The 57671-nt window shown below is 63.2% G+C and carries 44 protein-coding genes (1 of these 44 only partly in view); 23 read left to right on the top strand and 21 right to left on the bottom strand.

Features of this window, described 5'->3' with window-relative positions:
• Nucleotides 1–320: 320 nt before the first annotated feature.
• Entirely contained in the window at nt 321–2687 is a 2367-nt protein-coding gene (locus KUV72_RS02785) for a mechanosensitive ion channel family protein (RefSeq protein WP_222237355.1), read from the bottom strand.
• 105 nt (nt 2688–2792) lie between these two features.
• Between KUV72_RS02785 and KUV72_RS02780 the strand changes: the two genes are divergently transcribed.
• Together KUV72_RS02780 and KUV72_RS02775 are read left to right on the top strand one after the other, a co-directional pair.
• The gene (locus KUV72_RS02780; protein WP_206942860.1) at nt 2793–3782 is read left to right on the top strand and encodes an amidoligase family protein; all 990 of its coding nucleotides are present in this window, start codon (nt 2793–2795) and stop codon (nt 3780–3782) included.
• On the top strand, nt 3775–4518 hold the full coding sequence (locus KUV72_RS02775; RefSeq protein ID WP_206942862.1) for a gamma-glutamyl-gamma-aminobutyrate hydrolase family protein: 744 nt from the start codon (nt 3775–3777) through the stop codon (nt 4516–4518). The genes KUV72_RS02780 and KUV72_RS02775 overlap by 8 nt, the downstream gene beginning before the upstream one ends.
• A 163-nt stretch (nt 4519–4681) precedes the next feature.
• On the opposite strand, the gene KUV72_RS02770 is transcribed toward KUV72_RS02775, so the two are convergent.
• Complete coding sequence (locus tag KUV72_RS02770; protein WP_206942863.1) at nt 4682–5110, bottom strand: OsmC family protein; 429 nt, start codon at nt 5108–5110, stop codon at nt 4682–4684.
• A gap of 281 nt (nt 5111–5391) precedes the next feature.
• On the opposite strand from KUV72_RS02770, the gene KUV72_RS02765 reads away from it, so the two are divergent.
• A complete protein-coding gene (locus KUV72_RS02765) occupies nt 5392–6264 on the top strand; it encodes an aldo/keto reductase (protein ID WP_222237354.1) in 873 nt (290 codons plus the stop codon).
• A 158-nt stretch (nt 6265–6422) separates the two neighbouring features.
• On the opposite strand, the gene KUV72_RS02760 is transcribed toward KUV72_RS02765, so the two are convergent.
• Nucleotides 6423–6983 carry a DUF1415 domain-containing protein gene (locus KUV72_RS02760; RefSeq protein ID WP_222237353.1) on the bottom strand — a complete coding sequence of 187 codons (561 nt, stop codon included), beginning with the start codon at nt 6981–6983 and terminating at the stop codon, nt 6423–6425.
• Nucleotides 6984–7017: 34 nt separating this feature from the next.
• On the bottom strand, nt 7018–7698 hold the full coding sequence (gene nfi, locus KUV72_RS02755) for a deoxyribonuclease V (protein WP_222237352.1): 681 nt from the start codon (nt 7696–7698) through the stop codon (nt 7018–7020).
• Between the two features lie 125 nt (nt 7699–7823).
• On the opposite strand from nfi, the gene KUV72_RS02750 reads away from it, so the two are divergent.
• The 4 genes from KUV72_RS02750 (at nt 7824) to KUV72_RS02735 (ending at nt 14440) form a co-directional block, all read left to right on the top strand.
• On the top strand, nt 7824–9104 hold the full coding sequence (locus tag KUV72_RS02750) for an exonuclease SbcCD subunit D C-terminal domain-containing protein (RefSeq protein ID WP_222161969.1): 1281 nt from the start codon (nt 7824–7826) through the stop codon (nt 9102–9104).
• Complete coding sequence (locus tag KUV72_RS02745) at nt 9101–12403, top strand: AAA family ATPase (RefSeq protein ID WP_222237351.1); 3303 nt, start codon at nt 9101–9103, stop codon at nt 12401–12403. The genes KUV72_RS02750 and KUV72_RS02745 overlap by 4 nt, the downstream gene beginning before the upstream one ends.
• Nucleotides 12404–12521: 118 nt before the next feature.
• Nucleotides 12522–13694 (top strand): acetylornithine deacetylase, encoded by a 1173-nt coding sequence (gene argE / locus KUV72_RS02740; protein ID WP_222237350.1) that lies wholly within the window; start codon nt 12522–12524, stop codon nt 13692–13694.
• Entirely contained in the window at nt 13691–14440 is a 750-nt protein-coding gene (locus KUV72_RS02735; protein ID WP_222237349.1) for a glutamine amidotransferase, read from the top strand. Before argE ends, KUV72_RS02735 begins: the two co-directional genes overlap by 4 nt.
• Before the next feature lie 233 nt (nt 14441–14673).
• Here KUV72_RS02735 and KUV72_RS02730 read toward each other — a convergent pair whose 3' ends face one another.
• Nucleotides 14674–16425 carry a DEAD/DEAH box helicase gene (locus KUV72_RS02730; RefSeq protein ID WP_222237348.1) on the bottom strand — a complete coding sequence of 584 codons (1752 nt, stop codon included), beginning with the start codon at nt 16423–16425 and terminating at the stop codon, nt 14674–14676.
• A gap of 444 nt (nt 16426–16869) precedes the next feature.
• Here KUV72_RS02730 and KUV72_RS02725 point away from each other — a divergent pair, with 444 nt between their 5' ends.
• A complete protein-coding gene (locus tag KUV72_RS02725) occupies nt 16870–17325 on the top strand; it encodes a YaiI/YqxD family protein (RefSeq protein WP_222237347.1) in 456 nt (151 codons plus the stop codon).
• 20 nt (nt 17326–17345) lie between these two features.
• Here the strand turns inward: KUV72_RS02725 and KUV72_RS02720 are convergent, their stop codons facing one another.
• Nucleotides 17346–18350: a glutathione S-transferase family protein gene (locus KUV72_RS02720; RefSeq protein ID WP_222237346.1), complete on the bottom strand. Its 1005-nt coding sequence runs from the start codon at nt 18348–18350 to the stop codon at nt 17346–17348.
• Between the two features lie 72 nt (nt 18351–18422).
• The gene (locus KUV72_RS02715) at nt 18423–19358 is read right to left on the bottom strand and encodes a LysR family transcriptional regulator (protein WP_222237345.1); all 936 of its coding nucleotides are present in this window, start codon (nt 19356–19358) and stop codon (nt 18423–18425) included.
• A gap of 484 nt (nt 19359–19842) precedes the next feature.
• On the opposite strand from KUV72_RS02715, the gene KUV72_RS02710 reads away from it, so the two are divergent.
• A complete protein-coding gene (locus KUV72_RS02710; RefSeq protein ID WP_222237344.1) occupies nt 19843–21609 on the top strand; it encodes a peptidoglycan DD-metalloendopeptidase family protein in 1767 nt (588 codons plus the stop codon).
• 163 nt (nt 21610–21772) lie between these two features.
• Here the strand turns inward: KUV72_RS02710 and KUV72_RS02705 are convergent, their stop codons facing one another.
• The gene (locus KUV72_RS02705) at nt 21773–22432 is read right to left on the bottom strand and encodes an MOSC domain-containing protein (RefSeq protein WP_222237343.1); all 660 of its coding nucleotides are present in this window, start codon (nt 22430–22432) and stop codon (nt 21773–21775) included.
• Between the two features lie 97 nt (nt 22433–22529).
• Nucleotides 22530–23282, bottom strand: coding sequence for a GntR family transcriptional regulator (locus KUV72_RS02700; RefSeq protein WP_222237342.1), 753 nt, complete (start codon nt 23280–23282; stop codon nt 22530–22532).
• Nucleotides 23283–23568: 286 nt separating this feature from the next.
• On the opposite strand from KUV72_RS02700, the gene KUV72_RS02695 reads away from it, so the two are divergent.
• The 6 genes from KUV72_RS02695 to KUV72_RS02670 all read left to right on the top strand — a co-directional run bounded on the left by KUV72_RS02695 (nt 23569) and on the right by KUV72_RS02670 (nt 32399).
• Nucleotides 23569–24861, top strand: coding sequence for an NAD(P)/FAD-dependent oxidoreductase (locus tag KUV72_RS02695; protein WP_222237341.1), 1293 nt, complete (start codon nt 23569–23571; stop codon nt 24859–24861).
• A gap of 83 nt (nt 24862–24944) precedes the next feature.
• On the top strand, nt 24945–26321 hold the full coding sequence (locus tag KUV72_RS02690; RefSeq protein ID WP_206942894.1) for a Na+/H+ antiporter NhaC family protein: 1377 nt from the start codon (nt 24945–24947) through the stop codon (nt 26319–26321).
• Nucleotides 26318–27718: an NAD(P)/FAD-dependent oxidoreductase gene (locus KUV72_RS02685; protein ID WP_222237340.1), complete on the top strand. Its 1401-nt coding sequence runs from the start codon at nt 26318–26320 to the stop codon at nt 27716–27718. Before KUV72_RS02690 ends, KUV72_RS02685 begins: the two co-directional genes overlap by 4 nt.
• 18 nt (nt 27719–27736) lie before the next feature.
• Nucleotides 27737–28768: a histone deacetylase family protein gene (locus KUV72_RS02680; protein WP_222237339.1), complete on the top strand. Its 1032-nt coding sequence runs from the start codon at nt 27737–27739 to the stop codon at nt 28766–28768.
• 512 nt (nt 28769–29280) lie between these two features.
• Nucleotides 29281–30645 (top strand): APC family permease, encoded by a 1365-nt coding sequence (locus KUV72_RS02675; RefSeq protein ID WP_222237338.1) that lies wholly within the window; start codon nt 29281–29283, stop codon nt 30643–30645.
• Nucleotides 30646–31217: 572 nt separating this feature from the next.
• Complete coding sequence (locus KUV72_RS02670; protein ID WP_222237337.1) at nt 31218–32399, top strand: lactonase family protein; 1182 nt, start codon at nt 31218–31220, stop codon at nt 32397–32399.
• 50 nt (nt 32400–32449) lie between these two features.
• Here KUV72_RS02670 and KUV72_RS02665 read toward each other — a convergent pair whose 3' ends face one another.
• The 9 genes from KUV72_RS02665 to KUV72_RS02625 all read right to left on the bottom strand — a co-directional run bounded on the left by KUV72_RS02665 (nt 32450) and on the right by KUV72_RS02625 (nt 44007).
• Nucleotides 32450–33067, bottom strand: a complete 618-nt coding sequence (locus KUV72_RS02665; RefSeq protein WP_222237336.1) for a hypothetical protein — start codon at nt 33065–33067, stop codon at nt 32450–32452.
• A 297-nt stretch (nt 33068–33364) separates the two neighbouring features.
• Entirely contained in the window at nt 33365–35704 is a 2340-nt protein-coding gene (locus tag KUV72_RS02660) for a glucose/quinate/shikimate family membrane-bound PQQ-dependent dehydrogenase (protein ID WP_222237335.1), read from the bottom strand.
• A 238-nt stretch (nt 35705–35942) separates the two neighbouring features.
• Nucleotides 35943–36296, bottom strand: coding sequence for a metalloregulator ArsR/SmtB family transcription factor (locus tag KUV72_RS02655; protein ID WP_222237334.1), 354 nt, complete (start codon nt 36294–36296; stop codon nt 35943–35945).
• Nucleotides 36297–36438: 142 nt separating this feature from the next.
• Nucleotides 36439–37683, bottom strand: coding sequence for an organoarsenical effux MFS transporter ArsJ (arsJ, locus tag KUV72_RS02650; protein WP_222237333.1), 1245 nt, complete (start codon nt 37681–37683; stop codon nt 36439–36441).
• Entirely contained in the window at nt 37676–38692 is a 1017-nt protein-coding gene (locus tag KUV72_RS02645) for an ArsJ-associated glyceraldehyde-3-phosphate dehydrogenase (protein ID WP_222237332.1), read from the bottom strand. The genes arsJ and KUV72_RS02645 overlap by 8 nt, the downstream gene beginning before the upstream one ends.
• Nucleotides 38693–39115: 423 nt before the next feature.
• Nucleotides 39116–40603 (bottom strand): ABC transporter ATP-binding protein, encoded by a 1488-nt coding sequence (locus KUV72_RS02640; protein ID WP_222237331.1) that lies wholly within the window; start codon nt 40601–40603, stop codon nt 39116–39118.
• Nucleotides 40600–41436 (bottom strand): ABC transporter permease, encoded by an 837-nt coding sequence (locus KUV72_RS02635; RefSeq protein ID WP_261317294.1) that lies wholly within the window; start codon nt 41434–41436, stop codon nt 40600–40602. Before KUV72_RS02635 ends, KUV72_RS02640 begins: the two co-directional genes overlap by 4 nt.
• A complete protein-coding gene (locus KUV72_RS02630) occupies nt 41433–42380 on the bottom strand; it encodes an ABC transporter permease (RefSeq protein WP_222237330.1) in 948 nt (315 codons plus the stop codon). The genes KUV72_RS02635 and KUV72_RS02630 overlap by 4 nt, the downstream gene beginning before the upstream one ends.
• Before the next feature lie 118 nt (nt 42381–42498).
• Nucleotides 42499–44007: an ABC transporter substrate-binding protein gene (locus tag KUV72_RS02625; RefSeq protein ID WP_261317293.1), complete on the bottom strand. Its 1509-nt coding sequence runs from the start codon at nt 44005–44007 to the stop codon at nt 42499–42501.
• A gap of 297 nt (nt 44008–44304) precedes the next feature.
• Here KUV72_RS02625 and KUV72_RS02620 point away from each other — a divergent pair, with 297 nt between their 5' ends.
• The 5 genes from KUV72_RS02620 to KUV72_RS02600 all read left to right on the top strand — a co-directional run bounded on the left by KUV72_RS02620 (nt 44305) and on the right by KUV72_RS02600 (nt 49795).
• Nucleotides 44305–45105 (top strand): arylamine N-acetyltransferase family protein, encoded by an 801-nt coding sequence (locus KUV72_RS02620; protein ID WP_222161947.1) that lies wholly within the window; start codon nt 44305–44307, stop codon nt 45103–45105.
• A 203-nt stretch (nt 45106–45308) separates the two neighbouring features.
• The gene (locus KUV72_RS02615) at nt 45309–45833 is read left to right on the top strand and encodes an invasion associated locus B family protein (protein WP_206942921.1); all 525 of its coding nucleotides are present in this window, start codon (nt 45309–45311) and stop codon (nt 45831–45833) included.
• A 386-nt stretch (nt 45834–46219) separates the two neighbouring features.
• Nucleotides 46220–46723 (top strand): (2Fe-2S)-binding protein, encoded by a 504-nt coding sequence (locus tag KUV72_RS02610; protein WP_222237329.1) that lies wholly within the window; start codon nt 46220–46222, stop codon nt 46721–46723.
• Nucleotides 46720–49059, top strand: a complete 2340-nt coding sequence (locus KUV72_RS02605; RefSeq protein WP_222237328.1) for a xanthine dehydrogenase family protein molybdopterin-binding subunit — start codon at nt 46720–46722, stop codon at nt 49057–49059. The genes KUV72_RS02610 and KUV72_RS02605 overlap by 4 nt, the downstream gene beginning before the upstream one ends.
• A gap of 124 nt (nt 49060–49183) precedes the next feature.
• A complete protein-coding gene (locus KUV72_RS02600; protein ID WP_222237327.1) occupies nt 49184–49795 on the top strand; it encodes a LysE family translocator in 612 nt (203 codons plus the stop codon).
• Between the two features lie 199 nt (nt 49796–49994).
• Here KUV72_RS02600 and KUV72_RS02595 read toward each other — a convergent pair whose 3' ends face one another.
• From KUV72_RS02595 to KUV72_RS02585, 3 genes are all read right to left on the bottom strand, one after another.
• Nucleotides 49995–51050 (bottom strand): spermidine/putrescine ABC transporter substrate-binding protein, encoded by a 1056-nt coding sequence (locus KUV72_RS02595; RefSeq protein WP_222237326.1) that lies wholly within the window; start codon nt 51048–51050, stop codon nt 49995–49997.
• 252 nt (nt 51051–51302) lie between these two features.
• Nucleotides 51303–52532: an MFS transporter gene (locus KUV72_RS02590; RefSeq protein ID WP_222237325.1), complete on the bottom strand. Its 1230-nt coding sequence runs from the start codon at nt 52530–52532 to the stop codon at nt 51303–51305.
• A gap of 136 nt (nt 52533–52668) precedes the next feature.
• Complete coding sequence (locus KUV72_RS02585; RefSeq protein ID WP_242520866.1) at nt 52669–54390, bottom strand: murein L,D-transpeptidase; 1722 nt, start codon at nt 54388–54390, stop codon at nt 52669–52671.
• Nucleotides 54391–54735: 345 nt separating this feature from the next.
• On the opposite strand from KUV72_RS02585, the gene KUV72_RS02580 reads away from it, so the two are divergent.
• From KUV72_RS02580 to KUV72_RS02570, 3 genes are all read left to right on the top strand, one after another.
• Entirely contained in the window at nt 54736–55491 is a 756-nt protein-coding gene (locus KUV72_RS02580; RefSeq protein WP_374107041.1) for a murein L,D-transpeptidase catalytic domain family protein, read from the top strand.
• Nucleotides 55492–56057: 566 nt separating this feature from the next.
• Nucleotides 56058–57407, top strand: coding sequence for an MFS transporter (locus KUV72_RS02575; protein ID WP_222237324.1), 1350 nt, complete (start codon nt 56058–56060; stop codon nt 57405–57407).
• A gap of 205 nt (nt 57408–57612) precedes the next feature.
• Nucleotides 57613–57671 carry the 5' portion of an SDR family oxidoreductase gene (locus KUV72_RS02570; protein ID WP_206942935.1) on the top strand. It continues 649 nt past the right edge of the window, so the window shows 59 of its 708 coding nt (coding positions 1–59); its start codon is at nt 57613–57615; its stop codon lies off the right edge, out of view.

Raw genomic sequence — 57671 nt, 5'->3', positions numbered from 1 at the left:
ACCTCCCCGTGTGGCGACGTATCGTCAACCGGTCAGGAAGCCATCAGTATCAAGTGGTGCAGGCGACGCCGCGTCCCTGTTGCTGGACCTTGCCGCCGCCCGACTTGTTACCTTAGTGTCACCGACTGACGCATCCTGACAGCCACTTTATGCCCCTGGATGGGGATGCACGCCACGGCACACTGGGAGACCCCGCGAGTCGTCGGCGCAGGCATTCATGCAGTGCTTCCCAAGAAGTGAGCACAGCCATGTCGAGTGCAACACACAAAAAAGGGGCGAGGGCTATTGCCCTTCGCCCCCCTTGTCGTCTAGCCCAGGTCTTACGCGGGGTCCGGCGACGCCCCCGTGGCACTGGTCTGATGCTGCGGATCGGCCACTCCGGCTTGGCCCGGACGTCGACCGCTGGCATCACTCTGGGTGCCTGAGGTAGCGCCTTGATAGTCCGCCTCGCCCTCTCGGGTAGAACCATCCAAACGACCGCCTCCGCGACCTTCCATGCTGACGCTGATGCGTGGCGCACCAAGCTCGATGCCTACCTGCTCCATGCGACGCTTCAGCAGCATGTTGAAAGCACGCGCCACATCCCACTGCATCTCCGGGGAGGTCCGAAAACGCATCCGCAGGATCGCACAGCCATCCTCAAAGCGGTCGATACCCTGCATTTCCAGAGGTGACCAGATGTGGTGACGCATGATCGGATCCTGACGCAGGTCCCGCGCCGTTTCCTGCATCATGGTAGTGGCATCGTCGATCTTCATGTCGAAGGGAATGCGGATCTTCATCAACGCCACGCCAAACTGGCGCGACATGTTATGGATCGACTCGATCTTCGAGAAGGTGAGGATATGAACAATACCGTCTAGATCGCGCAGACGAACAGTGCGAAGGGTCAGCCCCTCCACCGTGCCCATATGACCATTGATCCGAACAAAGTCATCTACCGCCAGGGAGTCCTCCACCAGAATGAAGATGCCGGTAATCAGATCCTGGACCAGGGTCTGGGCACCAAAGCCCAGCGCCAGGCCGATGACCCCGGCACCCGCCAGCAGCGGTGTGACGTTGACCCCCAGGTTGGCCAGTCCAACGATGGAGGCAATCACCACGATCGTCGCGAAGACGACATTGCGAATCATCGGCGTAATGGTCTGAGCCCTGGCCTGGTTGACCCGACGTCCTCGCGACCGTGCCGATGACATCAGCGACCGCTGAATCGCAGTATCGGCGAATATCCACGCCAGCCAGGCCAGCAATACGGTGAAGGCAATCGCCAGGATGGCCTGACCGATGCGCACGCTGGCCACTCCCTCGCGACCGATGCCCACCAGGGAGCCGCCCCAGACCTGCAGCGACAGCTCGGCAAACACCAGCCAGGCCAACACGTGCCCCAGGGTATAGGCAAAACGTTCCAGCCGGCGCCGGTACTCACTGTGGTGACGGTGGCGTCCGCGGGAGTGGTCGTGTCGTTCGTTCTGCCGTCGCAGCAGCGCCGTCACCACCAGCGTCAGTACCAGCAGGGCGGCGTTGATGATCGATCGCGCCAGCGCCGTTCCCACGTCTCCCACGGTCACGAAAATCGCCACCAGTGACGCGCCGACCAGCAGCAAGGCCGGGATATGCCACAGTCGACCGATGACCCGCGTCACCTCGGTGTGGCTGTTGCAGTCCTTGCGAATGCTGTAACTGCGGTTGCGAATAAGGTGCTTGATCGGGCGCTTGAAACGCACGATGAAGCGGAAGGTCAATGCGGTGGCCAGAATGTTGGCCAGCACCGAGGCCAACGATGCCAGATCGAAGCCCAGCAACTCCACCAGGCGTTCAGACTTGAAGGCATCACCAAGGGCGATCAGGGCGCCAATTACAAACAGCGGACGCAGCGCGTGCTGCTGCAGCAGGCGCACCGCAGGATAGCGATGGCCGCTGGTGAACACCGATACCACGATTTCTACCACCACCGATAGAATGCGCCCACACAGGGCCGCATAGGCCACCACCGATACGCCCGTGGCTGCCGCACTTTCCGGGACGAGCTGCAGCACCCCCAGAATCGACAGGAACCCCAGCGCCCAGGGCAGCATGCGTCGCAGAAAGTGCGCTGCCAGCAGCCACGCCTTGGGGTCTCGTGGGAGGTCCATGGGCCACCCGCGACGACGACCGACCAACCGACCCAGCGCTACCAGGATGATGACGATGCCCCCCCAGGTGGCCATCAACACACTGAACTCGACCGCAAAGCGCGCCAGGTCACTGTGCTCGGTGCCGCTGACCAGGCCGTCGATATCCTGCCAGCCCTCGAAGAACTTGGCGCGCCACTGGACCATGGGCGACCTGGCGCTTTCGGCCTCTTCACCCAGCTCATTGAAGGTATCGGCCAGCGCTCCCAACAGCCCCTGCGAGTTGCCCTGCGCCTCTACCTCTGCCTGACCTGCCTGCCGCAAGGAGCGCAGACTGTCGACCAGCTGCTGGCGGCTCTGATCGCTCTCCAGCGTCTGGATCAAGGTATCGAGAGAGCGCTGCAGCTCTTCGGGAGAGGCTTCCTGGGCGGCACCACCATTACCGCTATTGCCGGCCAAGGCAGTCAGTCCGACACCTTGCGCCGACGCCTGAATAGGCACAAAACAGAGTAATAGAAGCGCGAGGAAGCTAACCCCTTGAAACACGTACCACCTCTTTTGCCTGAACCAAACCATTCGTGCTCCTCGCCACGTACGAATCGATGCCTTCGCGGATGAACCTTGACCGCCTGTGGTAGTCTGCGAAGAAATGCACCGTTGATGCCTCAATAGGATGCCGACATGAAAGCCCAAGCGCCACCCGAGCCCACCACCTCGGACGGAGCAACCCGCAAGGTGGGGGTCGAAATCGAATTCGCTGGTCTGGACGCCATGGCCACGACGAAGCTGGTCCAGTCGCTGTTCGAAGGACGCATCGACGTCCAGAGTGCACATCGCATGAAGGTCTGCGACACCCGCTGGGGCGACTTCAAGATCGAGCTTGATTCACACTACGTGCATCCTGACGCCGCCCAGGAGTCCGCCCAGCAGGATGACTGGGAGCGCATGCGCCGTGATATCGATCGCCGGTCGCGGGAGCTGCTGGGCGATATGGTGACCGGTGTGGTGCCGACGGAAATCGTCTGCCCCCCGGTGCCATGGGACGAGCTGGACACCCTCGACGCCCTGTTCGACGCTCTGCGTCAACATGGCGCAAAGGGCACCGAGGCCAGCTTGCTTTACGGCTTCGGACTGCACCTCAACCCTGAACTGCCGAGTCTCGAGGCGGCAGATATCCTGCGCTATCTGCGTGCCTATCTGCTCTCGGCCAACTGGCTCAGGGAACAGATTCGGGTCGACATCACCCGCGAGGTGCTGCCCCACGCCAATCCCTTTCACAAGCGCTACTGCCTCAAACTGTTCGACCCGGACTACGCTCCCGACATCGACACCTTGATCGATGACTACCTGGCCGACAACCCGACCCGCAATCGTGATCTGGACATGCTGCCGCTGTTTGCGCACCTGCGGCCAGAACACCCCCACGAGCTGTTTCGCAAGGAGCTCGTCCAGCCGCGCCCGACCTTTCACTACCGCCTGCCCAACGCACAACTCTCCGAGCCAGACTGGGGAGCCGTCACCGAGTGGAATCGCTGGCTGGAAGTCGAACGTCTCGCCTGCGCACCGGACACCTTGAGTGAGCGTATGGCGGAGTACCGGGCCCGTCACCTCGACCGCTCGTTATGGCAAAAGGTAAAGAACACGCTGACAGGAGATGCCAAGGATGGCTGAGCGTCCACTGATCGGCATATCCACCTCCGACCACAAGAGCCTGCTGGCCTGGTGGTTCGACTGGTTCGCGGTCTGGCGGCATGGCGGCCGGCCACTGCGACTGTCTCCGTCACGGCCCAGGCCAGAGCATCTGGATGGGCTGATCGTGGGCGGTGGTGATGACATCCAGGCACACCTCTACGGAGGAGAGATGCAGCTCGACGTGCGCGTCGATCCCCAGCGAGACGAGCTCGAACTGGAACTGCTGGCCCGGGAAATTCCGCGGAACACGCCAGTACTGGGCATCTGCCGTGGCTCCCAGTTGATCAACGTTCACCTCGGTGGGACCCTGGACAGCGATATCTACACCACCCACGAAGGGTTGAAGCGCCGTCGCACCGTGCTGCCGCGCAAGACCGTGGACATCGTCGAGGGCAGTCGCCTGCACCAATTGCTGAGGGTCAGCTGGTGCCGCATCAACAGCCTTCATCACCAGGCCGTCGAGCAGGCAGGGCGCGGCATCGACATCGTCGCCAGGGACCGGGATGGCCTGGTCCAGGGAATCGAATCGCGGGACCATGACTTCCTGCTTGGGGTGCAATGGCACCCGGAGTTTCTGGTGTTCAACCGCCCCCAGCAGCGGCTGATCAAGGCCTTGGTGAAAGCCTCATGCAAGCCTCATTGCGAACGTCGCCCGCCCGCCAAGGCCAGTCGGAATGCCGGTCAACGCGCGGCAGCGGCTGAACATCCGCTGTAGTCACTCATGGCGTCTGGCCATGGCCTGCGTCATGAACGTCACACTAGAGGCAACGCCAGTGCACAAAAAAGCCTGCCAGCGGCAGGCTTTTACTGATGCGGCAAGCTCTATCCAGCTAGCCGGCAGGGAGCGTCATCGCCCAGGCGATGACGCTCCCTGACGATCACACCAGTTTGGCATCGAGGCTGATCTCGGCGTTCAGCAGCTTCGAGATCGGGCAGCCCGCCTTGGCTTTCTCGGCGGCCTCATTGAACACGCTTTCCTCGGCACCAGGAATGCTGGCACGCACGGTCAGATGCACCTTGGTCACTGCAAAACCGCCGTCCACTTCTTCCAGGGTAACGTCAGCACTGGTGTCAATGCTGTCAGCTTCCAGGCTGGACCCCTCCAGAATCATCGACAGGGCCATGGAGTAGCAGCTGGCGTGGGCGGCACCGATCAACTCCTCTGGATTGGTACCGGCCTGACCTTCAAAACGCTGCTTGAAGTCATAAGGCACGTCGTTGAGCGCATCGCTGTTGGTCGATACTACGCCCTTGCCTTGCTTGAGATTGCCTTTCCACTGCGCTGATGCGGTATTGGTAATGCTCATATCGACTCCTTTCCATTGACAGACTGAGACTTCGATCGAGTTCGACGATCACCTCTGCGCCTTTCCCTTTGGCGCACGCTGAACACCCCTTGGCAACAATGTGAACCAGCGGCGGCGTCAGCGGGCAGTCTTCGTGGCACGCCACCAAGACTGATGTCACCACAGTGCATCTTCCATCAAGCAGTGTCCAGCCTTGTGCCCCCTGTTGCGTTGGCAACGGCGGACTCGGCTACGATAGTCCTGTTGAGTGTCCACGAAAGCCACAAGGAGTCCGCTTTCTCATGAGTCTTGCTACCGTTTCCCTCGGCCCCCATGATGCCGACACCCTCCCCGCGATTGGCCAAGGAACCTGGTTCATGGGTGAAGGGCGCGCACCGCGATCACGTGAAATCGCCGCCCTGCAGCGAGGGCTCGAACGCGGTCTGAGACTGATCGACACCGCCGAGATGTATGCCGACGGCGAGGCGGAAAGCGTCGTGGGAGAGGCCCTGGCAGGCCGCCGCGACCAGGCCTATGTGGTGTCCAAGGTGTATCCCTGGAATGCCAGCAGCAGCGGCGCCATCGCTGCCTGCGAAGCAAGCCTCAAGCGTTTGAACACAGACTACCTGGACCTGTACCTGCTGCACTGGCCCGGCAACGTTCCACTGGAAGAGACCCTGGAGGCCTTCGAGCGCCTGACAAACGCCGGCAAGATCCGCCACTTTGGCGTCTCGAACTTTGATGTGGAGGACATGCAGGCGCTGTCGAGCGTCCCCGGTAGCAGCCATTGCGCGGTCAATCAGGTGCTCTACCACCTGGCTTCCCGCGGCATCGAGGTGGCCTTGCGGCCATGGCAGCGACAGCATCGCATCCCGCTGATGGCCTACTGTCCTCTGGCGCAGGCCGGTGGCGTCGGGCCAGATCCACTGCGGGACCCCGAGCTCCAGGCCCTGGCGGCAGAACATCAACTGAGTCCCGCTCAGTTGCTGCTGGCCTGGGCCATTCGCCCCATCGACGGCAGTCGCGACGTCATCGCCATTCCCAAGGCCGCCACTCCCGACCACGCCGATGACAATGCGAAGGCACTGGAGGTAACGCTGGATGAGGCGACGCTTGCGCGCCTGGACGAGCTGTATCCGGCGCCGAGCACACGCGTACCCCTGGATATCGTCTAGGAAAGCACTGCATAAATGGCTGCGCTCGACATTTCGGCTTGCTGGCGGTACTCACGATCCTCATTTACCCACACGTAAACTCCGGTCTCTCCGTTCCGGCAGTAGCCGACCTGCCATCGCTCGCTACATTTACTCAGCACTTTCCTAATGTATATGGCTCAGCAGAAGCGCTGGCGCAGCTCCTCAAGCTGACGCGCCAGCGCCGCGCTGCCGATCTCCCTGAGCTTTTCGATATTGCGCTCAGGAATCGCCTCGGGGTCGGGATAGTGGGCCAGCGCCCGCTCCAGCCCCTCTTCTCGCAGCAGGTGCCACACCGGCCACGGCGAGCGATTGGTGAAGTTGGCCGGGTCATCGTCCTCGACCCCGTCGAACACGTAGTCCGGGTGAAAGCTCGCCAGCTGGAAGTCCCCTTCGTAGCCCTGATCGACCAGCAGCGCCTCGGCCATGGCCAGGGCGTCCAGGTAGTCATCGAAGTCGGCAAGCCCGTGGCTGAACACCAGCAGGCTGGTCTCCACCTCTGGCGCCACCTCCAGCTGGTGGCAGGCGTCCATCAGGGCCATCAGCGCCGGCTCGAGGGCGCGCCCGTCCACCTCGACATAGCGAATGGTGTCCCGCGCGAGCTCGCGACCGGCGAACGGGCAGACGTTCAGTCGGACCACGAATTCCTCGACCCAGGTCGCGGTAGCGGCAAGGCTTGGTGACAGAGCAGTGTCGGACATGGGCGGTTCTCGCAGGTTCAGTAGCAAGGCCGGTTCAGCGCCTTGACGCTAGCCTGTCGGCTAGCCGGGTCGGCTCAGGAAGCTTGTAGCGGCCAAGGCAGGCCACCGCCCAGGCAGCGGCGGTATCTACCATCAGCCGATGCCCAGGGGATACGAACACCGGCTTGACGCCGGCGCGAGAGCGTAGCACGACACCGATGCGCTCGTCCCCGTCAAGCAGGTCACAGGACTCACCTCGAGCCTCGGGCACATCACCATGACGTCCTGTCAGGCGCTTCTTCGCCACCCCCAGTGTCGGCAGGTCCAGCCACAGACCGAGGTGAGCGGCAACGCCCAAGCGCCTCGGATGGGCGATACCGTGTCCATCCACCATCACCAGGTCGACACGATGCTGTACCTTGTCGAAGGCCGCCAGCGCTGCCGGAATCTCGCGGAAGGACAACAGCCCCGGAATGTAAGGCATGCGCGTCGGCTCCCTGGCGACGACCTGCTCGACCACCTCGAGCGATGGCCAGGCCAGCACGACCACCGCGGCGCGGGTCGTCGTTTGCCCCTCCTCGAAGCCAATGTCGACACCGGCAATATGCTCGACGTCAGCGATCCGGTCCTCACGCTCGAGCCGCTGGGCCAACGAACGTTGCAGCGCGATGGCTTCCCTCGGTGCCAGTGCCCAGTCGTGCAGCGCCGGGCGGGGCGCGCAATGCAGCTTGGTCATAGCGCCTCCTTGTCGATGACCATGGGTGGCTGATGTCGCCATCTGCTCGCGGTAGACTATGCCTCCGCCACGGGCAACGACAAGCCGCGGGACTGCTCGGCCCAACGATCCATCAGGGAGGACGGATGCGCATCATCCACACTGCGGACTGGCATCTAGGCCAGAGCTTCCACGGCCAGGAGCGCCATGAAGAACACAAGGCGTTCCTCGACTGGCTGATTCAGGTCGCCGAGGATCACGCTGCCGATGCCCTACTGGTGGCCGGCGATGTCTTCGATGTCGTCAACCCCTCATTGCGTGCCCAGGAGATGCTGTACGACTTCATCGTCGAACTTCATCAGCGTTGCCCAGCGCTCACCCTGGTGCTGATCGCCGGCAATCATGACAGCGGTAGCCGTATCGAGCTGCCAGCGCCGTTGATGCGCCACCTGCGGACCTACGCGCTGGGACGGGTCGAGTTCATCGACGACGGCCACATTGATAGCGAGCGCTTGCTGGTGCCGTTGACCGATGCCCGTGGCGAGGTGGGCGCCTGGTGCCTCGCCCTGCCCTTCCTCAGGCCGGCGGAAATCACCGGTCGCCGACGCACCAGCGACCACCACAGCGATCGCCACGATGACTACGTCAGCAGCGTCGAGCGGGTTCACCGTGAGCTGATCGAGGCGGCCCGCCGCAAGCGCACCGACGGTCAGGCGCTGATCGCCATGAGTCACGCCCACCTGCGCGGCGCCGCCGTCTCGGAGGCTAGCGAGAGGCCTATCGTGATCGGCGGAGAGGAGTCCTTGTCTGCATCGCTGTTTCCCAATGATATCGACTACGTTGCCCTGGGCCATCTTCACCGCGCCCAGCGTGTGGGCGAGGAGCGCATACGCTACAGCGGCAGCCCGCTGCCACTGGACTTCAGTGAGGTCGACTACCCCCATCAGGTGCTCTTGCTGAGCCTGGACAACGGCACGCTTGCCAAGGTCGAGCCCCTGGCCGTGCCACGCGCCGTGACCATGCGACGCCTTGGACCGGCGTCCCTGGATGAGCTGTTGCAGGCCATCGACGATCTGCCCGAGCGCCAAGGGTCCGGTCCCACCGAGCGCTGGGACTGGCTGGAGATCAATGTGCGTCTCGAGGCGCCGATGCCGGAGCTACGCTCGCGCGTCGAGCAGGCACTGGCGACCAAGGCCGTGCGCCTGCTGCGTCTCAAGCGCGAGCTGCCCAGCAGCGCCGAGCAAGCCCCCCAACGCGGCGAGCGACTGGAGGACATCGGGCCACGGGAGCTGTTCACGCGCACCTGGCGCGAGGCCTGGGGAGAAGAGCCAGAGCAGGACGTCCTGGCGGACTTCGACGGACTATGTCAGCAGGTTCAGGATGACGATGCGTCCGAAAGCGCCAGCCGCCAAGGAGCATCAACGTGAAGATTCTTGCCCTGCGACTCGCCCAGCTGGCCTCACTGCCGGGCCCGCTAGAGCTGGATTTCAGCCAGCCCCCGCTGGCCGAGGCCGGCCTGTTCGCCATCACCGGTCCGACCGGCTCCGGCAAGAGCACCCTGCTGGATGCACTGTGCCTGGCCTTGTTCGGCAATACGCCACGCCTGCGCGGTGCGCCGAGCCGAGACTCCCACCTGGATGACCAGGACGGCTCACGCATTCTGACCTCGGACCCTCGCAGCCTGCTGCGCCGCGGTGCCGCCAGCGGCTACGCCGAAGTCGATTTCATTGGCCGCGACGGTCGCCGCTACCGGGCTCGCTGGGCCGTCCGCCGCGCCCGGGACAAGGCCACCGGCAAGCTCCAGGCCGTCGAGCAGTCGCTGCAGGACCTGGATGACGAGCGTCTGCTGACCGCCCAGAAGCGCGAGTTTGCAGAGTTGCTGCCAGACCGGCTCGGGCTGAACTTTGATCAGTTCACCCGTGCGGTGCTGCTGGCCCAGAGCGAGTTTGCGGCCTTCCTCAAGGCCGATGACAACGCCCGCTCGGACCTGCTGGAAAAGCTGACCGACACCGCTGAATACTCGCTGATCTCGATGGCGGCCTACCAGCGTGCCAAGGAAGCGCGGGACGCCGTGGCGCGGCAGCAAGCGCTGCTGGATGAGGACACTCCCAGCGACAGCGATCAGCGCCAGGCCATGGAGGCCGAGTTGAGCTCGGCCGAAGCCGCGCTCGCCGAGCAGCTGCAGGCACTGCGCCAGCTCGAGCAGGAAGCCAGCTGGTTGACCGAAGACGTCCAGTATCGAGAACGCCACGCTGAAGCCCGCCAGGCTCTGGACCAGGCAGAGCAGTCCTGGGCTGAGCTGGATGCACAGCGCCGCGAGCTTGAGTGGCTCGAACGCCTGGCCCCGCAGCGCAGCCAGTTTCAGCGTCAACACCAGCTGGCTCGGCAGCTGCCCGATGCCCGCCACACCCTCGAACAGCTCGAGCACAGCCTGGCGGCCACCCTCGACGATCAGCAGCAGCACGAACAGCAGCAGACGGCCGCCAAGTCTTCGCTGTCCACTGCCGAACGGGAGCGCGACGCAGCGCGTCCTCGCATCCAGCAGGCGCACCAGATTGCCAGCGAACTTCACGGCCACCAGCGAGAGCATGAGGCCCTCGAGCAGGAGCTGAGGCGTCGTCGTCAACAGCACGCCGAGCTTGGTCAGCAACGTGAGGCAGCCGACAGCGCGCTGCAGCAGCAGCGCCAGCAACGGGACAGCGCCACCGAAACCCTGGCGCACTACCTGGGCCCCGGCCAACGGGTGGCCGACGCCAGAACCGAGGCCCAGCAGAGCCTTGAGGATGCGGGGCAACGCCTGCTGGATCTCGGAGAGCTGCGCCAACGCTGGCAAAGGGCCAAGCAGCTCGATGATCAGCAGCGCCAGGTGACTGCCGAACACGAGCAGGCCAGACGACAGCGTGACCAATTGCTGGACGAGGGCAAGGCCGCACGGCAAGCCCTGGATGCCGCCACCCAGGCTCACGAGTCGCTCAGCCGCAGCATCGAAAGGCTGCGTGCCGTACGCAGCGACAAGGTGGATGCACTGCGCGCCACCCTGGCGCCGGATCATCCCTGCCCGGTCTGTGGCAGTCTTCAACATCCATGGCGTGACTCCCCCCCGGCCAGTGCCGAGGGCGCCCAGCTCGAAGCCACCATAGCCGAGGAGAATCGCCAGCTGGCGGCATCGGAACAGCAGCTGAGCGACTGTCGTCTGCGACGCGATACGCTGCTCGGAAGCTACCGGACCCTCGACGAGCGAGTGTCACAACTGGAGACCCAACTGGCGGAGCTGGCCCCGCATGGCGACCAGGCATCGACCCAGCTTGAGGCCCACCCGCTGTTCGACGCGAGCCTGCACGCACTGCAGCACTCCGCCAAGGACGTGGAGGACTGGCTGACGCAGCAAACCCAGCGCCAGCAGCAGCGTCATCAAGCAGCCAAGACACGTCTTGCGGCTGTTGAACAGGCCGAGCGCACGCTGGCCCCCCTGGCGGAGACCATCGCCAGAACAGAAACCGACCTCAAGACAGTGGCGGCGCGGATGGCCGACGTTGCCGAAGAGATCCAGCGACTCGATGAACGTCGCCCAACACTGAGTCAGGCGGTTGAGCGCCATCAGGCGGAGCTGTCGACCCTATTGGGCGATGACACCAGCGTCGACGCCTGGCAGCAACGCCTCGAGGCACACGTCCAACGAAGCCGCGAACACTACGAGCAGGCTCGCCAGGCGGTGGAGGAGCGGCAACGCAAGGTCATCAGCCTCAATCAGCAGCTCACCCATCAGCGCCACACCCTTCGCCAGCTCGAGGATGACAAGGCGGCACTGGATCAGCACCTCGCCAGCTGGCGTAGCCAGCAGCCGGAGCTGGACGACGAGCGGCTGGCGCAACTCCTCGAGCGCAGCGACGCCGACATCGAAGGGCTGCGCCGCCGGGTCGACAGCGCGCGCGATGCGCTGCAGACCGCCCGCACCAGCCTTGGGGAGCGACGCCGAGCTTGGCGCGGCTGGCGCCAGCGTCATCTGCCTGACCAGGATCCGGACACCCTGCTCGACACCGACACCGAGCACCGCCTGGCACAACGCCGCGAGGATCTGGCGTCCCGTCAACGCGAATGCCAGCCGCGAGTCGCCAACGCTCAGCAGACCCGGGACGCCGCCCTGCACCGCCTGCATGACGATGATCGCCGCCGCCAGCGTCAGCGCGATGGACTGGAAGCGCTCGAGGCCGCCCGCGCCGAACTCCACCGCTGGGGCCGGATCAGCGAGCTGATCGGCGCCGCCGACGGCAAGACCTTTCGCCGCATCGCCCAGGCCTGGAACCTGGAGCGTCTGATCGACGAGGCCAACGCACACCTGGCCGGCCTCAGCCGTCGCTACCGACTGGTGCGAGGAGGCAGCCCGCTGGGGCTGCTGGTCATCGATCGCGACGTGGCGGACGAGCGACGCTCGGTGCACTCCCTGTCCGGTGGGGAAACCTTCCTGGTCTCGCTGGCCATGGCTCTTGGGCTGGCTTCCCTGGCCTCGGGGGAGCTTGCCATCGAGTCACTGTTCATCGATGAAGGCTTCGGCAGCCTCGACCCACAGTCCCTGGCCCTGGCCATGGACGCACTCGATGGGCTGCAGGCTCAGGGCCGTCGAGTGGGTGTCATCTCCCACGTCCAGGAGATGCATGAACGCATTCCCGTGCAGATCCAGGTGATGCCTGGCGGCAATGGGGAGAGTCGCGTTGTGCTCACCGACTAGCGCCCTATGCTGCCGGGAGCCGAGACATCCACCACGACAGGAAGGCGTCCGCGTGCTGGGGCCAGCACACCGCCCATGATACATTGGCGCCTTCACCACACCCGCCCCTGGAGCCCCCATGACCGCTTACGACCTGCTCAAGACCCTGGTCGGCTTTGCCACCGTGTCTCGACAGTCCAACCTCGAACTGATCACCTTCGTCGAGCAATGGCTCGACCAGCACGGGGTGGAGCACTGGCGGGTCTCCAGCGATGACGGCTCCCGCGCCAACCTGCTGGCACGCATCGGTCCAGCCGTCCCAGGTGGGGTCGTGCTGTCGGGCCATACCGACGTGGTGCCGGTCACCGGCCAGCCCTGGTCTACCGACCCCTTCACCCTGACCGCGGGTGAAGGCGCCAACAGCGAGCGCCTGTATGGTCGCGGCACCTGCGACATGAAGGCCTTCATTGCCTGCGCATTGGCCGAAGTACCACGCTGGAGCCAGCTCGAACTTGAGGTGCCGATCTGGCTGGCCCTGTCCTACGACGAAGAAGTCGGCTGCGTTGGCGCCCCGCGCATGATCGAAAGACTGATGGCCGAACACCCCCGCCCCGCGGCGGTCGTGGTGGGTGAGCCGACGCTGATGTCACCGGTGGTGGCACACAAGGGAGCCACCAACTTCCGCACGACCGTGATCGGCCGCGAGGCTCACTCCAGCCAGGTGTATCAAGGCGTCTCGGCCATTCACGTGGCCGCTCGTCTGGTCACGCGCATCGAAGACGTGATGGCAGAGCTGAAGGAAGAAGGACGTGTGGATGAAGCGTTCAGCGTGATCCACTCCAGCCTGCACGTCGGCAAGATTGAGGGTGGTACCGCCATCAACATCATGGCCCGCCGCTGCACCTTCGAGTGGGAAATACGCCACCTGCCCACCGACGACGCGGAGGAACTGCTGGCCCGTGTCGAGGCCACCGCCCGCACCCTGGAGAGCGCCATGCAGGCACGCGCTCCCGAGGCGTCCATCACCACCGAGCGCCTCAATACCACCGTGCCTGCCCTGGCCGACCGCGACAACCGCGAGGCCCTGACCCTATGCCGCGAACTGCTGGGCGACAGCCCTGACGGCGCCGCCGTGGCCTACGCCACCGAGGCCGGTCAATTTCAGCTGGCCGGACTGCCCACCGTCATTTGCGGCCCCGGCAGCATCAGCCAGGCCCATCAGCCGGACGAGTACATTGAACGCCCCCAGCTGGATGCCGGCAGCGACTTCATGAGCGCTCTCGGCCAACGCCTGAGGAAGCGCCAGCCATGAGTCAGACATCGCGCCCAGGGCCGGCTCGTCTTGCCATCTTCAAGACCGGGGACAGCTTTAGTGACGTGGTCCAGCACCACGGTGATTTCGAGGATCTGTTCATCGCTCGCTTGCAAGGCTTTCGCCAGCAGGGCGGCATCATCGAGGTCATCGACGTGCGCCACGCCTCGCTGCCGGCGGTCTCTGACCAGGACGGCGTTATCGTGAGCGGGTCCCACGCCATGGTCTCCGACCAGGCACCTTGGAGCGAGGCGCTCAAACCCTGGCTACGTCGTGCTTGGCAGGCGAACCTGCCGCTGTTCGGGGTCTGCTACGGCCATCAGCTGATGGCAGATGCCTTTGGCGGCGTGGCCGGCTATCACCCGTCTGGTCGTGAATGCGGCACCCGGCTTCTGACGCTGACCGACGAGGGACGCAAGGATCCGCTGTTCGCCAGCCTGCCCGAGCGTTTCAACGCCCAGCTGACCCATGCTCAGAGCGCCCTGACGCGGCCGCCGCAGTCCATGATACTGGCCGCCAACGACCACGACCCCTATCAAGCCCTGCGTCATGGTCCGCGCCAGTACAGCGTGCAATTTCACCCGGAGTTCACCCCCGCCGTGACCGCCGCTTACCTGGCCCACCAACGTGAGGTGCTCGCCGACCAGGGGGAAGATCCTGACGCCTTGCACCAGGGGCTGCGCGATACAGCAGAGGCCAGCAGCCTGCTGGACGCCTTTGCGCTGAAGATGGTGATCAGCGACTAGTCGCCGATGTGCCCCCCCAGCCGTCGCCCCGTGGGCCCTGCCAGGGTCGCGAGCCGAATGCGCTGCGACAACATCGTCTGCGAACGCAAGAAGGCCGGTGGATATCCACCGGCCTTCTTGCGTTGTCGACATGACTTCTGTCTAGATCGCGTCAGATGGCTGTCGCTGCGGCATCAGCCGAGCACTGACGTTGCGACCGCGACCTGGGGCCACCTGGCGGTGGCCGCAGGTGCTCAGGCGCGGGACTGACGGCGTACCGGCGCATCGTCATCGCGACGACGACGCGGGGCGCGGTCACCGCTGCGCTCTCCATTACGGTCTCCATTACGGTCTCCACCACGATCACCACCGCGATCTTCACTGATTTCCAGCGGTCGACCGGCGACGCGAGCACGCGCCATCTTGGCCAGGATGCTGGCCGGCAGGCCGTTGGGCAGCTCAACCGTGGAGAAGCCGTTGCGAATATCGATGCGACCGATGCGGGCGCCTTCGATACCGCCTTCGTTGGCCAGGGCTCCGACCAGCTGACCCGGCTTGACGCCGTCCTTGTGACCGACGGACACGCGGTAGCGGGTCATGCCTTCGCTGGGTCCGCGGCTCTCGCGGCGACGCGGCGGCTTGCCGTCACGTGGGGCGCGATCATTGCGCTCCTTGCGCGGAGCCTGCAGGCGACCGATCGGTGCCTCATCAGCACGGGCCAGAGCCGAGAAGGCGCAAGCCAGATCGATCGGGTCATAGCCTTCCTCGACCAGACGCTCGACCAGCGCACGCTGCTCTTCGGCACCCTTGGTGACGGCGGCGATCACGCGCTGGTGGAAGACGTTGTCACGATGGGCGCGGATAGCGGCCTCGTCGGGCAGCTCCATGGCCAGCATCTTCTGGCCGGTGGCCTGCTCCAGCCAGCCCACCTTGCGGCCTTCACGGAAGCCGGCAAAGGTGATGGCGACACCGTCACGACCCGCACGGCCAGTACGACCGATACGGTGCGTGTAGGCTTCGGCATCCTGGGGCAGATCGTAGTTGATGACGTGGGTGATACGCGGCACGTCGAGACCACGCGCGGCCACATCGGTGGCGATCAGCACGTCGACCTTGGCGCGCTTGAGGCGCGTGATGGTGCGCTCGCGCAGGCTCTGATCCAGATCACCGGACAGGCTGGCCACGTTGACACCACGGGCAGACAGCTGCTCCATCAGAGTGGTACAGGCGGCACGGGTACGCACGAACACAATAGCGGCGTCGACCGGCTCGACCTCGAGGATACGCGACAAGGCTTCCAGCTTGGCGCCGCCATCGACGCGCACCAGGCGCTGCTCGATGCTTTCCGCGGTGGTGGTACGCGCTTCGATGGTGACCTTGACCGGATCCACCAGGTAGCGGTTGACGATGCGCTCGATCTCGCTGGGCAGGGTCGCCGAAAAGAACACGCGCTGGGCATCTTCAGGGGTGTCGGCAACGACACGCTTGACGTCGTCGATGAAGCCCATGCGCAGCATTTCGTCGGCTTCGTCCAGCACCAGGGCGCTGAGACCAGACAGCTTGAGGCTGCCACGGTCCAGGTGGTCAATCACACGGCCAGGCGTGCCGACGACGACCTGAGCACCACGGCGCAATGCGCTGAGCTGCTCGCGATATTCCTGACCGCCACACAGCGTTGCCACTTCCAGTCCCTTCAGGTTCTGGCCGTACTTGCTGAACGACACCGCTACCTGCTGGGCCAGCTCGCGGGTTGGCGCCAGTACCAGTACCTGAGGCTCACGACGATCCGTCTCGAGGCGCGAGAGCAAGGGAAGAGCGAAGGCAGCGGTCTTGCCGGTGCCGGTCTGGGCCTGGCCCAGCATGTCGCGGCCTTCCAGCAGGGCTGGAATGGTCTGCGCCTGAATGGGCGAGGGAGTCTCATAGCCCAGGGTCTCGATGGCGGAGAGAACGGCAGGCAGCAGGGCCAGATCACCGAAAGACGGTGAAGCGACAGTCGTCGAGGTCATGAATCACACCTTGGTAGGCCGGGGTTACCGGCAAAAAAACGTGGTTGGCGTCCCTGACACGCCCGATTTCGGGGCGAACAGAACGACGTCGCTCTACGCAACGCAGAGCAAGGTCAACATGTCAGTTGTCAGCATTCGGAGTCTGGGACGCCGGTCGCACCTGGCATCGGCTCAAGCAACGGACACGTCGTCCGTTCAAGAACCATCGTGGCGACCGTTTGCACCGCGGCCGTCGGAATCGACGTCGAGTGCTCCATCTTCACAATTCGAACGCGCTTGGCGCGTTGCAGCATCTGTGTGCTCGCGATATCCGTGGATATCGGAGGTCGCTGCGTCATGATGGTGGGGTCAACACATGCGAGGAGCGCGCATGCTACCATCGGCGAATGGTTCTTGCCACATCTTTTGTGAGCCATTCACCTAATTCCCGTTTCGGAGACATCGATGCCCCACCTATGGGTCGACGCCGACGCCTGCCCCAGAGTCGCTCGCGACATCATCGTGCGCGCGGCCGAACGCACGGCTACCCAGGCCTGGTTCGTGGCCAACCACCAGATCCCGCTACCGCCCTCCAAGTGGGTCAAGGCCATGGCGGTCAGCCACGGCTTCGATGCGGCCGACAACGAAATTGTCAGCCGCATTGCGCCAGGCGATCTGTTGATCACGGCGGATCTTCCCCTGGCCCTGGAGGCGCTCGTCAAGGGTGCCATGGTCATGACCAACCGTGGTGAGACGCTGGATCGCAATAACATCAAGGCAAGGGTCCAGATGCGGGACTTCATGGAAACCCTGCGCGCCAGTGGCGAGCACACCGGAGGCCCCAAGGGATACTCGGACACCGACCGGCGCGAATTCGCCAACGCGCTGGACCGCTGGCTGGCACGCCACGCCAGGCCTTAGCAGGCGGCGCTTGAGCAGGACTATCCGCGCTGGTAAATGCCTTCGCCCTTTAGCCGTGCCCTGTCATGCTGGCGATCCAGCGTCAGGGCCGGTCCCTTCGGCACGATGCGATTGGGATTGATGGTGACGTGGCTCATATAGTAGTGGCGCTGAATGTGCTCCATGTTGACCGTGTCGGCGATGCCCGGCCACTGGTAGAGCTCACGCAGGTAGTGACTCAGGTTCGGATAGTCCTCAATGCGATAGAGATTGCATTTGAAGTGGCCATGGTAGACCGCGTCAAACCGAACCAGGGTGGTAAACAGGCGAATATCGGCCTCGGTCAACCAGGCTCCCGCCAGGTAGCGATGATTGGCCAAGCGTGATTCCAGCCGGTCCAGGCAGGCAAACAGCGCCGAGACCTGGCGTTCGTAGACCGCTTGATCGGTGGCAAATCCCGCCTTGTAGACGCCATTGTTGACGTTTTCATAAACGTCGGCGTTGATCTCGTCGATGGTGTCGCGCAAGAACTCGGGATAGAGATCGTTGCGGTTGCCGGTCAGCGCATCAAAGGCGCCGTTGAACATTCGCACCAGCTCTGCCGACTCATTGTTGATGATTCTGCCCTGCTGCTTGTCCCACAGTGCGGGCACGGTCACTCGACCGGTGTAGTGCGGGTCGGTCAGGGTGTAAAGCTGATGGTGAAAGCTCACGCCATTGACCCAGTCACCGCTGGATCCCTCCGCCTCGTTGTAGCTCCAGCCATTCTCGAGCATCAGCGGGCTGGTGAAAGACACACCAATGAGTGACCTCAACCCCTTGAGTTGTCGCATGATCAAGGTACGGTGCGCCCAGGGACAGGCCAGCGAAACGTACAGGTGGTATCGATCCGCCTCAGCCGGCACCCCCGGGACGCCCTGTGGACCCTGGCTACCATCGGCGGTCACCCAGTCCCGCAACTTGGCCGACTCCCGCACAAACTCGCCCCCGGTGCTGTCGGTGTCATACCACTGATCCCGCCACACGCCATTGACCAGCAAGCCCATCGCCATCTCTCCTCGATATGGTGTCACATGGCAGCAGCTTACGACGCACTGCGTCGACGACAAGCGCAGCTTTTACGGCGAATCGTCCGATTTTTTCGAATGACTGTGCGTATCGGAGGCCCCATCACAGCGGCGAACCGCCCGCCGTAGATGCTCTGCCATGGCTCTGGTGGCAGGTCCTGCACGATCCGCATCTCGATGAAACAGCTGAATGGGAACATCTCGCACGCCCCCCGCCTGCAGCGGCAGGGCCTTTAGCCTGCCGCTATCCAGCTGCCGGCGAATACGAGTCTCGGGCAACCAGGCGAAGCCCAGGCCGTGTTCGAGCATCTCCAGAGACGTGGCGATGTGACTCACGGTCCACCGCTGCTCGGCCTTGAGCCAGCCCGAATCTCGCGCGGCGCGATGGGAGGAGTCCCGCACGACCACCTGACGGTGATGTTCCAGATCGCGCAGGTCCAGCAACCTGTCCAGCCCATGCAAGGGATGGTCGGGGTGGGCCACCGCGATAAACGGCACGCTGACCAGCGGCTCACCCAGGTAGCCGGGTGCAGGCAGGCCAGAGACCAGCAGATCGGCACGTCCATCCTGCAACATCTCGACGCCACCGTTGAGCACCGACTCATGCAACTGCAGCCTGACCTGAGGAAAGGCGTCGGAAAACGCCTCCATGGCGCGCGCCAGCGCCTCTGAGGGATAGATCTGATCGACGCTCAGGACCACTTCAGCTTCGAGTCCCTCCCGCAGTCGCGCTGCTATGTCAGCCAAGGCATCCGACCCTTCCAGCAGCTGCCGGGCGCGGCGTAGCAGCAGCGCGCCCTCCTCGGTCAGTCTGACTTGCCTCCCCACCGGTTCGAGCACCTTCACACCGAGCTGTTCTTCCAGCTTGTGTACGGCGTGGTTCAGCGTTGATGGGCTCTTGTGAATGGCGTCAGCTGCGCGCGCAAAACCGCCGTGGTCAACAACGGCGGCGAGCATCTGCCATTGAGCAAGCGTCACACGGGACATCCTGGAACCTTATGTTTCGTCGTTGGTACAAAGCATGCCAGCCGCCATGACTTTTTGACATGGATCAACAACGCTCGCATTCGCCGTCGCCAGCGAAACCCTCCGAGAATTCAGTAAAATTTGGATGTCCGACCCTGGTTCCCTGGATGGCAGAGGTGGGTCCGATCAAGCACACAGCTCCGTCGTTTTGACGGTATTAAGTATGAAGAACACCATCACCCTCGGCACGGCATAAAGAACTACGACTTTACGGGGGGTTGCAAAGTTTCTGTAGCGAGGGTCCAATACACGGTAGTTAATAAACAGCGTTCGAGAAAAATGCGGTCGCTGCTTTTCCTCCTATAAGCGCTTCTGGGCACAGTAAGTCCCAGTATAAGCGCCCTTCCTGTATGGCCATACAGTCTAGCGATACCGCCTTCCATGGGGTATGGTGCGATAGCCTATATATATTTACCTTCATCACTTTTTTTATGGCCTTTTACCCATGATGCGAATCCTTCATTCGCTGCCCCGCACGCACAAGCTGCTGCTTTTACCCGTTGCCACCATGGTCACAGTGCTGGGCGCCCATAAGATCGTCACCACCTACGAAGATGTCCAGCGCGACAACCAGTCGCTGGAATCTGTCCTGGTTCCCCTCGACAGCAGCGCCACCCCAGGCCTGCCGTCACTGGACTTCGAGCGAACACCTGTCGCCGAAGCCATCGACCTCGCACTCGATGCCACCAGCCAGCACATCCCGATTTCACAGCTCAAGGCGACAGAAATCGTCGACATCGACTTCGTCGATACTGCCCACGCTGACGTCAAGTTTGAAAACGCCATGCGTTCATCGTCGGGGCTACCGCCGCTGTCCTTACAGTCCACCCGCTCGCTCTCTGGCGCCGCAGCTTCATCAACCGCGGCGCCAGTTGCTTTGGAAGGCCCCGAGCAGGCACCGGCCTTCAAGCTCGACGAAGGCTCACTGCATATCGCGGTGGTGCTGGGCACCGTCGCCAGCGGGATGCTGGAACAGCAGTCACTCGATGTCGCCAGCGACGCCACCTCTTACGAAGACGTGAGCGAAGACGAGCTGGAGCTGTTCGATGAAGGCCCGATCGTGCTGGAAGAGGAAATTGCGGCCAACGAACCCTTCGTGCCGACCTGGCAGACCTACCGCGTGCGCCAGGGCGATACCTTTGCAGAAATGGCTGAAAAGACACTGGGCCTGGGCTACAGCGAGGTCATGGCGCTGCTGGAAGATCTGCCCGACCAGAATGTCCTGACCCGCTGGCGGGTCGGCAATACCTTTGAATACCAGCTCGATGAAGATGGCCGTCTGCAGGCTCTGCGCATCATGAAGAACGTGCGCGACGGCTACCTGATTGAGCGCGAGGCTGAAGGGTTTGACGTTGCCACGATCGAGCGCGCGGGAGAGTCCTCCCAGCGCCTCTACGCGGGCACCGTCAGCGGCAGCTTTGCACGCTCTGCCGAAGCCGCCGGCCTCAGCCGCGCCGAAGTCGCCGAAATGGCACGGGTACTCGAGAAGAAGCTCGACTTTCGCCGCGACACGCGTCGAGGGGACGGCTTCAGGGTGCTGGTGGAATCCGACATCATCGATGGGCAGCGCCTCGACCCCCGCGTCCTGGCGGTTTCCTACTCCGGCGAGCGCATGGATCTGACCCTGGTGCGCAACCCCGAAGACAACAATTTCTATACGCCTGAGGGCCAGAGCCTTGATCCGGCCTTCAATCGCTACCCCTTCTCGGGCAGCTATCGCATCAGCTCCAACTTCAACCTGCGTCGCCACCACCCGGTGACAGGGCGCATCAGCCCGCACAAGGGCACCGACTTCGCGATGCCGATCGGCACCAGCGTCGAAGCTCCCGCCAATGGTCGCGTCGAAAAGGTCGGTAACCACCCCGCCGCTGGTCGCTACATCGTGATTCGTCACGACAATGGCTACAAGACGCGCTACCTGCACCTGTCGCGTCCGCTGGTCAGCACCGGCCAGCGCGTCACCATGGGCGAGCGCATTGCGCTGTCGGGCAACACCGGACGCAGCACCGGCCCTCACCTGCATTATGAAGTCATGGTCAGCAACAACCAGGTTGACGCCATGCGCGTGGCGCTGCCGGAAAACCAGAGCCTGTCCGGGCAGGCCCTGGCCGCCTTCCAGCAGGAAACCGGCCCCACCCTGGCAGCCCTCGAAACCGCCACGCCAGGCTCGGAGGTCGCCCTGGCAGAAGAACTGGGCGACAGCGACAGCTAGATAAAGACAGCGAAGTAACGACCTCGAACACGACAAGGCCCTGCCTCCTAGGCAGGGCCTTGTCGTTGGGGCGTGTCGAACATCACAGCATTGACCCTAGCGACGTACCATGCATCAACAGGCATCGCTCGTCACGATAGCAATGATCCTAGCAGCATTGCCCCTAGCCACGCCCGCGCCAGTAATCCATTCGCCGCGTCAGCTGATCTTTCCAGTGCTGTGCCAGCGCCTCTACCTGGCGTAGTTCAGCCATCACCTCCAGCGCCGCTCGACGATCTTCCAGCACGCGCCAGCAGGACGCCACTGTCCACGCCTGCGGTCCCCGCTCGACCACATGGATCTGTGGCTGGGCCGGCACCCAGCCTTCTTCCAGCACTCGATACAGCCATCCCATACGGGCATCCTGCATGAACGCTCGTGCCAAGCCTGGCTGACCGGTGCGAGCATCCACCTTGGCACATGGTTGGCGCGGCTGTGACACCTGAACCAGGGCTTCCCCGATGCGATAGACATCGCCAATTCTGACCTGCCGCTCGTCGGCGCCTTGGCTTGAGATGTTTTCACCAAGCACCCCTGGCCGGAACATCTCACGGGCCGCGGGAAATCGCTCGCGCCAGTGCTGGTGGTGATCGGCGGCATAGTGGCAAAGCGCGCGATCTTCTCCACCATGATCCACCTGGTTGGCCTGGCTGTCGTCTGCCAGACCAGACCGTCCAAGCCACTGTGGACTGGCCGCCAATACCTTGAAAATGCCGCTCTTCTCGCCAAAGCCTGGCAACATCTGGGGCTCACTGACGTAGGGCCCCTGAACATCACTGAACATGGTCTTGCTCCCCTGCTGCGGGTCCTTGGGAGTTGCCGCGCCGCCGGCGCGGGACGGGCACATGGCGTCCTGCCTGGCGCCAGCGTCCCGTGTCGATCTATCCGCTCAAGCCCACGGACGGTGGGGGCTGGCTGAACGCATCATCATCCAGCAGCTGCATGCCTTGCTCGATATCCGCCGTCAGCGCCTGGCAGAATGCCTCACTATCGCCCTCGCGCAGGGCCTGAGTCATCTCGCGATGGTGGTCATCGGCGATACCCGAGCCGCCCCAGCGAGTACAGATGAAGCCCATGCTCGGTCCGTACTGCTGCCATAGCTGCTCGACCAACGGCAGCAGTACCGCAGATCCACTGAGCCGATAGATCAAGAAGTGAAAGGCGTGGTTACCCCGCATGTAGCGCCGCAGATCACCCGCCTCAATGGCGCGATTGATGCTGTCATCCAGCGCTTCCAGCGCCTCCATGTGGCAGCTCTCGATAAACGGAAACGCCTGGCGGGCAAGCTCGCTCTCGAGACTGCGGCGAGCGAACAGCACTTCAACAAAGCGCTCGCGACTAAGGTAGGGAACGATGATCTTGCGACTGTCGACGAATTGCAGCGCACCTTCGCTGACCAACCAGCGCACGGCCTCACGGGCGGGCATGGCACTGGTGTCATAGCAGGCCGCAACCCCACGTATCGACAGGACATCGCCGGGACCAAACTCCCCCTCGCACAGTCGACGACGCAAATCCTGATGGATGCGCATCGAGGCAGTGTCCGGCTGAAACGCAGGCGCCGCCGCGCCCACAGGGCTGGGCCCGGTAACGATGTCTGCCGTTGTCGGTGTTGCAGGCCGAGCCTGATTCATGGCGCTCCTCGGTCGTGATGGCGGCAAAGTGGCGGCCGCACAGCTATCGTCGTCCAGCCTAGCCTAACCGAGCCCGCCCGCCTACCACCGCCTGGCCAAGGAGGACGACCCACCACCAACGGTAGGCCGCGCAGAGATCTGGCGAAGCGTCATTAGCCAGTAACAGCAAAGCAGAAGGAAGTCGTGATGCACACGCCTCTTGCTTGTGCGCTGTGGAGCTTGCTGCTAGTGTGATCACACCATGTGATCACACTAACAATGACACCGTGACGTCCCCGGAGGCCCCATGGCACAACCGCGCTGCGCATCCTACTACTCGGCAACCCTCCATCAGGAAACCCACTACCCTGTCGTGGAGGGGGAGCATAGCGTTGATGTAGCGATCATCGGCGGCGGCTTTACCGGCATCAACACGGCATTGGAACTGGCGGAGCGCGGCTACCGGGTGGCAGTGATCGAAGCCAACAAGATCGGCTGGGGCGCTACCGGTCGCAACGGCGGCCAGGTCACTGGCAGTCTCTCCGGCCAGGACGCCATGCTCAAGCAACTCAGCGGCCCCCTGGGGCGTGAGCAGGCCGAAAACTTCGTGTGGGATCTACGCTGGCGCGGTCATCGCATCCTGCGCCAACGCGTCGAACGCTATGGCATTGATTGCGACCTTAAATTCGGCCACCTGCATGCGGCCTATCAGCCAAGCCATCTGGACGAGCTGAAGCGTGACGTGGACGCCTCACAGGGCCACGACATTGCCCAGCACCTGTCGCTGCTGGATGCACAGCAGACACGTCAGCTCGTTGGTACGACGCTCTATCACGGCGCCGTGCGCAACGACTACAACATGCACCTGCATCCTCTCAACCTGTGCCTGGGCGAGGCGCGGGCCATCGAATCCCTGGGTGGGCTGCTGTTCGAGGGCTCCGAGGTGACCGACGTTGTGCACGGCGATGCCCCTTGCGTGATCACCGATCGCGGACGTGTCCATGCCGCCAGCGTGGTGCTCGCCGGCAATGCCTACCACCGCCTCGAGCGCAAAGCGCTCAAGGGCAAGCTGTTTCCCGCGTCGCTGGGCATCGTCACGACGGCTCCGCTTAGCGCCGAACAGCGCCAGGCCATCAATCCTCAGGACCTGGCCGTCTATGACACCCGCTTTGTGCTCGACTATTACCGCCTGACCGCCGACGGTCGTCTACTGTTCGGCGGCGGTGCCAACTATTCCGGCAAGGCAAGCCAGGACATCGGGGCAGAGTTACGGCCGCGCCTCGAACACACCTTCCCGCAGCTTGCTGGGGTAGCACTCGACTACCAGTGGCAAGGCCAGGCCGGCATCGTCATCAACCGCATTCCCCAGCTGGGACGACTGTCTCCCAATGTGTTCTATGCCCAGGGCTACTCTGGCCACGGCATCGCCACCTCGCACATCGTCGGCAACATCATGGCAGCAGCGGTCAGCGGCCAGCTCGAAGAATTCGATCTGTTTGCCAATATGCGCCACTGGCGTATTCCGGTCAGCGAGCGTATCGGCAATGGCCTGCTGGCGGCCGGCATGTGGTACTACCAGCTCCGCGAGAGACTTCGCTAGGCCCTAAGACCTACCCCACATAACAACGATGCCATGACGCCACGCTCCTGAACCAACAACAATGAATGCCCAGGAGGCTCCCCATGCAAGATCTGTTTCCCGCTGACGGCTGGCTCGTCCTGCTGCCCACCGTCGTTGTTCTACTGCTCGCGCTATGGAGTCGGCGGGCCCTGGAACCGCTGGTGGCAGGCGCCTTCGTCGGCGCTCTGCTGATTCAGCCGACCGGTGCACTGTCTACCCTGGCAGACAGCCTGTTGACGGTACTTACCGACGAGGACGTGGCCTGGGTCATCGCGGTGTGCGGCCTGATGGGGTCGATCATCGCGCTGCTGCTGAAGTCCGGGGCCTCCCGCTCCTTCGCCCACAGCCTGCTGCGTTTCATCACCAACAAGCCGAGGGCGCTGCTGGGCTGCTGGTTCATGGGTATCGTGCTGTTCGTTGACGACTACCTCAACTCCCTGGCCGTCGGTACCTCGATGCGTCAGGTGACGGACCGCTTCAAGACATCTCGCGAAATGCTGGCCTATGTCATCGACTCCACCGCCGCCCCGGTCAGCGTGCTGATCCCCATCTCGACCTGGGCAGTGTTCTTTGGTGCGTTGATCGAGAAGAACGGCCTGGCCCCCGACGGACAGGGCGTGTGGGAGTACATCCAAGCGATTCCCTTCATGTTCTATCCGTGGATTGCCGTGGCCATGGTGCCGCTGGTCGCCTATGGCAAGATTCCCCTGTTTGGCCCGATGAAGAAAGCCGAGCTGCGCGCCCAGAATGAGGGACTGTGCGTGCCGCCTGGGGCTGAGCATATCGATGACGAGATCGGGCACCTGGAGGCCAAGCACCAGACTCGCAGCAGCATCTGGATGTTCCTGCTGCCGATGGCTTCCCTGGCGTTCTTTACCTGGTACTTCGACCTCGACTTCCTGATGGGCATCTTCGTCACCCTGGCCGGCATGATTGTCGCCTTCATCGGCCTCAAGAAGCTGTCACCGGGGGAAACCTTCGACAATATCCTGGAGGGCTTCAAGTCGATGCTGGATGCCCTGGCGGTGCTGGTTGCCGCCTTCATGTTCAATGACGTCAACACCACGCTTGGCTTGAATGAATACATCATCACCACGGTCGAGCCACTGATCAACGCCCAGATTCTGCCCTTTGTCATCTTTGCGCTGATGGGTTTCGTGTCGTTTGCCACGGGCTCCAACTGGGGGGTGTTCGTCATCATCCTGCCCATCGTCACGACGCTCGGGCATAACCTCGGCGCTGACATGACGCTGGTGATCGGGGCCACCCTGTCAGCCAGTACCTTCGGCAGCCACGCCTGCTTCTACTCGGATGCCACGGTACTGACCGCTCAGGCGAGTGGCTGCACGCCCTTCCAGCATGCCTTCACCCAGTTGCCCTACGCCGCACTGGCGGGCATGCTGGCCGGCCTTCTCTATCTGGCACTGGGGTTCATGTGACGACACCATCTCCCACCAGTTTCTGGTCCGGCGCTCTTGAGGGAGCGCCACATCACCCACCGCTCGAGACCCATGCCAAGGCCGACGTGGTGATCATCGGGGGAGGCTTCAGCGGGCTATGGACGGCCTACTACCTCAAGACGCTGTCCCCGGACATGGATATTCGCGTGCTGGAAGCGCGCCATGTGGGGCACGGAGCCTCGGGCCGCAATGGCGGCTGGGCCATCGGCAGCCTGGCCGGACTGGGACGCCATCTGACGGGGCACTCCACCGAGCAGAGACAGGCCCTGTGCGACCTGCTGGCCGACAATGTCGATGCCATCGGCGCGACCCTCACCCAGGAAGGGATAGATGCCGACTTCCACAAGGGCGGCGCGCTCTATGTGGCTGCCCGTTACCCCGCACAGGAGGCGCTGCAACGGGACTACCGCGAGCACATGCTGGCACTCGGCCATCGGGCCGAGGACTGTCAGTGGCTGACGGCGGAGGAACTCGAGACCAAGGCGCGCTTCCAGCGGCCCTTTGGCGCCCTCTTTCACCGCCAGGTCGCCAGTCTTCACCCCGGCAAGCTGCTGCGTGGACTGGCACAGCGCCTGACCGACATGGGCGTGACGCTGCACGAGCACAGCCCGGTGGACCAGATTGACGGTGGCCGTGTGACCACATCCCGCGGCAGCGTGACCGCGGCGATGACGGTAGTGGCCACCGAAGGCTACAACACCCTGCCACAGCTGCGCCCCCACCTGGTGCCGGTGTCCAGCCTGGTGATTGCCACCGAGCCGCTCAGCGCGGCCCAGTGGGAGGCCATCGGACTGCATGATCGCCCCACCTTCGCCGACGCCAGCCGCCTGATCAACTACGGTCACCGCAGCCGCGACGGCCGACTGATCTTCGGCGCCCGGGGGCACTATCCCTACAAGGCACTGCCACGCCACCAGACCGCCATCAGCAGCGCTGACATTGCCATGCGCAAGGCACTACTGCAGTCGCTGTTTCCTGATCTTGGCGAGGTGACCATCAGCCACGGCTGGGGGGGAACCCTCGGCCTCTCGCGCAGTTTTCGCCCCCACGCCATCATGGATCGTCGCGAGGGCATCGCCACCCTGGGGGGCTATGCCGGTGAAGGCGTGGCCGCCAGCCACCTGATGGCCCGCTCGCTGGCGGAGCGGATACTCACGCTGGATACGCCACGTACCAGGGCACCTTGGGTCTGTGACGGCGCATTAACCTCGCTGCTCAAGCGCTGGGAGCCAGAGCCGCTGCGCTGGCTCGGCGCCAAAGGCATTACTCTGACCTACGCCGCCGAGGAGGCGCTGCTGGCCAGACAGCGCCATCTCCCCTTGCTAAGCCCCGCTCTCGCTCGACTCAACGATACCTTTGCCTCGTTGATCGAGTAGTTCCGACAGGAGAACCCCATGCTGATCATCCACAGTGACGCTACTCGCCACCGTCGTACCAGGACGGAGCTGTTTGCCGGGCAGCTCGTTGCCCCCTTCGAGTGTCCTGAACGAGTGGACTACATCATCGACCGGGCCAGGGCCGAACAGCTGGGCGAGATCAGGCCGCCAGACAGCCATGGGCTCGAGCCGGTACTGGCCATTCATGACAAGGGATACATCGACTTCCTGAAGGTCGCCTGGCGCGATTGGCAGGCGGCCGGCTACGAAGGGGAAGCGATCCCCAACATCTGGCCCACTCGGCGAATGCCCGGCGGCCCCATTCCTCGCCATATCGAAGGGCGCCTGGGCTACTACGCGCTGGCCGGCGAGACCTCGTTGACCGCAGAGACCTTCGAAGCCGCACTGCTGAGCAAGGACATTGCCCTGACCGCACTGGATCATGTGCTTGCTCACGGCGAGCCAGCCTTCGCGCTGTGTCGTCCTCCCGGTCACCATGCCGCCCGCGACCAGTACGGTGGCTACTGCTTTATCAATAACGTGGCGGTTGCCGCGCAGCAGGCACGCCATCGCGGATGTGAGCGGGTGGCCATTCTCGATATCGACTTTCACCACGGCAACGGCACGCAGGATATCTTCTACGAGCGCAGCGACGTGATGACGCTGTCGCTACATGGGGATCCCATGGACGAGTTCCCCTATTTCCTCGGCTTTGCCAACGAAACGGGGCACGGCGAAGGCAGCGGCTTCAACGTCAACTACCCGCTGCCTAGCGGCACCGACTTCCCCAGCTGGCTGCAGGCGCTGGAGGATGCCACCGGCAAGGTACGCCACTTTTCCCCGGAGTTGTTGATCATCGCCCTTGGCGTGGACACCTTCGAAAACGACCCGATCAGCTCCTTTACCCTCAAAAGCGAGGATTATCTGGAGATCGGTGCGCGAATCAAGCGCCTGGGCCTGCCGACCCTGTTCGTCATGGAAGGCGGCTATGCCGTGGAGGAAATTGGCATCAACGCGGTGAACGTGCTGAAAGGCTTCGATGCCGCATAGCGCGATAGCCCAAGGCAGAGACGTAAGGAAGCTTTCAGGAAAGAGGACGCGGAGGACATTCGACCCTGTCCTGTACGCCGGGGCGCAACGCTAACGACTTTCGCGCGCCTCCGGCGGCGCCTCACAAAGCATTCTGCATACTATGTGAATAATGACAGAACAGTGACATGCATCGTCAGTCGGTTGCCACTGACAACGCCAGCCTCCACACGGACCGGTGTCGCCAGAACACCCAAGGATGCCCTCACCTACGCGCCAAACCGCCCCGAGCTCTATCGTTCCGGTTCTATGCGCTCTGGTTCAGTGCGCTCTGGTCCTATGCGCTCTAGTCCTATGCGCTCTGGTCCCATATGGCCCAGGCCAATGGCACTGCGAGTGTGCGTCAAGGACCGGCGACTCAACTTCCTGCACCTCTACTCCGGAACATCGACACCGTCACGATCACACTCCCAAGTAACAACACACGTAGAAGCACAAGCCTCCACAACAGCAATGACAACAGGATCCGGCTTATGACACAGCAACGCTCCTCCAGCCTTCCCGAAGCCCATGACGGCCAGGACAGTGGGCTCAAGCGCATTCTCGGCCTGCCCGCCCTGGTCTTCTTCGGCCTGGCTTACATGGTCCCGCTGACCGTCTTTACGACCTACGGCGTGGTCACCGACATGACCGCGGGCCATGTCCCCATGGCCTACATCGTCACCCTGGCAGCCATGTTCTTCACCGCCTATAGCTACGGCAAGATGGTCGAGCACTATCCCACCGCTGGCTCTGCCTATACCTACACGCGCCGCTCCTTCGGCGGACGCGTCGGCTTCATGGTCGGCTGGGCACTGCTGCTCGACTACATCTTTCTGCCGATGATCAATTACCTGGTCATCGGCATCTACATGAAAGAATACTTTCCGGCTGTCGACCAGCATGTCTGGGTGCTGGGCGCCATCGTGGCCGTCACAGCGCTGAATATCCTCGGCATCAAGCTGGTGGCCAAGATGAACCTGATCATCATCGCCTTCCAGTTCGTGTTTCTGGCGACCTTCATCGCCATATCGCTGAAGGTGATCGGCAGCGGCGAGACACCCTCGCTGCTGGCCCCCTTCCACAGCGAAAGCCTCCAGTGGGCCAGCGTGATTGGCGGCGCTGCCATCCTGTGCCTGTCCTTCCTCGGCTTCGATGCGGTATCGACACTGTGTGAAGAAACCCGAGAGCCCAAGCGGGATATTCCGCGCGCCATCATGCTGTGCACGCTGATCGGTGGCGGCCTGTTCATCCTCGCCTCCTACGTGGGCCACCTGGTCTTCCCGGACTACCAGAGCTTCGGCAGTGTCGATTCGGCCGCCGTCGACGTGATGCGCCGCGCCGGCGGCAGTTTCCTGGTGACCTTCTTCACCGCCGCCTATGTCGCTGGCTGCTTTGCCTCGGCCATGGCGGCCCAGGCCAGCGTCTCGCGCATCCTGTTCGCCATGGGACGCGACAAGGTGCTGCCCAAGGTATTCGGCAAGGTCAGCCAGCGCTACGGCACGCCGCTGGGTTCTACCCTGATCGTCGGTGGAATCTCGATGATGGCGCTGGTCATCAGCCTTGAGCTCGCCGCCACCATGATCAGCTTCGGTGCGCTGGTGGCGTTCTCCTTCGTCAACCTGTCGGTGATCAAGCACTACCTGGTGGACGAGCACCTGCTGCAGCCCAGGAACCTGCTGCGTTACGGCGTCATGCCCAGCGTCGGCTTCCTGTTGACCATCTGGCTATGGTCGAGCCTTTCAGCGCATACCTTCCAGGTGGGCTTGACCTGGGTGGCGGTGGGCTTTGCCTACCTGCTTTACCTGACCCGCATGTTCAAGCATGACGTGCCGGACCTGGAGCTGAAGGAGAACTGAGAGGTTGTCGAGAGGTTTTTGAGAGAGGGCTGAGAAAGCGCTGCCGGCGAACCGAGAGCGCGCAGACAGAACCAGGAAAGGGCTAAGCGTGCCCGAGTTCTGCCTATCACCAGCCGGTCCTGCCTTAGCCAGCCCTGCCTTGGACAGTCCTGTCTTGGCAAGATGCCGACATCCTGGGATGTCGGCATCTTGCGTTCGAGCCATCCCTGCAGACCCTGCCTGATCGCGCATTCAGGCATCGCAGCGGCCATTTATCTCAGGGTTATCGTGACCGAGCACAGACTTGCCCGCCCGGCGCCATCTCCTGCCCTACCGTGACTAATGTGCATTGATCGCGTGCACACCAGGGCCCAGGCCACCCCGCCTTGGACCGCCTCCCTCTAGGGTGACGATGATGGAGAACCACGCTCATGACACTTCGCCTGAACACACTGTTACGCCCCCTGTCGTCGCTGGCTTTCCCCTCACGTTGGCGCGAGCCGTTGTCTTTTTCACCTCACTCCCTCGCGCCACTCCTGCTCCTCAGCCTGACACCATGGTCAAACTGCCTCGCCTCAGACACGATCTACGTGGTGACCAACAAGGCCGAAGGCAATACGGTTGCCGCCTTTCGGGCCGATAACACGACCCCGCTGAGCCTGGTGGCAGAGTACGCCACCGGCGGCCTTGGGACCGGCGACCTGGAGATTCCCGCCCTCGAGAAGAATCCCCAGCACCCACTCGCCAACGGCGACGATCCACTGATCTCCGCCAATGCCCTCGCCGCTGCGGCGGATGGCACCTGGCTGATCGTCGTCAACCCGGGCGACGGCACGCTTAGCCTGATGAATCGAGAGAAAGACGGCAGCCTCCAGGCGGTCAATAGCGAGCCAGCCTCGGATCGCTTTCCCGTGTCGGTGGCTATCCACGACGAGCTGATTGCGGTAGCCAGCGTCGGCAACAGCAACCAGGCCGGCTCCATCGCGCTCTATCGCCATACCCCCGAAGGCCTGGCCGCCGTCGACGGCAGTCGCCGAGATTTGGGCGCTCGCCCCTCGACCATCGGCTTTTCCAGCTCCGGAGACGTTGTCATCGTCAACGAGCTGGTGAGCGGAAAGATCCACAGCTTTGCCGCCAGTCCCGACGGGTTGTCCGCCGAGCCCGTTGCCACGGTAGACAGTCCACGCTCGCCTCAGGATCGCTTTCAGGCCATCCCGGTGGGCTTTGCTGTCGGCAAGGGCGACCCCGGAGACCTCATACTCATGTCAGAGGCCCGCTTCCTGACCCCGGAGTTCGGTCTGCGTGAAGACCCCAACCGGGTTCCGCAGAGCCCCCTGTATAGCTGGCAGACCAGCTCGGTATCGAGCTACGTACTGGACAAGCACGGCAAACTCACCCTGAAAACGGGCGATGCCCTCACCGGGGAAGCCATGGAAGGAGGTGAAATTGCCAACTGCTGGGTGGCGCTCAACGCAGGCGGCGACACCCTCTTTACGGCCAACGCCCTGTCTAGCTCGATCAGCCGCTACCATGTCGACCCTGATGGCAGCGTCACCCTGGAGGACGCCACCGCCTACAAGGACGATGGCGAGCTCCTGTTCTTCTCCGACATGGCATTGAATCCTGCCGGAGACTCACTCTACCAACTGGTAGGCAATACCGGAGAGGTGCTGGCTTTCGACGTTGCCGAAGATGGCAGCCTGTCCCTGCGTGACCGCTCAGGCGGACTGCCTACCCTCGGTACTTACGGCTTGGTGGTACTGGAAGACGGGTGATCCGTGAGTCTGACGCTGCTGGCCCGCGGGGGCCAGCCAGCGCATGTCGCTTACTGGAAGTGCAAGTTCAAGCGACCGATCTGGTAGAGGTCGTGCAGGTAGACATCGAGCTTGTAGACCAGGTGAGTCGCGACGATCAGCCCGACGATCAGCGCCAGCAGCACCGCCGGCTCGTTGGCCCAGGCCAGAGCGGGTGATGCCAGCTGGTACCCCACGGTGTAGATCGCCAATCCCCCAAGTGCCAGCACTGACAGGCACAGCACGGTAATCACCAGGATCATCAGCCCGCGAATATCCCGCGCAGGAGGCGTTGTCTTCCAGCGGGCAAGATGGCGCACCATGATGCTGCCATTGGTCACAATCTGCCGACGCCGCCGGAGCAACTGCGCCGCATTGACCGGCTCTCCTTCCCGAGCAAAGGCGGCGAGCACGACCCGGGGGTCGAGTCGATCCCCCAGGCGCGAGCGCACCGCCGCCTCGAATGCCGTGCGGTCCCCGCCTTCCCTTACCTGACGAGCCAGCTCCGATAACTCCGCCAGCCCCTCTTCATCCAACCCCGGACGCTTCTCGAAGTCGGCGAAGTGCTGTTCATAGTAGATGTAATACACCTGATAGATCGACAGCAGAACGGCGAGATAGATCGCCACGTACAGGGCAATGGAAGACATCGGGATTCCTCAGTGGATGGCAGACCCGGCCAAGACAGCCTCGCGATGGGCCGTGATGGTCCAAAGATTCACATTATGAGAATCAATCCAGCCAGGCGGAATTGGCTATTTTGCCGCACCTAGACCTGGCACCTGGCACCTAGACCAAGCACCTCGCACCCTTCGACCGCTCGTTCGACATCCCATTATAGAGAGGCACGGCACCCTTTACGCAAAAGCCCCCGCCGGCAGACCGACGGGGGCTTTCGCAACACTGCGAGCGGGACGAGCGCGCTACAGCGCTCGCCCAGGCTCTCTTCACTCGGGCAGCTTGTAGGCCATCACATAGTCACCGATGGTAGTACCGATGGAGCCGTGGCCACCTGCGACCAACACGACCATCTGCTCACCCTTGCTATTGAGGTAGGTCATCGGCGTGGCCTGGCCACCGGCCGGCAGACGCGACTCCCACAGCTGCTCTCCCGTCGTCAGATCGTAAGCGCGGAAGTAGTCATCCACGGCCGCCGCCAGAAACGCCACGCCGCCATCGGTGATCACCGGGCCACCGATGCCAGGCACCCCCATCTTGAAGGGCAGCGGCAACGCGGTCATATCCTCGATGGTGCCATTCTTGTGCTGCCAGGCCACCTCGCCGGTGCGCAGGTCGGTGCCCGCCACATAGCCCCAGGGAGGCTGCTGACAAGGTACACCCAGCGGCGACAGGAACGGCTTCATTTCTACCGCGTAGTCCGCCCCGGCGTTTTCATTAAGTCCTTGCTCGCCCTGGTTGGTCTCGCCAAGGTCGGCACCTTCCTTCGGCACCAGGGTGCTGGTGAAGGCGAGATACAGCGGCATGCCGAACATGACCTGACGCTTCGGATCCACCGCGACGCTGCCCCAGTTGAAGACACCGAAGTTACCGGGGAACACGATGGTGCCCTGCTCTGACGGAGGCGTGTACTGCCCTTCATAGCGCAGCGAACGGAACTGGATGCGACAGATCATCTGGTCGACCAGTGTACCGCCCCACATGTCTGCCTCGCGCAGCGTCGGCGGACGGAAGTTGAGCGCCGACTTGGGCTGGGTCGGGGCCGCAAAGTCACCCTCGATGGTGCCCTGAGGGGCCGGCTCTTCGGTGATCGGGAAGATCGGTTCGCCCGTAGCACGGTTCAATACATACACATCACCTTGCTTGGTCGGTACCACCAGGGCCGGTTGCATGCCCTCGTCGGTGTACAGATCGACCAGGCTCGGCTGCGCCGGCGTGTCCATATCCCACAGATCGTGGTGGACGAACTGCTGCACCCACTCGACCTCACCGCTGTCGAGACGCAGTGCCACCACGGAGGTGGCGTACGTCTCTTCCGCCTCGCTGCGGAACTGGCCCAGCTGATCGGGCGTGCGGTTACCCATGGGGAAGTAGATCAGGCCCAGCTCTTCATCGGCACTGGCCACCGACCAGCTGTTGGGCGAGCTGGTGGCGTAGGTCTCATCTTCGGCGATCGGCGCGGTCTCCTGTGGATTACCGGAATCCCAGTTCCAACGCAGTTCACCGGTCCTGGCATCGTAGGCACGGATGACACCGGAGGGTGAGTTGACCGCATAGTTGTCGTTGACCGCGCCGGCGACCACCACCAGGCCATTGGCCACTACGGGGGGTGAGGTGGAGTAATAGAAGCCAGACTGCTTGAACGGCATATTGTGCATCAGATCCAGCTCACCGTTATCGGCGAAGTTCTCGCACAGTGCACCGGTCGCCGGATCCACCGCCAGCAGGCGAGCATCAGAGGTCGGCATGAACAGTTGAGCATCGCACTGAATTGGCTCAAGAGACTCGGAAGGAGCGTCCATCACCGCCACATCCAGAGCATCTTCATCTCCGCTGGCTGGCGGCAGATAGGAAACGCCACGACAGGTCTGGTGTTGACGCGAACTTTCCGCCGGAACCTTGGCGTCGTACTGCCACAGCTTCTCACCGCTATCGGCATCGAGTGCTACCAGCCAGTTATGAGGCGTGCACAGGAAAAGGCCATTGCCGATCTTCAGCGGCGTGGCTTCGTAGGTGGTCTCTCCAACATCGTCAGGGCCCTTGAGGTCTCCCGTCTGATATTGCCAGGCCAGCTCCAGGTCTCCCACGTTCTCGGGGGTGATCTGGTTCAGCGGCGAATAACGCTGACCAAGATTGTTACGCCCGTAGGCATGCCAGCTGGCCTCGGGAGAGTCGCCCAGATCAGGAGACTGCACGACCTCGTCTTCATTGAGACGGCCGTCGATGCGGTGAGCATCCACCGCGATGCTGCCCAGCAGGCCGACACCCAGAATGGCCCATACCGGCAGCAGCACCGCCGTACCAACTCGCTTGCCGGCACGAGGGGGCCACAGCAGCGGAATGGCCAGCAGCATCAGCAGGCCCATACGCGTCGCGAGGGGCCACCAGTCATAGCCCGACTCCCACAGCGCCCACACGGCAGTCGCCACCAGCAGACCGGCAAACAACAGCTGAGCCTGTACTCTACGGCGACGCAGCATGACGCCAACCGCCAGCAGGACGGCACCTGAGAGAGCGTAATACCAGCTTCCGCCCAGGGTGATCAGCCAGGCGCCACCCCCCAGGAGCGATAGCCCCACCAAGGCGAAGATGAGGGAAACAATGATCATGATCCAAGGTCCTTGCGCTGAATCGTGTAAGTGGGCAGCATGTTAATTGATTAGCGTGAAAATTAACATGCCAGGTCCACTACACAGTGTAGGCGCGGACGCTGACAAAGGAGTCAGTCAATGACGTCTTTTCTGTCATGCCTGACGGCTAACTCGCATCTCCGGTCGTCCACATGGCCCCGTCATCCTGCATTGACATCCGCTTTCATCCACCGTCATCACCTATCGTCAACCCCCATCAACACCAGCTTTCGCGCCGCTGGGGCCTGTCTCCCATGGATGCCAGCCTCGCCCCGAGGGCGTTCATCGCTGGCTGCCGCCCTTCATAACCGGCCCTCAGGCAGGTCATGGCCCACTTGGGCAGGTCATCGCTCAACCGATAGTAAACCCACTGGCCTTCGCGACGATCGGCCAGTAAACCACAGCGACGCAATTCGGCCAGGTGCCGGGACACCTTGGGCTGGGAGAGCTGGAGGACGGCGGTCATTTCGCAGACACACAGCTCGCCCTCAGCAAGCAGCAGCAACATCACCGACAGACGGGTTTCCTCCGACAGACATTTGTAGAGGCTAAGGGGATCAAGCGACGTCATCCTTTCTCCTGATGGCTAATGCGGTCCAGAACACGCTCCTTTCAGGCGCTGATGTCGGTGATACGTGCATGACGGTCAGCGATGTGCCCATCGCTGGCATGGGGCTACGCTCGGCCTCTGAAGCGCGCCCGACCACGCCCGATCATGCCGCGGCCACGCCTGCCGTATTGCCTCTGTCAGGCAGCGCCAAGGCCATCAAGGCGCTGGCCAGTACCAGTGCCGCCGCTACCCACAGGCAGGCCGAAAGCCCCTGCACCTGGTACAGCCAGCCCGACAACAGCGTACCCAACAGACGGCCCATGGCGTTAGCCATGTAGTAGAAGCCCACGTCCATGGAGGCGCCGTCGGCCCGGGCGTAATGCACGATGAGATAACTGTGCCAACTTGAGTTGATGGCAAACAACACACCGAACAGCAGCAATCCAGCGACCAGCCAGCCCACCTGGGCCAGCGGCAGCAGCGCCAGCACAGCAGTCAAAGCTGCCAGCACCAGGGCCCACAGCACCGTTGTCCAGCGCTGCCCAAGGGTCACCATCCTCGTCAACCGGGGTGCCTGGGTCTGCACCCCGCCATAACCGATCACCCAGATGGCCAGCAAGCCCCCTACGGTCCAGTGACTCCAGCCATGCTGATCGTACAAAAACACCGGCAAGGCCACCACAAACCACACGTCACGAGCGGCAAACAGACAGAGACGCGCCGCCGACAGCACGTTGATGGCGCGGGAGGCAGAGAATATCTCGGTGAACTTTGGCTTGCGCGTCGAGCGCCCCAGGTCGGCCTTTAGCCTGAGCAGCGACAGCCCCAGCACGGCAAGTAACACCACTGCCATGGTGCTCACCGCGCCGCGAAAACCGATGAGCGTCAACAGCACTCCCCCCAGGAAGAAGCCTGCCCCCTTCAACGCGTTCTTGGACCCGGTCAGCAGCGCCACCCAGCGATACAGGGCAGAGTCGCTGTCCCCCTGCCCTGCCGGCACCAGCACCTTGACCGCACTCTTGGCACTCATCTTGTTGAGGTCCTTGGCGATGCCTGACAGAGCCTGAGCCGCCATCACCCAGGCAACGGTCAAGGCGCTTGAAGGCACCATCAACATGGCCAACGCCACGATCTGGAGCCCCAGACCAAGATTCATCGTGCGATTGAGCCCAAGGCGAGCGCCCAGCCAGCCCCCCACCAGGTTGGTCACCACGCCGAAGGCCTCGTAGAACAAGAACAGCAGGGCGACTTCCAGAGGCGAATATCCGAGCTGGTGAAAGTGCAACACCACCAGCATGCGCAGGGCGCCGTCGGTCACGGTAAAGGCCCAGTAGTTGCCGGTGATCAGCAGATACTGGCGAACCTCGAACGGCAGCGCTCTCAGCCGAGACAGCAGCGAATCAGCCACGTCCCACCTTCAAGGCAAGCTCCGCGGTGCGGTTGGCGTATCCCCACTCGTTGTCGTACCAGGCGTAGAGCTTCAGCTGGGTGCCGTTGACCACCATGGTCGACAGCGCATCAATGATCGAGCTGCGCGGGTCGGTGCGATAGTCGATGGACACCAGAGGCTTCTCTTCATACCCCAGGATGCCTTTCAGCTGTCCCTCGGCCGCTTCCCTGAGTGCGTCGTTGACCTCCTCGACGGTCACCGCTCGCTCCAGCTCAAACACCATGTCCGTCAGCGAGGCATTGGCCAGCGGCACGCGAATGGCGTGCCCATTGAGCTTTCCTTCCAGCTCGGGAAAGATCGCGGTGATGGCCTTGGCCGAGCCCGTCGTGGTGGGGATCAGGCTCATGCCGCAGGCACGCGCCCGGCGCAGATCCTTATGAGGGGCGTCCAGAATCGTCTGGGTATTGGTGATGTCATGCACGGTGGTCATGCTGCCATGGCGAATGCCAAATCGCTCGAGCACCACCTTGACCACTGGCGCCAGGCAATTGGTGGTGCAGCTGGCCGCCGTCACAATGCGATGACGGTCCGCCTGGTACAGGTGATCATTGACGCCCATGACAACGTTGAGAACGCCCTGCTCCTTGACCGGCGCACTGACGACCACCCGCGCGACGCCCTGGGCGAGATAGGCGTCGAGCATGTCCCGCGTCTTGTGTTTGCCCGAGCACTCCACCACCACCTCGCAACCGGACCAGTCGGCTTGCTGGGGTGTCGGCGCGCGGCTGAAGGCCACCGGGCGTCCATCGAGACGCAATTCGTCTTCCTGCCCCAGGACCCCCGCACCCGGAGAGAAATGTCCATGTACCGAGTCGAATTCCAGTAGATGGGCAAAGGTCTCCGCATCCCCGCCCGGGTCATTGACCCTCACCAGGGTCACCTCGCCGCTGACAATGCGCGGCCACAGGCTGCGCACCACCAGCCGGCCAATACGGCCGAAGCCATTGATGCCGATCTTGAGTGTCATGGTAACTCCCCCCTTGTCATCATGAATCGTAACGCCGTACTGGCCTCCGATTGGATAACCTAGACCGCTGCATCATTGCGGCGTGTCACCGCAATAGCGGCCAATCGGTACGTTGGATATCGTCGTGTAGCCGCCAGCATATATGAAATTCCATATATACGAGACAAAGATGTCAATCCCATGAACGTTGTGCGTACCGTCGATATGACGGTGGCGCTTTCGCGCTGGGGATTGGAGTGAGGAGATCAAGGCGCCGAGAGGACTGAGAGGACTGAGAGGACCCAGAGGACCGAGAGGACCGAGAGGAACAAGAGAACCGAGAGAGCCAAGAAGGCCGAGAGAATAGGTGCCAGACAAGCATGACCTAGACTGCCCGAAAGCCTCCATCCGGAAGGCCTTCGGGCGTACGGTCGGGTGTGACGGTCAGACCGCCCTGGACGTGACAGCCTGCTCAAGACTGACGATACGGTCACAGCTCTTGGCCACCAGGGCCTCGTCGTGGCTGACCAGCAGCAGAGCGCAGTCACGCTCCTTGGCCAGCTCGACCAACAGCGCCACCGTCTCGCGCTGGGTCACCGGGTCAAGACGCGACGTCGGCTCGTCGGCAAACAGGAAGACGGGGTCCAGCAGCAGGGCACGCAGGATGGAAAAACGCTGAAGCTCTCCTCCCGACATTTCGCCTGGCCGGCGATCGAGCAACGCCGGCGCCAGCCCCAGTCGTTCAAGCATCGGGGCGACTCTTGCGCTGTCGAGGCGGTGCAGTCGGCACACGTCGTCGATCAGCGTGCCCATTGTCCAGAACGGTGCAAAGGCTGCAGGAGGATCCTGGTACAGCTTGAGAAAACGGCTCGGTTGCACCGAAGGATCACGCCAAAGCTCGCCCTCATCCGGTGCCACCAGCCCCAGCAGCACATCCCCCAGGCTGCTCTTGCCGCTGCCGCTGGGGCCGCTCACTCCGACGACGTCGCCTCGGCGAAACGCCAGATTCAGGTCCTTGAACAGCACGCGCCCCCCTCTCGACTTGCCCAAGGCACTGGCACTGAGGACGGCCCCCTGCGGCGGCGTGCACGAGAGCGTTGGAGCTGAGCGCTCGATGGCAGCCTGCTTGCGCTGCGGGTCGGTTGGCGCGGCTGTCGCTTCCGGCCAGCGTTCCGGCTGCGCCTCCATCAACTCGCGGCCATAGCCGCTGGTGGGTTGGCTCAGCACGCTATCGGCATCTCCTTGCTCCAGGCAGCGCCCCTTGCGCAGGATCATGACCTTGCCCCCGAGCTGACGCGCCACCTCGAAATCGTGGGTAATGGTCAGCAGCGCGCCATGGCTGCCCAACGCCTCCCGCAACAACGCCACCACCTCGTCACGACGGCCGCGATCCAGGCCCTTGGTCGGCTCATCGGCGATCACGATCGGGGCGTTACCGGTTCTCGCCGCAGCGAAGGCGGCACGCTGGGCCATGCCTCCCGACATCTGCATCGGCAGCCGCGCGTAGCTGTCCTCAAGCCCCAGATGGGCAAGATCTCGACGCGTGGCCTGCTCGGCCTCGACGGTCGTAAGTCCGCCGACGAGCCGATGCCCTTCACCGATCTGCTCGCCAATCGCCATGATCGGATCCAGCGCACTCCAGGGCTCCTGGGGCAGCATGGCCAGCCGACGCCCCCACCAGCGACGCCGCTCGGACAGTGGCAGGCTCAGGACATCCTGCTGATCCACCCACACCTCTCCCGACACCTCGAGACTGCCCGGCAGGTTACCCATCAAGGCCTGGGCCAGCAGGCTCTTGCCTGAACCGGTCTGGCCGATCAAGGTCAATGGCTCGCCGGCCTTCAGCGCAAACGAGATCGGCTCGAGCAGCACTTCCGGGGCATCCCCAGCGGTGGTGACGCACAGCTCCTTGACCGTCATCATGGTGCTCATTTCGGCTCCTCCCCTGCCAGCAGAATGAATCCCAGCACCATCAGGAACAGCGCCAGTACCGGCTGAGCCAGGGCCCAGGGCGCTTCCTGGTAGTACGGAAAGAGCTCGGTCATCATCAGCCCCAGCTCCGCCGTGGGTGGCCGCAGCCCGATGCTGACAAACCCCAGAGACGACACCGCCAGGATCGCGGTGGCCGCACCAAAGGCAGCCAGAGTCATGACCTGAGGCCGCAGTGCAGGCCACAGGTGACGGCGGAACAGATACACCCGACCGAACCCGAGCAGCCGTGAGGCCTGCACCTGCGGCGAGGCCATCAGGCCCTGGGTCACGCTGCGCACCAGGCGAAACACCTCGACCCACAGCACCAGTGAGATCCCCAGGTAAAGGGTCCAGAAGCTGCCAGGAGCAATGGCCGCCAACATCAGCACCAGCAGCAGGCCAGGCAAGGCCAGCACACAGTCGGCCAGGGCGCCGAGCAGACGATCGCTCCACCCTTGGCGCCAGCCGGCGGCCACGCCAAGCACCAGCCCGATCGTGACCGCGCTGGCCACGCTCAGAAACGCCAGGCCCAGCGACAGGCGGACCGCCTCGGCGGTGCGTGCCAGCAAGCTTCGCCCAAGGTGGTCCGTACCCAGCAGATGCAGAGCTCCCGGGGCGTCGAGAGTGTGCATCAAATCCTGAGCATAGGGATCAGCATCGCCCAGCAGCGGGACGCCCCAACCGAACAGCATCAGCCCGACCAGCAGGCACAACCCCAGCATCCGCGACGCCGGCAAACGACGACGGAGCGCCAGCAGCGGTGTCATGGGACCTTGTCTCGTCAATGTCTTCATGCCAGCCGCCTCCTCGGGTCCAGCAACAAGGTGGCGATATCCACCAGCGTGTTGAGCAGCACAAAGCCCAGGCCCAGCACCAGAGCGGTACCTTGAATCATCGGCACATCGCGAGCGACCACGGCATGGACCAGCGCATGACCGATGCCAGGCCAGGCAAACAGTGACTCGATCACCACCACGCCTTCGATCAGATACACCAGTTGCACGCCGAGAAACGCCACCACAGGGACACTCAGGTTGCGCAGGCCATGCCGGCGCAGGGTCTGCCACCCACTGAGTCCCTTGAGTCGTGAAAACGCGTAGTAGTCGGAGCCAGCGACATCGGCCATCGCGTTGCGCGCCACGCGGCTCGATACCGCGGCGAGACCAAGCCCCAGCGCCAACGACGGCAGCCACAGGTGGCTAAGGCTGCCGTGGCCAGCAGCGGGCAACCAGTGCAGGGTCAACGAGAACAGCACCACCAGTGCAATGCCGACGACAAAGGGCGGCAGCGAGCGCAGGCCAAGCGCCAGCGCCAGGCTGACTCGATCGAGCCAGCGCCCGGGGCGCAACCCGCTGGCCAGCCCCAGTGGCAGGCCCAGCACCAACGCCATGACCACCGCCGTCAGGGCAAGGGACAGGGAGTGGCCAAGCTGGTGAGACAGCTCCTGCACAACCGTTTCACCGCTGACCAGAGAGCGGCCAAGATCGAAGGAGGCAAGATCCATGAGCCACTGGAAATAGGCCGCCAGCGGTGACTGATCAAGGCCCAGCTCCTGCTGAACGGCCGCCGCGGCCTCGGCGTTGACCTGCTCATAGCCGTAGCGTCCTGCGGCAATCCGAAAGCTCATGTCGCCAGGCAGGGCCCGCGTCAACAGGTACGTCAGGCTCCCTACGACCCAGGCCACCAGCCCTGCTTGTACCAGTCGCTGTCCCAGCAGCGAGAGAATCGCTCTGCCCATCAAGCACCTCCCCGCAGTGGCCCAGCAAAGCGTATTGGATCGGCGAAGCGTGTCGGTTCGGCGAAGATCGAGACCGGGCCCAGCGACACGGCGGGCAGGTCAAGCGGTTTACTCACTATCACTGAGCCCACTCCAACTCGCTGATGCGATAGCTACGATCAAACGGATCCAGCTCGAACCCTTCAAGATCTGCGTTGACGGCGGCGGTCTGCACGTACCAGGCGATCGGAATCACTGGCAGCTCCCGATGCAGTACCTCAGCCGCCTGACCGGCAAGCGCTTCCCGGGTAGCGCCATCGGTGGCCGCCTGCATCTCGCCGAGCAGCTCGTCAAGGGTACGACTGGACCAATTCATCGCCCCCCAGTCTCCGCCGACTTGGCCTGAACTGTAGTCTTGGAGCATGATGGGCAAGGGATCGGGCACCAGACCGAAGTTGCGTGCCATCAGCCCCATGTCGAGACTGCCGTCATGGTGGCGGGAAGGAATCTCGCTGGAATTGGCGACATCCACGGTCACCTCGATCCCCACCTCTGCGAGCTGAGCCTGCAGCGCCGTAGCGATCAAGGGCAGCTCGGGGCGATCGGAGAAGGTCGTCAGCGTCAGCGCCAGCCTATCGCCGTCTCGAGTCAGAACGCCATCCTGACCTGGGGTCCAGCCATCCTCCGCCAGCAGCCGTCGCGCCTCGTCCAGGTCCTGCGTCAAGGGGGCAAGTCCGTCCAGATGCCAGCCCGCCACGCCCGGCGGCATCATCTGATTGGCCATGGCATCGTCACTGCGCAGAATGCCCCGAGCAATGCCCTCACGCTGGATCGCCATGCTGACGGCCCGACGCACCTCAGGGGAATCCAGGCCAGAACGCGCAGCGTTGAGCTTCAGCAACACGGTGCGAGGAATCGGCACCGCCATGACCTCGACGTTGGGCGCACGGCTCAGCCTCGCCTGACTGGCAGCATCCAGGGTCAGCACGATATCCGCATCGCCCGACTGTGCCATCAGCGAGCGTGTTTCACCTCGTGGCGCCGCCAGATAGCTGGCTTCGGCGATACTCGGTGGTTTTCCCCAGTACGCCTCGAAGCGAGTGGTGGTCAGGCGCTGTGGTGTCTCGACGGTCGCTACCTGGTAGGGGCCAGTGGCCACGTAGGCCACCACCCGCCCGTCCTGGTCATAGGCAGATGGCGCAAGAATCTGGGTGGAGTAATGACTCAGCAAGGCAGGTAGCGCGCCGTAGGGGGCATCCAACGTCAATACCAGCTCGTCTTCGTCGACAACCACCTGGCTGATGTTCGCCTGAGACAGCACCCCCGGCTCACCGAGAGTGCGCTCAAGGGACTGCGCCACGGTCTCCGGTGTCATGGGACTGCCATCATGAAACTCCACCCCCTGGCGCAGACGGAAGCGCCACTCGAGGCCGCTGTCATCGACCTGCCAGTCGGTGGCAAGGCCAGCGATCAACTCACCGTCAAGGGCAACATCGACCAGCGTCTCGCCCACCTCCATCCGGCCAAAGATATGGCCCGACTGGGTGGGCTCAATGCTGCCCACTTCCCAGGGAGCTACTACATCCACCCGGCCATCGGCCGCCTGAGCCGTGCTCAGCGCAGCCGCAGACAGGCTGGCGGCGAGCAAGCCTGAGGCCTTTCCGGCACTAGCCAGCATCTTGAGAACAGGCTTTCGCCCCTCCTTCCATCGTGAACTCCGCAGCATAAATGCGTCCTCTTCGTGTTTGCAGGCCAAAAATTTTCGCGATGTTATAACATTAAGAGGATTGACAGAAGTCCACGGTGAGATTTGTCCACGGGCACATAGCATCCAACGCAGCAGACGCCCCCTGGCGAACGCCCGAAGCAGCACAAGACTTCACATAGCAGGGCGTCTCGGGGAGCGCTAGGCTGAGGCACTACCCTCAACGATGACGGATAGCACATGAACCCCGGCCAGTTTCCACTGGACCAGTACCTCGACCGAGTGGGACTGACATCCAGCGCTTCCCCCACGGAAGACTTCCTGGCCGACATCCAGCGAGCCCAGGTGACCCACCTGCCCTTTGAAAACTTCGATATCTGCCTGGGCCGTGGCGTCGACGTCAGCACAGATGCCATCGTCCGCAAGCTGGTGCATCAGCCCCGGGGAGGTTACTGCTTCGAGCTCAACGGCCTGCTGCTGATGGCACTTCACGCCTGCGGGTTCCGCGCCCGAGCAATACTGGCGCGAGTCCACCTTTCAGGGGCTCCGACAGGGCGCAGCCACCAGTTGGCCCTGGTCTCGCTGGGCAAGCAGCAATGGCTGGTGGATACCGGCTTTGGCGCCAATACCCCCAGGGCGCCCATCCGCCTGGAGCCTGGCCTGACCCAACAGCACGGTGACCAGTCCCTGCGCCTGCTCGAGGACCCCCAGTTTGGAGTGATGCTGCAGTCACGGATCGATGGCCAGTGGGTGGACCTCTACAGTAGCGACCTGTCGACCGTCTGCGCCGGCGATATTCAGATCGCCAATCACTTCACCTCGACCTGGCCGGGACTGCATTTCACCACCTCACGGATGGCGTCCCTTGTCACTCAGGAGGGCTTGGTCACCCTGTCGAACTTCAACCTGCGGGAACATCGACACGGCATCCTTCACGAATCCACCGTGGCGGCTGGCGAGGACTACCTGTCCGCCTTGAGCCAACACTTTGGTATCGAGCTGGACGCTGAATACGAGGCCTTGGCGCCGTTACCGCCCTGAACCGACGCTGCTCATGTCCAGCAGGTGCGGTGGCACCCGGCCAAACCTCGCTGTCGTTTCCAGCACATTGTCCTTTATTCGGCGCACCTCCCTGTTTTTCATCACGCTGCCCCCTCGCAGCAGTCGCCAACGGGGGGCATTCCGTGTTGAACTATGCCCCGACCCTTTGTTTGCCAATGGATTTGGAAAGGAGCCTGCCTTCTATGTTCAATCGCCTCGCGTCCGGACTGCGTACCGCCGGTGCCCTCAGCCTGATGGCCCTGTCTCCCCTGGCCGCGGCCCAGAGCACCGGCAACGCCGGACCCGCCGTCAACACCGAGACGTTTCAGTCCTGGGAAGTCAATTGCCCGGTCAATCGTGCTGACGGCGCCTGCTCCATGACCCAGCTGGTCGATGGCGCCGACGGGGAGCCCGTCCTGCGCGTTGTTGTGGGTAACCCTGCGCAGCTGGATAGCTCCGCCATGACCTTCCTGGTGCCCCTGGGCGTGCGTCTGGCCCCCGGTCTGCAGCTCCAGGTCGACTCCAACCAGCCCGTTGGCATGCCGTATCAGGTCTGCGTGCCGCAGGGCTGCCGCGCCGATATTCCTCTCCAGCCGCAGCTGCTGAACCAGCTCAAGGCCGGTAACTCGGCGACCGTCAGCATCGTCAACCCGCGTGGACAGCGCCAGGATCTGAACGTGTCGCTGATGGGCTTCAGCGCCGCCAAGGACCGCGTCGACCAGAACTGATTGCCCGCCCCGATCTATGGGGCCAATCGATCGACACGGCACATCACTCTGGTGTCAGGGTGATGTGCCGGGCCACCCTCCCCGCTCGATCACTCCGTCGCGCTACGTCCGCCGCTGAGCGCATGCTTTTCCCCGACTTGCTGCGACCCCGTCGCGCGCTCGCCTTGCCATCTTCATGGCCCCTCCGCGCCCAGGCTCGTCGAACTTTCCTGAACATGGCGGTCATTGCGCCCTTTTTTTGAGCGAAAGTGGCACAAAACATCAGCGGAATCTTGCCTATCCTGTTCCTCTGGAGGCGTTGTCTGATCCCCTCCGTGACGCCTTAAAGAGGCGCCATTACTAGACGCCAAAAAAAGACGCCATAACAAGACGCCGAGGAGAAGACCGTGATTACCCTGACCATCAATGACGAGCAACACTCGCTGGATCTTCCTGAACAGATGCCTTTGCTGTGGGCGCTGCGTGATGTGGTCGCACTGACCGGCACCAGGTTCGGCTGCGGCATGGGCCTGTGCGGCGCCTGCACCGTACACCTGGATGGGGTGGCGGTGCGCTCCTGCGTCACCCCGTTGTCTGCTGCGGTGGACAAGCAGGTCACCACCATCGAAGCCATGGCCACCGATCCGGTCGGTCGCGAGGTACAGAAGGCATGGCTGGACGCAGGCGTCGCCCAGTGCGGCTATTGTCAGGCGGGCCAGATCATGAGCGCCACCGCGCTGCTCAAGGACAACGCCAGCCCCTCAGACGACGAGATCATCAGCGCCATGGGCGGCAACATCTGTCGTTGCGGTACCTATAACCGCATTCGCACGGCCATTCACCGGGCCGCCGACAGCGGCTCCCCTCAACAAGCAGCCCAGGCGTCTCGCAACGAGAGGGGGCAGGCATGAACCAGACCACCGCGACCCTGCTATTGGCCAACGTCTCGCGCCGCCGCTTTCTGCAAGGGCTGTCGGCAGGCACCGCCCTGGTACTGGCGGCTCGCTGGGACCTCGCCCTGTCCGCCGACGAGCAGCAATACGGCGCCGCCGCGATGCCCTACGGCTGGGTCGACAATCCCAATGTGTTTATCCAGATCGATGACGATGGCAGTGTCAGCGTGACCAACCACCGCGCCGAAATGGGACAGGGCATCCGCACCAGCCTGGTGATGGTGGCCGCCGACGAGCTGGGTGCCGACTGGCGCCGGGTCAAGGCCTTGCAGGCCCCGGGGGACTCCGAGCGATTTGGCAACCAGGACACCGACGGCTCGCGGAGCATGCGCCATTGGTTCGACCCCATGCGCCGGGCTGCAGCAGCGGCTCGCACCATGCTCGAACAGGCCGCGGCAGCACGCTGGGACGTTCCCCCGGACGAGTGCCGAGCAGGCGTCCATGTCGTGATCCACAGGCCCAGCGGTCGCGAACTTGGTTTCGGCGAGCTGGCCGCCGCCGCCCGCGAGCTGGACCTTCCCGCGCGGGATAGCCTCACCCTCAAGCCTGCCAGCGAGTGGCGATGGATAGGCAAGTCGATGGGGCCGAGCCACGATGGCGACCCTGACCAGCTCGAGCGCGCCCCCGCCGTTGACGGAGAAGATATCGTGACCGGCAAGGCCGTCTACGGCGGCGATGTCCGGCTGCCCGACATGGCCTATGCGGTGATCGCCCGGCCCACCGTGCTGGGCGCCAGGGTCGCCAGCGTCGACGACAGCGCCACCCTGGAGATCCCGGGTGTGATCAAGACCGTCACCCTCGACGGTACGTCACAGCCATCGGCCTTCCATCCCCTCGGCGGGGTCGGCGTCATTGCCAGCAACACCTGGGCCGCCATCGAAGGACGCAAGGCGCTCAAGATCGAGTGGGACACCGACGGCGTCGAGGCTAACGCCAGCTACGATACCGATCGCTATCGCCAGATGCTGGAGGAACGTGCCGGCTCCCCCGGCAAGGTGCTCAGGGCCAGCGGTGATATCGAGACGGCGCTGGCCGACACTGAGTCGCGCCACACTGCCACCTACTTCATGCCACACCTGGCCCACGCCACCATGGAGCCACCTGTGGCCATCGCCCGGGTCGTCGATGGAGCGGCCGACACCTGGGCTCCGGTACAGGATCCCCAGAGCGCCAGGGACGAAGTGGCCAGGCAGCTCGGCATCGACGGCGCCAACGTCAGTGTGCATCAGACGCTTCTGGGCGGCGGTTTTGGACGCAAGGCAAAGCCGGACTTCGTGGTCGAGGCCGCCCACCTGAGCCGCGCCCTCGACGGCCGTCCGGTGCAGCTCCAGTGGACCCGCGAGGACGATCTGCACCATACCTACTTCCACGCCCTGTCCGTCGACCGGCTTGAGGCCGGACTGGACGCCGACGGCAAGGTTCAGGGCTGGCGTCATCGCACGCTGGCGCCGACCATCATGTCGATCTTCAAGGAAGATCCCAAGTACAAGGCGACCTACGAACTCGGCATGGGCCTGACCCCGCTGCCCTTCGACATCCCCCACCTGTCACTGGAAAACGGTGAAGCGCCGGCCCACAAACGCATCGGCTGGTTCCGCTCGGTGGTCAACCTGCCCCACGCCTTCGCCATCCAGAGTTTCGTCGCTGAACTGGCCGCCAGTGCGGGTCGTGACCATCGCGATTACCTGCTGGAGTTGCTGGGCCCGGCACGCCAGATCGATCCCATGTCGGTCGGCGCCAGCTGGAACTATGGAGAGGACCCGGAACGCTACACCATCGACGTGGGACGCCTGCGTGGGGTCATTGAACGAGTGACAGAGGAAGCCGATTGGGGCAAGTCACTGCCCGAGGGACGCGGCCAGGGCCTGGCGGTGCACCACAGTTTCTGCTCCTACACGGCCATCGTGCTGGAGGTGGAGGTCAGCGAACAGGGCAGCGTCATCATTCATCAGGCCGACGTGGCCTTCGACTGTGGCCCCAGGGTCAACCCGGAGCGTATCCGCGCCCAGATGGAGGGATCGGTGGTCATGGGGATCGGCATTGGCCTGCTCAACGAGATCAGCGCCAGGGACGGACGTATCGAGCAGGACAACTTCCACCAGTATCTGCTGCCACGCCAGTCCAATGCGCCGCGGGACGTGCGAGTACATCTGGTGGACAACCCCGATGCGCCCATGGGCGGAGTGGGCGAGCCAGGCCTCCCACCGGTGGCTCCGGCGTTGACCAACGCCATCTTCGCCGCCAGCGGAAAGCGCATCAGGACCCTGCCCGTGGGCAACCAGTTGAAGGGCTGACAGCAACCTGAAGCGAGCCCCTTGCGCGGAAACTTCCAGAAAAAAGCGAGCGGCCAGACTACCTTTAAAGGGTCGCCTGGCGGCCTGCTTGCCGTCAACGCCCACCGGATGAAGGAGCGTCTGGATGTCGATCGACTTCCTGCTTACCAGTCTTGTCGTAGTGCTTGTCCCCGGCACAGGGGTCATCTATACCCTGGCGACCGGTCTCGAGCGGGGTGAGAAGGCTAGCCTGGCCGCAGCGCTTGGCTGCACACTCGGCATTGTGCCATCCCTGGTTGCTGCTATCACCGGCGTTGCCGCCATCCTGCATACCAGCGCCCTGGCCTTTTCCGTGCTCAAGATCCTCGGCGTGATCTACCTGCTCTACATGGCCCTTTGCCTGTTGAAACAGGGGGGTGCCCTGGAACTCTCCGGCCAGTCCCCGTGCCAGCTATCGCTTGTCAGAATCGGTATCATCGGTGCCGTGATCAATGTCCTCAACCCCAAACTGTCGGTCTTCTTCCTGGCCTTTCTGCCGCAGTTCATCACCGCTGGAGATAGCGTGTTCGAACAGATGCTCGGCCTCGGAGGCATCTTCATGCTGATGACCCTTATGGTCTTTTCAGCCTACGGGCTGGGGGCCGCCTGGATCAGACACCATGTCGAGCAACGTCCTGGAGTAATGACTGCCTTTCGGCGGTTGTTCGCGGGGACCTTCGTTGCCTTGAGTGCCAAGCTGGCTCTGGTGGAAAGATAACGGAGAGGCCGCTGCCGTCGCCCTCGTGACGTTTGCCGGAACTGTGTCCCAGGGCTGCCACGAGGGCATCAAGGCCAGGCAGTCGCAAGATGGCTGTATAGGAGGCGGCGCCCCAGACGTTCTGGGCGCTAGCCTCCTCCATGTCCGAACCGAGCAATCGACGAGCACAGGCGCTTGCAGGCAGCTCCCCAGAAATACCTCAGCGTGAGCGCACCTCGGTCCATAGCTGCTGCAGCATCGTCAATGACTCACCTTCGATCAAGGGAGTGGTCACGAGGTGGTCGCTGGCCGTCGCATCCAGCTGGGACACCTCGCGCAGCGCTTCATCCACCATCGGCAGCGCGGCTTCATTCGGCGTCCTGTAGTACGCGTAGTTGGCTGCCTTGGCGGCGTTTTCCGGACGCATCATAAAGCTGATGAAGTCCTCGGCAAGCTCGGGATGTGGGGCTCGCGCGGGTACCACGAAGGTATCCACGCCCAGCTGAGCGCCTTCTTCCGGTGCGAAGAAGGCCAGGTCGCCGTAGATCTCGGGGGAGTCCGCCTTGCGGTAATCCACATCCCCACTGTAGGTCACCGCAATGGCGCTGACGCCGCGAGCGACCTGCTCCACTGCCGCCGTGCTATCGACAAAGCCCGTGAAGTTGTCACGTTCAAGGGTCTGACCGGCGAGCTTGGCGGCGTCGATCCAGGCCTCCTTGCCGGTACAGTCAAAACCGGCACCCTGGTAGGCACAGACCATACCCAACGACACCTGAGGATCACCGCCCAGCAGAGCGAAAGGCTGATCCGGGTTGACCGCCGGGTCGAACAGCACGCTCCATGACGTCGGCAGCTCCTCGAACACCCGAGTGTCATAGACGATCCCGGTGACGCCCCACAGGTAGGGCACACTGTAGCGCTCGTCGGGGTCATAGGAGGGGTGACGGAAGGCCTCCATCAAGTGCTCACGCCCCTGGATGCGCTCATCATCCAACTCCCGCACCAGTCCCGCATCGATCAGTCGCGTCACGTAATAGTCGGTCGGCACCACCACGTCATACTGGGCGTCACCGCCGGCGGCCAGCTTGGAGAACATCTCGGCATTGGAGGTGAAGTAGTTCTGCACGACCTCGACCTCGAACTCCTGCTCAAAGGCCTCGATCAGGGCCGGATCCATGTACTCCGTCCAGTTGAACAGGTACAGCTTGTCATTGTCCTGCGCCATCACTCCAGTACTTGCCAGGCCCAAGGCCGCCAGTGCTATCCATCGCTGCATGATATTGCCTCGTTGTTATTCAAGGTGAGGTGTACAGATCAAGGTGTGGCAGATGGCAGCGTCGAAGATCGAGGACGCCGCCTCATATCCACTGCATCGTCAACGTTATACTGCACCGCCGAACCCCTGCGGTATATCAGTCTTCACGAATTCTCTGATAACGACAACGGCACTCGGGCACTGGCCTCTCCTTCTCTCTCCTTGCCCGGCCGGATTCGGCCCCTGCTACGCAGCTACACTCAGCAGCTACTCTCAGATGGCGGTTGCCGCACGCGGCTGGGCGGCGCTCTCGCGAATGGGCCAGTGCAACGCCATGGCGACAAGGCTCATGGCCACACCACTCCACCACAAGCCTGCATAGCTTCCGGTCGCCTCGTACAGCCACCCGCCCAGCCATACTCCCGAGAAGCTGCCGACCTGATGACCGAGAAAGACCACTCCATACAAGGTAGCCATATATCGGGTACCGAACATGGTCGCCACCAGACCCGTGGTGGGAGGCACCGTGGCCAGCCACAACAGTCCCATGACGCAGCTGAACACCCACACCGACCCCAAGCTGAGCGGCAGCAGCATAAACGCCGTGATTGCCACCGCTCGACCTGCGTAAATGGTGATCAGCACGCCGCGCATGGTGAACCTGCCCGACAACATGCCCGAGGCCAGCGATCCCACCACATTGCAAAGGCCAATCAGGCCAATGGACCAGGCAGCCACCTCAGGTGCGAAGCCTGCATCGGTCAGGAACGCCGGCATGTGTACCGTAATAAAGGCAACATGGTAGCCGCAGACAAAGAAGCCGATGGTCAGCAACCAGTAGGAAAGGTGGCCCCGCGCCAGCCCCAGGGTGGCGCGGAAGTCACGCTCGGCAAGCTCTGGGCTGACCTGGGCGGCGGCGGACGTGGCCCGGGACGAGGCCAGAGGCATGGCCAGCACCGCCATGGCCAGGGCCATCAGCGCCATGACATGCAGCGCCCCAGCCCAGCCAAAGGCACCGATCAACTGCTGGGCCACCGGTACCAGCAAGAACTGTCCCATGGACCCTGCTGCGGTACCGACGCCCAGCACCAGCTGACGCTGATGGGGAGCCACCGCTCTTGCCAAGGCAGGCAGCACGATACCGAAGGCAGTGCCTGCCACTCCTGCGCCTACCAGCAGCCCGGTCCCCGTGTGCAGCGCCCACACCTCGGATACGCCTGCGGTCATCCACATGCCCGCGGCATACAACACGCTGCCGCCGATCAGCACCTTGACGTTGCCAAAACGGTCGGCCAGCCCGCCGGCCAGCACCGCGATGACACCCCAGGCAAGATTCTGAATCGCCAGGGCCAACCCCAGGGTATCTCGGCCCCAACCGTTGGCCTCGGTGATCGGCGAGACGAAGAGTCCAAAACTCGAGCGCAGCCCAAAGGACATCATCAGCAAGACACAGCCGCTGACAATCAACCACAGGCTGGAGGCGGGCAGACGTGGGAAAGACATGAAACAGGACTCGTCGACGGGTGAACCCAGATCATTACCCGTCTAACAAGTCACTGCAATACACCTTTTGCCGAGCCCCGAGAAACGCGGAAACACGCCCAAGGGGCCGGCAACAGACGATGTGTGCGCAGGGCCGCTACAGCACCACCGGAGCATCGAGTGCCGTGACCACTGCACGATCACGGTTATAGATATCGGGCCTGAAGGCCAGGTGGCCATCGGCCTCCGGCTGCACGGTCCAGTAATTGAGCACCACGGGAATACGTCTCTGTAACGACACATTGCGGGTCTTGCCATCGCCGATCAGGCGGCTGACGCTAGCCGACGTATTGGAGTCATCAAACAACAGCTGGGCGAGCTCAGCCACCCCTTCCACCCGAATACAGCCGGAGCTCAAGGCCCGCTGGGTACGGTTGAACAGCCCCCGTGAAGGGGTGTCGTGAAGGTAGACCAGATGGTCATTGGGGAAGCGAATCACCACCCGACCCAACGGATTGCGTGGTCCAGCTCCCTGGCGCAGCATCACTCCACCGGGGCTCGACCAGTTCACGGAATAGGGGTCAAGGCGCTGGCCGGAGGAAGACAGGGCCACCATGTCCCGGCTCGCCAGATAACCTGGGTCGCGCCGCACCTTGGGCAGGATATCCTCACGATAGATGGTGGGAGGCACTGTCCAGGTCGGATTGAGGGTCAGGTGAGTGATCTCGGAGCGCAGGGTCGGCGTCCGACGGTAGGGCTGACCCACGACGATGCGAGATCGCCAGACGTTGCCATCGGGACGAAAGTAACTCAGCCGATACCCCGCGATATCCACCAGCACGAAGGACTCAGGCAAGCCATGCAGCAGCCAGCGTGCCCGTTCCAGGTTGGCGCGAATCTGGTCAATGCGGGTGCCCACGGTCATGTTGAGCGCGGCCTGGGTATTCGGTCCGACCACCCCGTCATCGGTCAACAGATGACGCCGCTGGAAGCGACGCACCGCTGCGGCCAGGGGCTCGTCGTAGACTTCCGCCTCGGGCGCTTGCAGATCAAGCTGCGGGTAGTGGGCAGTATCTGCCGCCATCACTTCCAGTTCACCGATCATCGCCAGGCGCTGCCTCAACAGCGCCACATCAGCGTCCCGGTCTCCCGGACGCAGCGGCGTTTCCCGTGCAGGCAAGAGCGGCCAGCCTCCCAAGCGCTCGATGTTGCGGTAGCGCGCCAGAGCCGAGCGCAGCTGACGGTAGGGCTCGAACGGAGGGCGTGCCATCTCGAGGGCGGCAGCAACATCGCCGCGGTCCAGCTCACGGGAAAGCCTCACCAGGTCAAAGGCAGGGGGATCGACGTCCACTTCCCAGTCGTTATCGATCCTCAGCGGATCGACCTTGCCTCGCTGCAGGTGCGCCATGGCTGCCAGCAGCGTCTCGGTTGCCTTGACCTCAAAGGCCCCCGGCGTAGACAGGTCACTGGACTGAGCCTGACTCAACAATGCCGCCGGCGCATAATCCTGCGGCGTCAGGCCATCGTCATCCAGGTCTTCCAGCGCCGCGACCAGGGCATCTACCCGCTCCATATCCGTCCACACAGCGCGCTGGCCACGCAGTCCATAGAAGCGCTGGGCCATCTCGGATGCGCCGATCAGGCGGCCCGCAAGTGGGCCTGGCACTACGCCGCCGACATCTTGCAACGCTTCCTCGACGCTTCCCCCTTCCGCCGTGGAGGATGCCGACGAAAGTCCCGTCGCGGCAGGACCCGTCTCGCCGGTGCCATCATCACCGTCTACTGCCGCCCACGCCGGAGACACCAGCATGGCGTAACAAAGTGCTGCGGCAATGCCCTTCCCTGGCATTAGCCGCCGTACCACATTTGGGTTAAACATGACCTGAACTCCCTGCAACTTGACGTCAATACTGGCCATCCCGGGCGGTATTGTCATAATAGAGTCGTCGGTACGGTATTCCACCGACCCGACCTGTTTTACAGCATGTGTCACGACGACAGCGTATCGTCATAAAGTTAAGCGTACCGCTTACACGACCTTACGTCATGACACCTTGCGACGCTGCGACAGCGATGGCGTGTCGCCTTGAGATAGCGCAATGCACCGAGGCCATGGCCGGCCACCGCAGCCTTTGTCTCTTGGCTCCTGTCACGACGCCTGCAGCAGAACAGCGAGCTACGATCACCACCGACGCCACTGTATGTCCTCGGAGCCTTGATGAGCATGTCGACCCATTGTTCAGCCCCCTACCATCGCATGAAGACACGTCTCACCCATGCTCTAGTATTGACCCTGTGCGCCATTTTTGCGGCTCCTGCCAGCGCTCAGGATTTTATTCGCGACGCCACCCGGGAGGACCACTGGAACCACAACTCCCTCGAGCAGACCCTGGCGCGCCTGGCACCCAAGGCCAACCCGGGGGTTCTAAGTCTCGCCGCTCGCGCCATCAACTGCGCTGATCCTGATGCAGAGCGCCTGGCCGTGATCGATTTCTCGCTGCCGTCCACCGAACGCCGACTATGGGTCTTCGACCTGAAGCAGCCCCGCCTGATCTTTCGCGAATGGGTGAGCCACGGCAAGAACTCTGGCGACGCCGTGGCCAGCATGTTCTCGAACATTCCCGAAAGCTATCAGTCGAGCATCGGACTGTTTCGCACCATGAACAGCTATGTCGGCAGCAATGGCTATTCCCTGCGCCTGGAAGGACTGGAGCCGGGGGTCAACGACAACGCCTACGACCGCGCCATCGTCATGCACGGTGCCGACTACGTCAGCCAGGAATTCATTGAGCGAACCGGTCGAATCGGTCGCAGCCACGGCTGCCCGGCAGTCCGCAACGAGGTCGCCGTGCCGCTGATCAACAGTATTCGCGACAACCAGTATCTGTTCACCTACTATCCGGACCAGCGTTGGCTGAACAGCTCCGCCTACCTGCGCTGCCCACGTCAAGATCAGCAAGTCGCTGCGCTGTCGCGCTGATGACGCCTGCCCAGGATGACAACGGCACGGAGCCTCCGTGCCGTGGCTCTCGATAGCGCACAGACCCACGTATCCCACGTGACACCCACCTCGACCTGAAGCGCTATGCCTCTTCAGCTCTCCCTTCCCTAGCCTCCTTTTCTCCTTTTCCCCTTTTCCTTCTCACCCCTGCTCTACCTCCTCTACCCCACTGCAGCCAACAGCGACCATGGCATCTCGCCGAGCAACATCTACGTCATGGCGAGTGCGGTAAAGGCTCGGCTCAAGGGCGCACAGCATCCCGCTGGGGGGCACCCGCAAGGCGCACTCCGACCATGCATGACGGCTAATGATGCACCGCATCGATGCACCGCGGGTCGCCACACCCCTGCACGCCACGAGCGCAAAAAACCACAAACGACTGATTAGGCTGTGCTTATCCTTCACCGGCATTTCACTTGCTTCGCATCAACCAGTGTGTGCCGGACGTGGACCAGACCCCTCGGGGGTACGAGTGCGTCGGACCCGACCTTCAATGGCGAAGGCCAAACAAGTTCGCGTGTTCGTCCACCCTGGAGGACTGTTCCATGAATCTGCGCCACAAGGCCAACAGGATCCGCCTGTTTTCTTTCTCGACTCCGCAAATGCGAGCCTTCCACTTTTCCTGGTTCGCATTCCATCTCTGCTTTTTCGGCTGGTTTGGCATCGCCCCGCTGATGGCGGTGGTCAGAGACGACCTCGGCCTGACCAAGACCCAGATAGGCAATACGATCATTGCCTCGGTCGCCATCACGGTCATTGTCCGGCTGGCCATTGGCGTTCTGTGTGATCGCATTGGCCCTCGGCTGGCCTACACCTGGCTGCTATGCCTCGGCGCCCTGCCAGTGATGAGCATTGGTTTCGCCGACAGCTTTGAGTCCTTTCTGCTGGCACGACTGGCCATTGGCGCCATCGGCGCCTCCTTTGTCATCACCCAGTACCACACATCGGTGATGTTCGCTCCCAACGTGGTCGGCACCGCCAATGCCACCTCTGCCGGATGGGGCAACCTGGGGGGCGGCACCACCCAGATCCTGATGCCGCTGATCTTCTCTGGGCTGTTGATGCTGGGGGTCAGCGAGACCATGGGCTGGCGATTGGCCATGGTCGTTCCCGGGGTAGTGATGTTTATCGCTGGACTCTGCTACTACCGCTTTACCCAGGATGCCCCCGACGGCAATTTCAAGGAGCTACGTGCCCGCGGTGAACTGGAGGAAGCGTCGGGAGAAGGCAGCATGGCCAGCACCTTCGGCGCCGCCGCTCGAGACATTCGCGTATGGGCACTGTTCGTTGTCTACGCGGCCTGCTTCGGCGTGGAGCTGACCATCAACAACATCGCCGCCATCTACTTCTTCGATAACTTCGACCTGACGCTGGCCACCGCCGGCATGATCGCCGGCCTGTTCGGCTTGATGAACCTGTTCGCACGTACCATGGGCGGTATCTTCTCGGATCTGTTTGCGCGCAACGCAGGGCTGAAGGGCCGGGTTCGCTGGCTTTTCATCGCGCTGCTGTGCGAGGGCGTGGCGCTGATGTTCTTCTCCCAGATGCACGTGCTGGCACTGGCCATCGGCATGATGCTGGTATTCAGCCTGTTCGTGCAGATGGCCGAGGGTGCCACCTTCGGCGTGGTGCCTTTCATCAATCGGCGTGCTCTTGGCGCAGTGGCGGGGATCGTCGGTGCTGGTGGTAATGCGGGCGCCGTGGCCGCGGGATTCCTGTTTCGCTCCGAGACGATCAGCTATCAGCAGGGCCTGTTTTACCTGGGCGCCGCAGTGATCCTGGCCGCCCTGTGCGCCCTGCTGGTCAGGTTCAGCCCCGAAGTGGAGGCCGAGGAAGCGGCAGCCTACGAGGACGCTGCCCAGGGCGAGCGTGGCAGCGCATTGTCGTTACGCTGAGTCGTCCCGGCCCGCCCGCCTGGAGGCGCGGCCAACGTCACTGCATGACCGCCCGGCCTTGCGCCGGGCTTTTGCTGTGTCTTCTGGTCCTTGCGCTTGCCCTTGAAAGACGTCCCCTGTGCCCAGAGGTTTGCAACATGCGCCGGAGCCACGCATGCTGAAACGAGCACCGACGCGATTGGAGCCGAGCCACCAGGAGGATGCGATGCGAGAAGGAGTGTTGCTGATCACCGGAGCGTCCAGCGGCATCGGCGCTGCCACCGC

Origin of the sequence: Halomonas sp. DP4Y7-1, from assembly GCF_019800705.1 — a bacterium.
Lineage (GTDB): Bacteria > Pseudomonadota > Gammaproteobacteria > Pseudomonadales > Halomonadaceae > Halomonas > Halomonas litopenaei_A.
The sequence above is the reverse complement of the archived record's forward strand: the minus strand, read 5'-3'. Positions and strand labels throughout refer to the sequence as shown.

Bases quoted from the DNA above. Each gene is read 5' to 3' on its own strand.
- argE (WP_222237350.1), top strand. From the start codon at position 12,522: ATGACCGCTTACGACCTGCTCAAGACCCTGGTCGGCTTTGCCACCGTG.
- KUV72_RS02705 (WP_222237343.1), bottom strand. From the start codon at position 22,432: ATGTTCAGTGATGTTCAGGGGCCCTACGTCAGTGAGCCCCAGATGTTG.
- KUV72_RS02600 (WP_222237327.1), top strand. From the start codon at position 49,184: ATGTCGATCGACTTCCTGCTTACCAGTCTTGTCGTAGTGCTTGTCCCC.
- KUV72_RS02635 (WP_261317294.1), bottom strand. From the start codon at position 41,436: ATGAAGACATTGACGAGACAAGGTCCCATGACACCGCTGCTGGCGCTC.
- KUV72_RS02645 (WP_222237332.1), bottom strand. From the start codon at position 38,692: ATGACACTCAAGATCGGCATCAATGGCTTCGGCCGTATTGGCCGGCTG.
- KUV72_RS02680 (WP_222237339.1), top strand. From the start codon at position 27,737: ATGCTGATCATCCACAGTGACGCTACTCGCCACCGTCGTACCAGGACG.
- KUV72_RS02655 (WP_222237334.1), bottom strand. From the start codon at position 36,296: ATGACGTCGCTTGATCCCCTTAGCCTCTACAAATGTCTGTCGGAGGAA.
- KUV72_RS02730 (WP_222237348.1), bottom strand. From the start codon at position 16,425: ATGACCTCGACGACTGTCGCTTCACCGTCTTTCGGTGATCTGGCCCTG.
- KUV72_RS02720 (WP_222237346.1), bottom strand. From the start codon at position 18,350: ATGGGCTTGCTGGTCAATGGCGTGTGGCGGGATCAGTGGTATGACACC.
- KUV72_RS02615 (WP_206942921.1), top strand. From the start codon at position 45,309: ATGTTCAATCGCCTCGCGTCCGGACTGCGTACCGCCGGTGCCCTCAGC.
- KUV72_RS02605 (WP_222237328.1), top strand. From the start codon at position 46,720: ATGAACCAGACCACCGCGACCCTGCTATTGGCCAACGTCTCGCGCCGC.
- KUV72_RS02640 (WP_222237331.1), bottom strand. From the start codon at position 40,603: ATGAGCACCATGATGACGGTCAAGGAGCTGTGCGTCACCACCGCTGGG.
- KUV72_RS02695 (WP_222237341.1), top strand. From the start codon at position 23,569: ATGGCACAACCGCGCTGCGCATCCTACTACTCGGCAACCCTCCATCAG.
- KUV72_RS02760 (WP_222237353.1), bottom strand. From the start codon at position 6,983: ATGTCCGACACTGCTCTGTCACCAAGCCTTGCCGCTACCGCGACCTGG.
- KUV72_RS02630 (WP_222237330.1), bottom strand. From the start codon at position 42,380: ATGGGCAGAGCGATTCTCTCGCTGCTGGGACAGCGACTGGTACAAGCA.
- KUV72_RS02665 (WP_222237336.1), bottom strand. From the start codon at position 33,067: ATGTCTTCCATTGCCCTGTACGTGGCGATCTATCTCGCCGTTCTGCTG.
- KUV72_RS02700 (WP_222237342.1), bottom strand. From the start codon at position 23,282: ATGAATCAGGCTCGGCCTGCAACACCGACAACGGCAGACATCGTTACC.
- KUV72_RS02590 (WP_222237325.1), bottom strand. From the start codon at position 52,532: ATGTCTTTCCCACGTCTGCCCGCCTCCAGCCTGTGGTTGATTGTCAGC.
- KUV72_RS02575 (WP_222237324.1), top strand. From the start codon at position 56,058: ATGAATCTGCGCCACAAGGCCAACAGGATCCGCCTGTTTTCTTTCTCG.
- KUV72_RS02675 (WP_222237338.1), top strand. From the start codon at position 29,281: ATGACACAGCAACGCTCCTCCAGCCTTCCCGAAGCCCATGACGGCCAG.
- KUV72_RS02620 (WP_222161947.1), top strand. From the start codon at position 44,305: ATGAACCCCGGCCAGTTTCCACTGGACCAGTACCTCGACCGAGTGGGA.
- KUV72_RS02710 (WP_222237344.1), top strand. From the start codon at position 19,843: ATGATGCGAATCCTTCATTCGCTGCCCCGCACGCACAAGCTGCTGCTT.
- KUV72_RS02765 (WP_222237354.1), top strand. From the start codon at position 5,392: ATGAGTCTTGCTACCGTTTCCCTCGGCCCCCATGATGCCGACACCCTC.
- KUV72_RS02585 (WP_242520866.1), bottom strand. From the start codon at position 54,390: ATGTTTAACCCAAATGTGGTACGGCGGCTAATGCCAGGGAAGGGCATT.
- KUV72_RS02775 (WP_206942862.1), top strand. From the start codon at position 3,775: ATGGCTGAGCGTCCACTGATCGGCATATCCACCTCCGACCACAAGAGC.
- KUV72_RS02770 (WP_206942863.1), bottom strand. From the start codon at position 5,110: ATGAGCATTACCAATACCGCATCAGCGCAGTGGAAAGGCAATCTCAAG.
- KUV72_RS02780 (WP_206942860.1), top strand. From the start codon at position 2,793: ATGAAAGCCCAAGCGCCACCCGAGCCCACCACCTCGGACGGAGCAACC.
- KUV72_RS02580 (WP_374107041.1), top strand. From the start codon at position 54,736: ATGTCGACCCATTGTTCAGCCCCCTACCATCGCATGAAGACACGTCTC.
- nfi (WP_222237352.1), bottom strand. From the start codon at position 7,698: ATGACCAAGCTGCATTGCGCGCCCCGCCCGGCGCTGCACGACTGGGCA.
- KUV72_RS02750 (WP_222161969.1), top strand. From the start codon at position 7,824: ATGCGCATCATCCACACTGCGGACTGGCATCTAGGCCAGAGCTTCCAC.
- KUV72_RS02785 (WP_222237355.1), bottom strand. From the start codon at position 2,687: ATGGTTTGGTTCAGGCAAAAGAGGTGGTACGTGTTTCAAGGGGTTAGC.
- KUV72_RS02725 (WP_222237347.1), top strand. From the start codon at position 16,870: ATGCCCCACCTATGGGTCGACGCCGACGCCTGCCCCAGAGTCGCTCGC.
- KUV72_RS02735 (WP_222237349.1), top strand. From the start codon at position 13,691: ATGAGTCAGACATCGCGCCCAGGGCCGGCTCGTCTTGCCATCTTCAAG.
- KUV72_RS02690 (WP_206942894.1), top strand. From the start codon at position 24,945: ATGCAAGATCTGTTTCCCGCTGACGGCTGGCTCGTCCTGCTGCCCACC.
- KUV72_RS02595 (WP_222237326.1), bottom strand. From the start codon at position 51,050: ATGCAGCGATGGATAGCACTGGCGGCCTTGGGCCTGGCAAGTACTGGA.
- KUV72_RS02660 (WP_222237335.1), bottom strand. From the start codon at position 35,704: ATGATCATTGTTTCCCTCATCTTCGCCTTGGTGGGGCTATCGCTCCTG.
- KUV72_RS02715 (WP_222237345.1), bottom strand. From the start codon at position 19,358: ATGTCCCGTGTGACGCTTGCTCAATGGCAGATGCTCGCCGCCGTTGTT.